We start from the raw sequence: 57,671 nt of genomic DNA, 5'->3' as shown, positions 1-57,671 counted from the left end.
CGGTATCGCCGGGGATGAGCCGCTCCACCAGGGTGACCAGCAGGCCGTTGAAGGGCAGGAGGAGGAGGGTACAGCCCACATTGAAGGCCAGGTGGAGGTTGGCGATGCTGCCCCGGTCCATCTGGGCGGTCCAGAAGGAGAAGTGGAACAGGGCGTTGCAACCGTACAGCAGGATGAGGAAGAAGAGGGTGCCGATCACATTGAAGAGCAGGTGGATGCAGGCGGTGCGCTTAGCGTTTTTGCTGGCGCCGATGCCGGAGAGCAGGGCGGTGACGCAGGTGCCGATGTTCTGTCCCATGATGAGGGGGATGGCGATGTGAAAGGTCACCACACCGGTGGAGGTCATGGCCTGCAAAATGCCCATGGAGGCGGAGGAGCTCTGGATCAGGGCGGTGACCAGCGCGCCCACCAGGACGCCCAGGAAGGGATTGGAGAAGGCCACGAAGAGCTCCCGGAATTCCGGCAGGTCCTGAAGGGGAGCCACCGCGCCCTCCAGGGTTTTCATTCCAATAAAGAGGAGACCCAGACCCAGAATGATCTGCCCGATGATCTTTTTCCGTCCGCCCCGGAGGAACATGTAGAAGAGAATGCCGATCACCGCCAGGATGGGACCCAGGGTGGCCGGCTTCAGCAGGAGCAGGAGGGGCTGATCAGAGGAGAGATCACCCAGACGGAGCAGCTGGGCGGTGACCGTGGTGCCGATATTCGCGCCCATGATGATGCCCACAGTCTGCCGGAGCTTCATGATGCCGGCGTTGACGAAGCCCACGCACATGACGGTGGTGGCGGCCGAGCTCTGGATGAGTCCGGTGACCAGCGCCCCCAGAAGAACGCCCTTCCAGACGTTGCTGGTCAGACGCTCCAGAATGGACTCCAAACGTCCGCTGGACAGTTTTTCCAGACCGTCGGTCATCGTGGACATTCCGAACAGGAATGTGGCAATGGCGCCCAGCATGGTAATGATGTCTGTGATCCCCATTTGCGGTGGCCCCCTCAATTCTCCAAATCAAAACAAAATTCAGCGTGTCTTTTTTTATTATATACGTCTTTTTGCACAGCGTAAATGCCCGGAGGGGGGTGGGAAGAAAAAATTTCTGTTTCGAATAAAAGGGAAAGAGATATTTTGTCAAAATTAGTTCTTGCATATCAGGGCGATACATAGGGACTTGCACCGGGGGAATAGGATGGGATGGAGCCCATACGCATTGTGACGGAAAGGGAGGAATGAAGCATGATCCCGGCATGGATTGCCCTGATACTCAACGGGCTGTTTCTCACGCTTCGGCTTTCGGGAGGAGAGGGAGGGTCCTTTCCCAGACCCCTGAAGACGGAGGAGGAGCAGGAATGTCTGGAGCGGATGGCGGCGGGAGATCTGGAGGCCCGCAACCGGCTGATCGAGCACAACCTGCGCCTGGTGGCCCACATCGTGAAAAAGTACTATACCCCCAACGGGGATCAGGACGACCTGATCTCCATCGGAACGATCGGACTCATCAAGGGCATCACCACCTTCAAGCTGGACAAGAAGGTGCGCCTTGCCACCTATGCCAGCCGATGCATTGAAAATGAGATCCTGATGTATTTTCGCTCCCAGCGCAAGCTGCAGGGGGAGGTCTCCCTGTCGGACACGCTGGATGGGGACGGCGACAGCAATTCCCTCTCCATTTTGGACACCATCCGGGTGGATGACAATATGCTGGAGGAGCTGGACACCCGGGATGCCTGCGCAAAGGTCCGCGCCTGCGTGGAGCAGTGCCTGGACGAGCGGGAGGCAATGGTCATCCGGATGCGCTATGGGCTGGCCCGCAGCCACCCCCTGACCCAGCGGGAGGTGGCCGCGCAGTGCGGCATCAGCCGCTCCTATGTATCCCGCATCGAAAAGAAGGCCCTCAAAAAGCTGGAGGCCGCCATGGAGAGCGGGAAGGGCGGCGTATCATAAATAATAGGAGCGCCGCAGGGAGGAATCCCTGCGGCGCTCTCTCTTTGATATGGGGTAAGTATGCCGTCCGTGAGGACGGCATATCGGTGGATCAAGACCAGGATCAGTCACAGCAGCTTCGGATTTCCTCTGCCAGCTCCCATCCGCAGCTGCGGGCCGCCTCGGCCAGGGCCCACCCACAGCTGCGGGCTTCCTCGGCCTGGGCGCATCCGCTGCCACAGAGGAACGAGGGGACCGACACCCAGTAGGAAGAGGCGCAGCCGGAGCCGGAGCTGCGGTTCCAGCCGGAGCAGGAGGCCGAGCTGGTGGAGCTGGAGCAGCCGCAGCCATTGGAACGGGCGGAGCCGCCGCCGCAGGAGCAGCCACAGCAGCCCGAACAGCAGGAGCAGCGGGAACAGGAACGAAGCGCGTTGTTTCGATAGCAGCACATAACGAGATTCCCCCATATCAGAGTACGGCGGAAAGGACCCGCCTGCACCATACTATGGGAGGGAGGGCGAAGAGGTGCGGCGTCCGGAGGGGCTGCCGGGAGAAAAGAAGGGCTGCCAGGCCGCGGCCAGCCGCTCCATGGCGGGGACCATGTCGGCGGGGTCCAGCCGTCCATAGCCCAGGACCAGGACGGGGCCGGGTGTATCCGGGGGCGTGATGGAGTAGGCACTGAGCGGGGAGACCCCCACCCCGGCCTCCGCCGCGGCCTCTACCAGAGCTCCCTCCGGAACGGGGGAGGACACCCGAAAGAGTAGGTGGAGACCAGCCTCCATGCCGGAGAAGGAGCCCCACGCCAGGAGCCCGGCTCCCTTCGCCGCCGCCAGCAGGGCATCCCGGCGCTGGCAGTAGATGGTCCGCATGCGGCGGATGTGGCGCTCGAAGTGGCCCCGCTCCAGAAAACGGGCCAGGGTGTACTGTTCAAAGGAGGGGACCGTGGAGGAGTAGAGCCGGAATTCCTCCCGATAGCGCCGGATCAGATGGGGCGGAAGGACCATATATCCGATGCGGAGAGAGGGGGCCAGGCTCTTGGCAAAGGTGTTGAGGTAGATGACCCGCTCATTCTTGTCCAGGCTCTGGAGAGCGGGGACGGGGCGGCCGTCAAAGCGGAACTCGCTGTCGTAGTCGTCCTCGATGATATACCGGTCGGGCTGCTCTCCGGCCCAGCGGAGGAGGGCCTCCCGCCGGGGCATGGACATAACGGTACCCAGGGGAAAGTGGTGGGAGGGGGTGACGTGGACCACCCGGGCGCCCGACCAGCGCAGGGCGTCGGTGCGCAGCCCCTCCCGGTCCAGCGGAATGGGGCAGACCAGGGCGCCGGTGTGGGAGAGGATGCGCTGGACCTTCCGGTAGCCGGGGTCCTCCACCGCCCATCCTCCGCCCCGGCCCAGGAGCTGGAAGAGCAGGGTGGTGAGATATTCCGCGCCGGCCCCCACCACGATCTGGTCCGGGTGGACGTCGATGCCCCGGAAGTCGTGGAGGTAGCGCACGATGGCCGCGCGCAGCGCCGGCACGCCCTGGGGGTGGGGGGAGGAGAGAAGGGCGCTGTCCTCCTCGCTGAGGACCTCCCGCATCAGACGGGCCCAGGTGGAGAAAGGGAAGTGCTCCGTGTCCACGGCGTTGGTGGAAAAGTCATAGGGAAGAGGGGACACCTCCGCAGGCTCGGGTGGGGCGGGCGCAGAGGGAGCGGCCGGGGAAAGGGGACGCTCGGTCTCCTGGGACTGGACAAAGAAGCCCCGCTTGGCCTGGGTGTACACGTAGCCCTCGGCCAGCAGCTGTTCATAGGCGTTTTCCACCGTGATGACCCCCACCTTCAGGTGGGCGGCCAGGGCGCGCTTGGAGGGGAGGCGCTCCCCGGGGCGGAGAGCGCCCCCTTCGATCTCCCGGCGGATATGGCGGTAGATCTGTTCATACAGGGGCTGAGAAGCATTTGGGTCCAGGACAGGTGTGAGCATGGCATTACCTCCCGATCCGGCGGCCGGAGCGCCCGGTCAAAGTTCACTCTATTATAAAAGAAAGGATACCGGCCGGCAAGAGAAAGAAACTTCGTGCCGTGCTGCCAGAGGCGGCACATGGCAATGCTGCCGTGCTTCTGCACAGCAAAAAGCCGGGGGGCGCGGCCGCTTGGACCGCGCCCCCCGGACAGGGGATGTAAATTAGCCCTTCTTGGGAACGAACAGGGGCAGGGAAGCGTAGAAGGAAATGGCCTTCATCAGCTCATCGATGGGCATCTTGTCCTGAGTGGAGTGGCACAGGGAGCCGTCGCCGGGGCCGTAGCCGATGGCGGGCACGCCCATGCGGCCGCACAGGTGGGTGGCGTTGGTGCAGAACTCCCAGGAGCCGACCACGGGCTTCTCGCCCCACAGCTCGGTGTAGGCATCCACGCCGGACTGGATCAGGGGATGATCCTCGGGCAGCACCCAGGAGGGGAAGTAGTCCACGCAGGTGATGTCATAGCCCGTGTAGGTCTGGACCTTCTCGGTGTCGATGGCAGCGGTGACACCGGGGATATCCTTATAGAACTGGGAGACCTCGGCCAGCAGGTCGTCGATGGACTCACCGCAGGAGATGCGGCGGTCGCAGGTGATGACGGCCTCACCGGGGATGGTGTTCAGGGAGGGGGTCTTACAGTCGACCTTGGTCACCTCAATGGAGCCCTTACCCAGGAAGGGATCCTCCACGAAGTCCTGGAACTTGTCCACGCGCTCCATGATGGGCAGAGCCTTGATCAGGGCGTTGTCGCCGCGCCAAGCGGTGGAGGCGTGGGCGCACTTGCCGGGAACGGTGATCTTGATGAGGGCGCGGCCCTTGTGACCACGGATCACGCGGCCCTCGGAGGCCTCGGCCACCAGCACGAAGTCGGGCTTAATGTCGGGGTTCTCCTCGGTCATGGCCTTCACGCAGGAGCCCTCCACGTCCTCCTCGGACAGGGAGCCGGACACCCACAGGGTGAAGTCCTGATCCAGACCCAGGGCCTTGAGGGCCTTGCCGGCGAAGGTGATGCCGGTCAGGCAGCCCTTGTCGTCCACGGCGCCGCGGCCGCGGAGGACCTTGCCCTCCTCCATCTGGGCCTCCAGGGGGTTCATGCCGCCCCAGTCGGCGGGCTCGCCCAGCTCCACGGTGTCGATGTGGGCATCGTAGAGGAGGACGGTCTTGCCGGAGCCAACGCGGCCAACCACGTTGCCGACCTTGTCGATGCGGACCTCGTCGAAGCCGAACTCCTTCATCTTATTGGCGAGAAATTCAACGGCCTTTCCCTCGTTGTAGGTGACGCTCTCGATGGCGATGAAGTCCTTCAGGAACTGAATGACTTCCTCTTCCTGAGAGGCCACGTACTCCTTGATTTTTTCCAGCGCTTCTTTTTTTGTAATCATGTGAATTCCTCCTTGATTTTTTCGAGAGATGCTGGTATGATTATACCATAAAGTATTCTAGAGATATAGAGACTTTTGAAAAAATTTTTTGGGAGGTTTTTATCATGCAGACAGGTCTCAAAGGTAAGCATTTTCTCTGTGAGCAGGATTGGACGAACGAGGAGCTGGAGACCCTCATGGACGTGGCGTCCGCTCTGAAGATGGACAACCTGCTGGACACCCACAAGTATGATGAGCTGCTGAAGAACAAGTCTCTGTTCATGCTGTTCTTCGAGGAGTCCACCCGTACCCGTAACGCTTTCGAGTGCGGCATCACCCAGCTGGGCGGCCACGGCAACTACCTGACCCCCAAGGCCACTCAGATCGACCACGGCGAGACCCCCCAGGACACCATCGAGGTTCTCTCCCGCATGGGCCACGGCATCGGCGTGCGCAACACTCTGGTGGGCGGCCATGCTTACATGCAGAAGCTGGCTAAGTACTCCAAGATTCCCATCTACAACATGCAGTGCGACCTGTGGCACCCCACTCAGTCCATTGCCGACCTGTTCACCATCAAGGAGAAGTTCCACAATGAGCTGAAGGGCCGCAAGTTCGTCATCTCCTGGACCTCCGCCGGCAACTACATGCGTCCCCTGTCCATGGCTCAGTCCCTGATCACCCTGATGCCCCGCTTCGGCATGGACGTGACCCTGGCTGTGCCCAACAAGGACTTCGAGCTGATGCCCGAGGCCATGGAGACCGCCCGCAAGAACGCTGAGTTCTACGGCTCCAAGTTCGAGGTCTGCAACGACATGGACGCTGCCTGCGAGGGCGCCGACGTGGTCTACGCCAAGGGCTGGGGCCCCATCATGGCCGTGGGCGACGACGAGAAGACCGGCGTCGAGATGATCAACGCCAATCCCGGTTGGTGCGTCGACAGCCGCCGCATGAGCCTGGCCAAGAACACCGCTATCTACATGCACTGCATGCCCGCTGACCGCGGCATCGAGGTCACCGACGAGGTCGCCGACAGCGCTCAGTCCGTCATCTACGACGAGGCCGAGAACCGCATGCACACCATCAAGGCTCTGATGGCTCTGACCATGGGCAACGTGGCCAGCCGCCGCTAAGCCTCGGCAAATCACAATTGACCCATTCCGCCCGCCGGCCCAGCGCCGGCGGGCGGGGGGAACATTCCCCTGCGATGCAGGAACTCAAAAACAGGCGCCTGTGCGCTGAAACGAAACATGGCGGCACATGCGACAAGATGTGTCGCCATTTTTTCACCGGTCTGGGGAAAACCAGGGAGTTTACCAGAGAACGGAACACGTTTCGGCGCCGGGACTGCCGGGAAGGGTGTATGTATGGAAGCGGCAACTATCATCCGTGGCGGAGCAGTGCTCCTGAAGGAAGGTCTCAAGACCGGATGGGGCGTCAAGCTCAGGGACGGTCTCATTGCAGAAGTGGGGCCCAACGAGACCCTGAGCGCTCAGGCGCAGGATACGGTGATCGAGGCTACCGACCAGGTCATCCTGCCCGGTTTCATCAACGGGCACAACCATATGTATAATGTATTCTCCCGCGGCATCAGCACCGATGCGGTGGTGACCGAGTTCTCCAGCTTCCTGGACGACTTCTGGTGGCCCTACATCGAGAACCGGATTACTCCGGAGCTGGCGGAGATCACCACCCGCTGGGCCAGTGTCGAGATGATCGACAGCGGCGTGACCACCTTCTTTGATATTCTGGAGGCGCCCAATGCCATTCCGGGCGCGCTGGAGCGGGAGGCTCAGGTCATCCGTGAGGCCGGTCTGCGCGGCATCCTCACCTTCGAGGCCTGCGAGCGGATGAGCAGCGAGAATGCAGAGCTTGGACTGAAGGAGAACGCGGATTTCATCCGGAATCACGCCGACGATCCTCTGGTAAAGGGCGCGATGAGCATCCATACCCTCTTTACCTGCTCCAAGGAATATGTGCAGAAGGCCCGCGCCATGGCAAAGGAGCTGGGCTCCAAATTCCATATGCACCTCTCTGAGAGCGTGTTTGAACCCAACTGGACCCAGGAGCACTACGGCAAGCAGCCTGTGTGCATCTATGATGAGCTGGGCTGTCTGGACAGCGATGTCCTGGCCTCCCAGGTCGTACAGGTCAACCAGGAGGAGATCGACATCCTGGGCCGCAGCGGCGCCAGTGCCGTGACCATGCCCCTGTCCAACTGCGAGGTGGGCGGCGGAGTCGCACCGGTCACCGAGCTCCTGGATGCCGGGGTCAAGGTTGGGATTGGCACCGACGGCTACATCAATAATTTCTTCGAGGTTATGCGCGGCGCATTTCTTATCCACAAGGCACATCGGCAGGACCCACAGGCGATGGGCGCCCGGCAGGTCTACCAGATGGCCACGGATATGGGGGCCAAAGCCCTCGGCATGGAAAATACGGGGTGTATTGCCCCGGGAATGCTGGCGGACGTGATCACGGTCAGCATGAACGATACGCCCACGCCCATCAACGAAAAGAATATTTACGACCAACTGATCCTGTACCGGAACCCCGCCGACGTGAAAAACGTCTTTGTCGGCGGAAAGCAGCTCAAGAAGGACGGCGTTATCACGACGCTGGACGTTGAGAAGGCCCGCGCCGACATGCGGCAGGCCTGTGCGGAGTTCTGGAAGTTCAAGTAATCCGGACTTTTTCGACCCGACTGTACCTTTAACACCGGAGAAAAGGTCCCGTTCCGGATGGGATTTCCATGCAAGAGGAAGGTGATTTCATGCCCCTGTTAGGCGAGCTGAAGAAGAATTATAAAATTGTCAACCACTCGGTCCCCCGCATCGACGGTATCGACAAGGTGACCGGACGCGCGCACTACGCCGCGGACCTGAAATTTGTCGATATGGTGTACGGCGGCTGCCTGCGCAGCGGCCGCTCCCACGCCAAGGTGACCCGGATCGACACCGAGAAGGCCAAGGCCATTCCCGGCGTGCTGGCCGTGGTGACGGCGGACGATATGCCCAAGCCCAAGAGCTGCGCGGGCAACGCCCCCTACATGTACCTGACCAAAGAGGTCAAATATGCCGGCGACGTGGTGGCCATCGTGTGTGCCGAGACCAAGGCCCTGGTGGACGAGGCCCTCAAGGCCATCGAGGTGGAGTATGAGGATCTGCCCGGCGTCTACACCATCCGCGACGCCATCAAGCCCGGCGCCCCCGCGGTGCACGAGCAGTATCCCGACAACGTCTTTACCGACTCCATCTACCCCATCCGCAAGGGCGACGTGGAGAAGGGCTTTGCCGAGGCCGACCTCATCATCGAGCGGGAGTACGAGACCCAGTACATCGAGCACTCCTACATCGAGCCCGAGGCCGTGGTCTGCATCCAGAATCCCGCTGACGGCGTGATGACCGTCCACTCCTCCAGCCAGAACCCCTTCTTTACCCGCCGCTATGTGGCCGACATCCTGGGTGTGGGCATGCACGACGTGCGCGTGTTCCAGGAGACCCTGGGCGGAAGCTTCGGCGGTAAGGAGGAGGGCGTCGGCATGCTGGCCGCCCGCTGCGCCTATCTGTGCCGCCTGGTGGGCCGCCCCGTCAAGATGACCTTCTCCCGGGAGGAGTCCTTCCTGGAGAGCGCCAAGCGCCATCCCTTCCTGCTGCGCTACAAGGTGGGCGTGAAGAAGGACGGACATATCGTGGCCTGGGAGGGCACCCAGATCGACAACTGCGGCGCCTACAACAACCAGACCCAGTTCATGAACTCCCGCGCCAGCATCCACAGCTGCGGCGCCTACACCATCCCCAACGTCAAGACCGATACTTACGGCGTGTTCACCAACAACATCCACGGCGGAGCCATGCGCGGTTACAGCTCTCCCCAGCTGATCTGGGGCCAGGAGCAGCTCATTGAGGAGATCGCCGAGGAGCTGGGCATGGACCCCCTGGAGTTCCGCCGCATCAACTGCCTCAAGGACGGCACCACCAATGCCACCGGCACCGTGCTGGACCACGTGAACATGCAGGAAGTCATGGACTACACCGCAGAGAAGACCGACTACCAGCGCAAGCACGAGGAGTATAAGCACCAGACCTCCACCAAGAAGCGCAAGGGCATCGGCATCGCCATCGGCCACCGTGGCTGCGGCCTGGGCGCCGAGTCTCCCGACGCCTCCGGCGCCATGGCTATCGCCAATGAGGACGGCACCGTGCTCATCAACACCGGCCTTGCCGAGAACGGCCAGGGCCTGAAGACCGCCTTTGCCCAGATCGCTGCCGAGGCCATCGGCGTGCCCTACGAGGCCATCCGCTTCTACGGCACCGATACCCAGGCCATCGCCGACTCCGGCATGACCGTGGCCTCCCGCGGCACCGTGATGGGCTCCCAGTCCACCCGCAAGGTGGGCTACAAGCTCAACGAGATCATGCGCGCCAACGCCCTGGCTCTGGGCTTCTTCAAGGACCAGGAGAACGTGAAGAGCATCGAGCAGATCGTGCTGGAGGACGGCTTCTTCCACACCACTGAGAAGCCCGACGTGAAGGTCGCCTTCAAGGACGTGTGCAACGCCTCTCTGTGGACCGGCCGCCAGATGGCCGCCTATGAGTGGTATATGCCCCCCGCCTGCATCCAGGATCACCACACCGGACAGGGCGTCGCCTTCCCCAACTACGCCTACGGCTGCGTGGTGGCTGAGATCGAAGTGGATATGGAGACCGGCTACGTGGACGTGCAGAAGGTCACCGCCAGCCACGACGTGGGCACCGCCGTCAACCCCGCTCTGGTCATGGGCCAGATCTACGGCGGCATCCTGATGGGCCAGGGCTACGCCACCACCGAGGAAGTGGAAGTGAGCAACGGCAAGGTCCGCAACCAGAACTTTGAGAACTACATCGTGCCCACCGCGGCCGATATGCCCGAGATGGACGTGAACATCTTCGAGTGCGACGACCCCCGCGGCACCTTTGGCGCCAAGAGCATCGGCGAGCCGGCCACCGAGGTGGTGGGCGCCGCCATCGCCAACGCCATCTACAACGCCACCGGAAAGCGCATCCGTGAGAATCCCGCCAACCTGGAGCGGGTGCTGCTGGGCAAGAAGCTGAGATAAGGGGGATACCATGCAGAAGCTGAGTTATCTGAAGCCCCAGACCCTGAAGGAAGCTCTGGGCTATCTGAAGGAATACGGCGAGAAGGTTAAGCCTTACGCCGGCGGCACCGATCTGATGGTGCAGCTGCGGGAGGGTTCCTCCCGCCTGAAGGACGTGGAATACCTGATGGATGTGCAGGCGCTGCCCGAGCTGCGCGGCATTGAGGTCCGGGAGGACTCCATCCGCATCGGCGCCATGACCAGCCACACCGAGGTCAACGAGTCGGAGGTCCTGCGCAAGCATGTGCCCTTCCTCTCCATCGCCTCTTCCACCGTGGGTTCCACCCAGATCCGCAACAAGGGCACCGTGGGCGGCAACATCTGCAACGCCTCCCCCGCGGCCGACACCCTCTCTCCCTTTGTGGCGCTGAACGCCCGCCTGGTGGTGGTCAGCGTGGACGGGGAGCGGGAAGTGATGGTGAAGGACGCCATGGAGAAGGCCGGCAAGCTCAAGCTGGCTCCCCATGAGATGGTCACCAGCATTCTCATCGACCGGATCGACGACTACTCCACCGCGTTCATCAAGCTGGGCCGCCGCAAGGCTCTGGCCATCTCCCGTATGAACGCCGCCGTGGCTCTGAAGATGGAAAACGGCGTCATCGCCGCCGCCCGCATCGCCCCCGGCTGTGTGTTCTCCACCCCCGACCGGGTGGAGAAGGCCGAGGCCCTCATCGTGGGCAAGGCTCCCTCCGCCGCTCTCTTCGAGGAGGCCGGCAAGGCCGTCTCCGAGGAGATGATCGCCCGTACCGGCATCCGCTGGTCCACCGAGTACAAGAAGCCTGTCATCGAGGCCCTCATCCAGCGCGCGCTGTGCCGTGCCGCCGGGCTGCCCGAGGACTGAGGGGGTAAATGGATATGAAGAAGATCACTTTGAATTTTATCCTCAATGAGGAGCCGGTCTCCCTGGAGATCGACGAGAACGCCCGCCTGCTGGACGTCATCCGCGACGTGGCCGGCCTCACCGGCACCAAGGAAGGCTGCGGCGTGGGCGAGTGCGGTGCCTGCACCGTCATCCTGGAAGGGGAGGCCGTGGACTCCTGCATCGTCCTGGCCGCCTCGGTGGAGGGCAAGCATGTCACCACCGTGGAGGGGCTGGCCAAGAACGGCAAGCTGGACCCGGTGCAGCAGGCTGTGCTGGACCACCACGCCCTCCAGTGCGGATTCTGCACCCCCGGCTTCCTGATGAGCGCCAAGGCGCTGCTGGACAAGAAGCCCAACCCCACCCGCGACGAGATCAAGATGGCCATTGCCGGCAACCTGTGCCGCTGCACCGGATATCAGCAGCTGGTGGAGGCCTTTGAGGACGCGGCCAAAGAGTATCAGAAAGGCTAATCTGACGGAGAAAAGAGGAGAAATAGATGTTTGATAAGGAAAAGGTGAAAGGCGCCTCCATTGGCGTCAAGTTCTGTGGTTATGACCTCCAGAGTCCCTTTATCGTAGGCTCCGGCCCCCTCACCTATGGCTCCGAGGGCATGATCCGTGCCTATCAGGCCGGCGTGGGCGCTGTGGTCACCAAGACCATCCGCCTGGGCGCCGCCATCAACCCCGCCCACCACATGGCCAAGATCAACAACGAGGCCATTCTGAACTGCGAGAAGTGGGCCGACTCCGACCGCTTCCAGTGGTATGAGAAGGAGATCCCCGAGGCCGTCAAGGCGGGCGCCATCGTCATCGGCTCCGTGGGCCACACCCCCATGGAGGCTCAGGCCATTGTGGAGGACGTGGAGAAGGCCGGCGCGCACATCATCGAGCTGGTCTCCTACACCGAGGACACCCTGCTGCCCATGCTGGACTACGCCAAGGCTCACGTGAACATCCCCGTGATCTGCAAGCTCTCCGGCAACTGGCCCGACGCGGCGGCTACTGCCAAGAAGTGCTATGAGCACGGCGCCGACGGCATCTGCGCCATCGACTCCATCGGCCCCACCCTGATGATCGATGTGGAGAAGCGCGCCCCTGTCATGATGAGCAACGACGGCTACGGCTGGATGACCGGCGCTCCCATCAAGCCCATCTCCATGCGCATCAACAGCCAGATCACCCGCAACATCCCCGGCTACAAGAACCTGTACGGCACCGGCGGCGTGATGAAGGCGGACGACGCCATCGAGTACCTGATGATCGGCTGTAACGCCGTGGGCATCTGCTCCGTGGGCATCCTGAAGGGCCTGGACTATGTGGAGAAGATGTGCTATCAGCTCTCCGACCGTCTGGCTCAGCTGGGCTTCTCCTCCATCCAGGAGGCTATGGGCGTGGCCCTGCCCAACTTCCCCAGCACCGAGAACATCACCGACATGGGCTTCCACTACGAGCCCGGCAAGTGCACCAAGTGCGGCCGCTGCGAGACCGTCTGCTGCTACAACGCCCGCAAGGTGGAGTTCCCCGAGATGAAGCTGGACCGCACCCTGTGCCGCTCCTGCGGCCTGTGCGCCGACGTCTGCCCCACCCACGCGCTCACCAGCTTCGTGGAGGAGCAGTCCGCCGAGAACGCCAAGCGGGCCGCCGCTTCCAAGGAGTTCGACGCCCTGGTGAAGGAGCAGTCCCCCAAGCTGCTGGAGCACTAAGCTTCCAGGAGCAGCGCAAAGTCCCGACAAAGTGACCTGAACACCGAGGTATGACCCTCTCTTATGCGCGGTAGAGCTATTGTGCTTGCTACCCTGGCCGCCGGGAGAGCCCGTGAGGGTAAGGTGCGGGTGTATGAAGACGTGCATGTGAACCACTCCGTTTGGATGGAGGCGGAACTGCAGCTTTGTTTGGCACGAAGAATACAGGGAAGCAGGCGCCTCCATCCAAAAAAAGATGGAGCGCCTGCTTTTTTATACGCATTTTTCAATCACAAGGCAAACAAAACGGCTACTGTACGCCGGGCATACCTGAGTGTCGGAACCACCGGGCGGTGCAGAGAGCACCGGCGGCATCGGCACCGGGCTCCAGGCTATGTGAACCGTGTACGGGCTACGTCAAAGGATGCCGTGGGCAGCTCAGATGGCCGTAAATCGGATGAGGAGATGAATACATATGGAGGATTATAGCCGGATTGGTGAGAGTACCCCCATTCGGGACGCGGCGCTGAAGGTGACCGGCCGAAAGATGTATGTTGGTGACATGAAGCTCCACGGGATGCTGTACGGCGAGGTCCTGTTCAGCAAGGTGGCCCATGCCAAGATCAAGTCCATTGATACCAGTGAGGCCGAGGCCCTGCCCGGCGTGCGCGCCGTGGTGTGCTACAAGAATTCCCCCGATACCCTGTACAACAGCGCCGTGCGCTTCTATGAGCACCAGATCCCCGACACCGAGCGGGTCTTTGACGACACGGTCCGCTTTGTGGGCGACCGTGTGGCGGCGGTAGCCGCCGATACCCAGGCCATCGCCAAGAAGGCCGTGGGACTCATCAAGGTGGAATATGAGCCCCTGCCGGTCTATCTGGACCCGGAGGAGGCCGTGCAGGAGGGGGCCTACCCCATCCACGGCGACAAGAACGCCATCACCACTATGGTCCACAACGCCGGTGATCTGGAGCAGGGCTTTGCCCAGGCCGACCGCATCTTTGAGGACCGGTATACCACGCAGGCGGTGCACCACTGCGCCATTGAGCCCCATGTGTCCATCGCCGACTACGACTATTCCGGCAAGCTGACGGTCTACACCTCCTGCCAGAATACCTTCGGTTACCGCATCGCCCTCCACCGCATCTTCAAGCTGCCCATGAGCCGCATCCGGGTGGTGACCCCCGCCATCGGCGGCGCCTTCGGCGGCAAGCTGGAGATGACCCTGGAGCCGGTGGCCGCCCTCCTCTCCATGAAGGCCGGCCGTCCGGTGAAGGTGACCTACTCCCGTCAGGCCTGCATCGACTCCACCCGTACCCGCCACGCCTCGGTGGTCTACCTCAAGACCGGCGTGAAGAACGACGGCACCATCGTGGCCCAGGATATCCGCATCATCACGAATACCGGCGCCTATGCCACCAGCGCCCTCAACGTGCTGGGCGCCCTGAGCCATAAGGTATTCAAGGTCTACAAGATCCCCAACATGCGCTTTACCGGCATCCCGGTGTACACCAACACCCCCATCGCCGGCGCCATGCGCGGCTATGGTTCTCCCCAGGCCTTCTTCGGCCAGCAGCGCCAGTTCCAGAAGATCGCCAAGGCCCTGGGCATGTCCCTGGTGGACTTCCAGATGAAGAACCTGGTCAACCCGGAGGACAGCGATCCCATGGGCTTCAAGCTGGGCAACCCCCATCCCAAGGACTGCGTCCGTCGGGGCGTGGAACTGATGGCCAACTGGAAGCCTCTCTCCGATGAGGACGGAAAATACTCCATCGGCGTCGGCATGGCGGTGGGCGCCCACGGCTGCGGCTGCTTCGGCGCACACCGGGATCAGGCCTGCGTCATGCTCAAGATGAACGAGGACGGGACCTGCACCTACTTCACCGGCACTCACGACATGGGCAACGGCTCGGTCACGGCCCAGACCCAGGTGGTCTCCAACACCCTCCAGATCCCCCTGGAGTCCATCACCACCATGGAGGCCGATACCGATGCCTGTCCCTGGCAGCTGGGCGACTACTCCAGCCACGGCATCTTCGTGGTGGCCAGCGCCGCCAAGAAGTGCGCCGAGTCGGTGGGCCGTGAGCTGGTGAAGGAGGCCGCCCTTCTCCTGGAGGAGAAGGAGGAGGACCTGGAGCTGGTCCCCGGCGGAATCCACTCCAAGGCCACGGACAAGACGGTCTCGCTCAGCGACGTGGTGGTCTATGCCCAGGATAAGTCCAAGCGGGAGATCATCTGCTCCGAGACCTATCCCATGCCCAACGGTCCCACCGCCTACGGCGCCCACTTCGCCCGGGTCAAGGTGGAGAAGGCCACGGGCAAGGTGACCGTCACCGACTATGTGGCCGTCCACGATGTGGGCAAGGTCATCAACCGCATGGGCATTGAGGGCCAGCTCCACGGCGGCATCCAGATGGGCCTGGGCTACGCCCTGTGCGAGGGACTCAAGTATGACGAGAACGGCCGCAACGTGTACAACAATTTCCGCAAGTACAAGATGTTCACCGCCGACCAGATGCCCAGCATCCAGGTGGACTTCATTGAGGCCTATGAGCCCAACGGCCCCTATGGTGCCAAGAGCATCGGCGAGGCTGCCGTGGTGCCCTCCAATCCGGCGGTGCTCAACGCGGTGTGCGACGCCCTGGGGAAGGAAATTTACAGCTCTCCCTACCGGGATTGGGAAGAGAACTGAGAAGGGGGATCGTTTATGAGCAACAACCGCAGGGATGTCCTGGCCAAGGTCACCGGCAAGGCCATCTATGCCAATGATATCCAGATGCCGGGTATGGTCTTCTGTAAGGTCGTGCGCTCCACCATCGCCAGCGGGCGCATTCGCTCCATCGACACGGCCCGGGCCGAGCAGGTCCCCGGCGTGCTCCGGGTGTTCACCGCCAAGGACATCCCCGGCATCCCCAACCAGCCCTGTGACCGGCCCGTCATCTGCGGCGACCGGGTGCGCTATATCGGCGACGCGGTGGCCCTCATCGCCGCCGAGACCCGGGAGCAGGCCGAGGAGGCCGCCGCCCTGGTGCAGGTGGAGTATGAGGAGCTCCCCGCCAATTTCGATCCCCTCCGCGCCCTGGATGAGGACGCCCCTTTGATCCACGAGGGCGGAAACACCATCTGCCGCTGGAAGACCCAGCGGGGCGATGTGGAGGAGGCCTTCCAGCACTGCGACCACATTCTGGAGCGGGACTATGTGACCTCCCGGGTCCAGCATGTCTGCATCGAGACCGAGGCGGCCGTGGCCTACACCGATCCGGTGACCAACGAGGTCATCGTCCGCTGCCCGGTCAACAGCCCCTTTGTCATCCGCAAGACGGTGGCCGAGACCTTGGGCGTGCCCTACACCCAGGTGCGGGTGATCCTGGCCACCATCGGCGCCTCCTTCGGCGGCAAGAACTACGACATCGCCATGGCCTCCAGCCGGGCGGCGCTGGTGAGCACCCTGCTGGGCCGGCCCTGTAAGGTGTGGCTCACCCGGGAGGAGTCCATCCTGGAGGGGACCAAGCGCCATCCCATCCACGCCCATTACAAGGTGGGCTTCAATGACGACGGCAAGCTCCAGGCCATGCAGGTCCGGCTGGTGCTGGACGGCGGAGCCTACAAGAGCAAGACCTTCCCGGTCACCACCCGTATGGCCATCGAGGCGGCGGGTCCCTATATCGTGCCCAACATCGACACGATCTCCACCAGCGTCTACACCAACAACGTCTACTCCGACGCCCTGCGTGGCTTCGGTTCGCCCCAGGTGGACTTCTGCTCCGAGTCCCTCATGGACGAGATCGCCAAGGAGCTGCACATGGACCCGGTGGAGCTGCGCAAGAAGAACATGCTCTATGAGGGATGCACCTCCACCACCGGCCAGCACATGACCAACGTGACCCTGGACCAGTGCTATGAGGCCCTGGACAAAGCGGCTCAGATCCAGGAGCGGCGGGCGCGCATCGCCGCCTACAATGCCAGCCACACCGGCACGAAAAAGGGCCTGGGGATCGCCTTCCTGCACCGGGGCGAGTCCTTCGGCGCGGCCGGTCAGGGCATCGACACCGCCAGCGGCATGATCGCCCTCCAGCCCGACGGGAGCGTCACCGTGGCCTCCTCCATCGCCGAGGTGGGCCAGGGCGGCCCCAATATGCTGGTGAGCGTGGTCCATGAGACCCTGGGCGTGGCCCGGGAGAAGATCCACGTCACCCCGGTGGATACCGGCTATCTCACCGACGCCGGTCCTACGGTGGCCACCCGCGGCACCGTGTTCTCCGGCGGCGCGGTGTGGAAGGCCTGCCTCAGCGTGCGGGAGAAGCTGACCGGCTACGCCGAGAAGCGCCTGGGCACCCGGGATGTGGTCTTTGCCGAGGAGAAGATCACCGACGCCAAAAATCCGGACAACTCGGTGGCCCTTCTGGAGGTCATCGGGGATGCCTTCAATAACTCCGATCACCTCAACTCCCTGGGCTACTTTGCCGCCCCTCCCTTCAACTACGACCGGAGCACCGGCGTGGGCGACGCCTATTGGTCCTGGGTCTACGGCGCGGCAGCGGCCGAGGTCACGGTGGACCTGAAGACGGGCGCCGTGTCGGTGGACGACTACTTTGCCGTCCACGACGTGGGCCATGCACTGGATATGGAGGAAGTCAAGGGACAGATCCGGGGCGGCGTGGCCATGGGCATCGGCTATGCCCTCACCGAAGAGGTGGACCTCAAGGAGGGCCGCATCCGGAACCTGAACCTGGAGAACTACATCGTGCCCACGGCGCTGGATGTGCCGGACCAGATCCACGCCATCGCCCTGGAGATCCCCAGTGAGATCGGCCCTCTGGGGGCCAAGGGCCTGGGCGAGCCGGCCACCTGCAACGTGGCCCCCGCCATCATCAATGCCATCGACGACGCCTGCGGAAAGCGGATTCGGGAACTGCCTGCCAATCTGGAGCGCATTGTCCTGGGTCATTCCATGAGCAAATAAGCGGCGCCGTGAAGTGAAACATATGGAAAGGAAATGATCGGTATGAACACCCTCTTCCGCAATCCCTGGATCGTGACGATGAACGACGACTTTGAGATGATCCGCAACGGATACGTCTACGTCGTGGAGGATAAGATCAGTGAGGTGGGCTCCGACCCGATGCGTATGGCGCAGCTGAGCCTGGAGGCCGATTCGGTCATCGACGCGGCCGACAAGATCCTGATGCCCGGTATGGTGAGCGCCCACACCCATCTCTTCCAGACCTTCATGCGGGGCCTGGCCGACGACCTGGAGCTCTATCCCTGGCTGTCCACCCAGGTGTGGCCCTTCTCGGAGCTGATGACTGAGGAGGACTTCTACTACGCGGGCCTCATCGGCTGTCTGGAGAATCTGAAGACGGGCGCCACCAGCTGCATCGACCAGCACTATATCTTCACCTCCCTGAACAACGGGGACCACATCTTTGAGGCCATGCGGGACTCCGGTATCCGCGGCAATATGTGCCGGTGCTTCGCCAACATCGTCTACTATGAGAAGTTCCGGGAGAAGGACCAGGACCGCATCCTGGACGACATCAAGCGCCTGCACAGCCAGTGGGCGGGCACCGAGAATGGCCGCCTCTCCCTGAGTGTAGGCCCCCTGAATCCCTGGGGCGTCTCCCCCGACCTGTTCCAGAAGAGCAAGCAGCTCTCCAAGGACCTGGGCGTCAAGTTCCAGGTCCACACGGCGGAGGACCAGGACGTGGTGACCAAGACGGCCGCCATGTACGACGGCATGCGCAACCTGGAGTTCTTCGACTCCCTGGGCATCCTGGATGAGGACACCCAGCTGGCCCACGCCATCTGGCTGGACGACCACGAGATGGAGATCCTGGAGAAGCGCCGCTGCCAGCCCATCCACTGCCCTGTGGCCAATGCCTATCTGGCCGACGGTGTGGCCCGGGTGCCCGAGATGCTGAAGATGGGTCTGCCCGTGGCCCTGGGTACCGATGGGCCGGGCAGCAACAACGCCCAGGATATGCTGGGCACCCTGAAGTACACCGCGCTGATGCACAAGAACCACAACCTGAATGCCCACATCATCTCGAACAAGGACGTGCTCACCATGGCCACCCGCAACGGCGCCGTGGCCATGGGCATGGACGGCCAGATGGGCCAGATCGTCCCGGGCATGAAGGCCGACATCATCCTGGTGGACTGGAAGAAGCCCCACATCGCCCCGGTCCACCATCCCGAGTCCGCCCTGGTGAACAACGCCAACGGCAACGACGTGGACACCGTCATGGTCAACGGCGAGATCGTGGTGCGCAACAAGAAGTCCACCAAGATCGACGAGATTGCCCTGATCGACGAGTGTCAGAAGCGCATCGAGTACATCAAATCCAAGATGTAAGTTTGTAAAGTTACAGAGAAAGGCCCCGTTTCGCCGGATTCCGGCGAAACGGGGCTTAAAATGTAACGGAAAGCGCTGCGAGAAGGGAAAAACGTTGACAGTCCGGGGGAAAAAGGGTATGCTAGGTGTAAAAGGCTCTGTATGGAGGACATGGAAACAGGAAGACCCCGACAGAGCGTGGGAGGAACAGAGATGGATCTGAACACAATGGCACAGACACTGGGCCTGGATTTGACGGGAACACTGGCGCGCTTTGGCGGAAGCGAGGCGCTGCTGGTGCGGTTTTTAAAGAAATTTCCCCAGGACGGAAGCTTTGCGGCCCTCTGCGCCGCGGTGGAGCAGGGGGATATGCAGGGGGTGGAGCACGCCGCTCACACCCTGAAGGGAGTCGCGGCCAATCTGGGCCTGGAGCGGCTGAAGGAGCACAGTGACGCCCTTGTGGCGGCGGTGCGCAAGGGGGAGACAGAGGGCGTCCCCGCCCTCTTCGCCCAGGTGCGGGAGGACCATGCGGCCATCCTGTCCGCACTGGAGAAGCTGTAAAGTTGAGCCAAAACGAGGAGGAAGCCGTGATATGCAGGAGGAACGACAGACCATATTGATCGTCGATGACGTGGAACTCAACCGCGCCATTCTCCATATGGTCTTTGAAGAGGAATTTGAGATCCTGGAGGCGGAGAACGGTGCGGAGGCCCTCTCTGCCATCGACGCGCATCCCAGCGGCCTGGCGGCCGTGCTGCTGGATGTGGTCATGCCGGTCATGGACGGGTTTCAGGTTCTGGAGGAGCTGGGGAAGCGGGGACTGCTGGAGCAGCTGCCGGTCTTTCTCATCACGGCGGAGAACGATCCCAATGTACTCAAGCGGGGGTATGACCTGGGGGCGGTGGATATCATCGAGAAGCCCATTACCCCCTACTTCATCAAGCGGCGCATCGGAAATGTGATCCAGCTCAACAATCTGGTGCGCACCCAGGATGAGATGCTCCGGGAGCAGGCGGAGGAGATCCGCTCGCTCAACAGCTCCATTCTGGAGACCCTGGCCACCGCCATCGAGTTCCGGGACCAGGAGTCGGGAGAGCACGTCCTGCGCATCCGGGAACTGACCATGCTGCTGCTGCACGGGATGATGGAGCGCTATCCCCAGCGCTACCAATTTGACGAGGAGGAACTGCGCCTGATCGGAGACGCGGCGGTCATGCACGATCTGGGCAAGATCGCCATACCGGATCAGATCCTCAATAAGCCGGGCAAGCTGACACCGGAGGAGTTTGCCATCATGAAGACCCACACCACCCAGGGGTGCATCCTGCTGGACAGTGTGCCTCAGGTCCGCTCCAACCCGGTGTACGACTACGCCTACGACATCTGCCGCCATCACCATGAGCGGTGGAACGGCCGCGGGTATCCGGACGGTCTGGCCGGGGATGAGATCAGCATCTGGGCCCAGGTGGTGGCTCTGGCCGACGTCTATGACGCGCTGGTGAGCGAACGGGTCTATAAGAAGGCCTTCTCCCACGAAAAGGCCGTGGATATGATTTTGAACGGGGAGTGCGGGGTCTTCAACCCCGAGCTCATAGAGTGCCTGCGGGAGATGGCGGGCGAGATGCGCACCCGGTATCTCCAGGTCCGCAAGGACGGGAAGTCCTGATTGTTTTCCATACTGCGCTGCTGCGCCGGTCTCAGAGCGAGGCCGGCGCAGTTTTTTTGTGCTCAGAGTGTGTTTTCCGGCCGGGGCGCGGAGCGGTGGGCGGCGCTGCGGAAGAGGCGCAGGAGCCAGGGGCGGAAGCGCCGGCACAGAAAGGTGAGCCCCAGCAGGACCAGTGCGGTGGGCGGGGCCAGCAGGCCCAGGAGGTTCCAGCCGTCCCGGGTGAGGGGCGTGAGCTGGAACCAGGGGAAGAAGAGGAGGACGGCCCCTGCAAAGGCGGCCAGGATCAGGCCCAGCACCAGCCCCCGGTAGGGGGTGAAGGGCCGGCACAGGAGCACCAGGACCAGAAAACCGTTCAGACTGAGGAGCAGGGTGCAGACCGTGGAGATCTGCTCCATGGGCAGCGCCATGGCGCTGCCCGCCCAGACGCAGGCGAAGATGGCGCACACGTCGGCCAGTCCGCCGGGCAGGGCGTTGACAAAGACGCTGCGCAAGAAGTGGCCCCGGATGCGCTCGTAGGAGGGCTCAAAGGTCAGCAGGAAGGAGGGCACGCCGATGAGCAGGCCGCTCACCAGGCTGACCTGGGCCGGGCGGAGGGGGTAGAGCAGCGGGAGAACCAGCAGGATGGCCGAGGCCAGGAAGGAGAAGATGTTCTTGACCAGAAAGAGGGAGGCCGAGCGGGCGATGTTGTTGATGACCCGGCGGCCCTCCCGCACCACCTGGGGCAGAGCGGAGAAGTTGGAGTCCAGCAGCACCAGATGGGAGACCTGCTGGGCCGCGTCGCTGCCCGCCGCCATGGCGATGCTGCAATCGGCGTCCTTGAGGGCCAGCACATCGTTGACCCCGTCCCCCAGCATGGCCACCGCGTGGCCCCGCCGCTGGAGGGCGTGGAGGAGCTGCTGCTTCTGCTGGGGGGTGACCCGGCCGAAGACGGTGTACTGCTCCGCCAGGAGTTCCAGATCGGCGTCGGGGGGCAGGGCGGAGAGGTCCAGCCAGCGCTCGGCGCCGCTTACCCCGGCACGCTGGGCGATGTGGGCCACCGAGGCGGCATGATCCCCCGAGATGACCTTGACGGTCACCCCCTGCTCCCGGAAATAGGCCAGGGTCTCGGCGGCGTCCGGGCGGAGCTGGTCGGAGAGGAAGAGGAAGGCCAGCGGCTCCGGTCGGGCGGTGAGCTTGTCCCCCGCCAGGACCTGGCGTCCCCGGGCCAGCAGGAGCACACGCTGCCCGGCGGCGGCCGCCTCCTCCAAACCGGGGGCGTACCGGGCCCAGTCGGGCCCCAGCAGGCCCTCCGGGGCGCCCAGCAGATAGCTCTCTTCCTCCGGGAGGACGAGGGCGCTCCACTTGCGCTCGGAGGAGAAGAAGACCTCCCGCACCGGGGACCAGGGGACCTCCGGCGGGGCAAAGCGGGCCTTGAGGGCCTGGGCCGTGGCGTTGTCACTGGCCGAAGCATGGACGAAGGCCCCCAGCAGTTCTTCAGCCCGGTGGGCCGGGATGGAGAGGGGGAGGAGCCGGGAGACCTCCATCTTCCCCTGGGTCAGGGTCCCGGTCTTGTCCAGACAGAGAACGTCCACACGGGCCAGATGCTCGATGCAGGAGAGCTCATGGACCAGGGTGCGGCGGCGGGCCAGATTGGCCACGCTCACCGCCAGGGCCACGCTGACCAGGAGATAGAGCCCCTCGGGGATCATCCCCACCATGGCGGCCACCGTGGAGCTGACCGCGTAGGGGAGGGAGGTGTGGAGGAGCACATACTGCTTGTAGAAGAGCACGGTGCCCAGGGGGACGATGGCCACCCCGATGAAGCGGAGCAGCCGGTCCAGGGAGCGCATCATTTCCGAGCGGCTGGTACGCCGGCCCTTGGCGGCCCGGGCGATCCCGGCGGCATAGGAGTCGCCGCCCACCTTCTCCAAACGGGCGGAACACCGGCCCGAGGCCAGAAAGCTGCCCGAGAGCAGAGGATCGCCCGGGCGCTTGAGAACGGGGTCGGACTCGCCGGTGAGGAGGGACTCGTTGACCTCGGCGCAGCCCTCTTTCAAAACGGCGTCGGCGCAGATCTGGTCTCCGGCGGAGAGCAGGATGATGTCGTCCAGCACCAGCTCCTCCGTGGGGAGGGTAAGGCGCTTTCCGTCCCGCACCACGGTGGCCGTGGGGGCGGAGAGCAGGGCGATGCGGTCCAGGGTGCGCTTGACCCGCAGCTCCTGCACGATGCCGATGAGGACGTTGCACACCACGATGCCCAGAAAGAGCATGTCCCGGTAGGCCCCCACCGCGAAGAGGCACAGGGCCAGGGCCACAAAGAGCGCGTTGAAAAAGGTGCACAGGTTGTCCCGGATGATCTGGCTGACCGGCTTGGGCAGCTGATTGGGGTCCCGGTTGGACCATCCGGCGGCGGCGCGCACAGCGGCCTCCCGGGTGGTGAGGCCCTGGGCAGGGGCGGGGTCCAGCCGGGGGACCGGCGTGCGCTGAGGCGCTTTGGCGCGGGGCTTCATAGGCATCGTCCTCTCGTTGGGATCTTTTGCTAAGGAAAGTGTACCAGCTTTGTATGAAGAGTCAATGAGTCTTTTCTTACGATTTTTTAAAAAAGCGGGCAAAAACCGCAAAAGATGCAAAAAATCCCCCCTGCCCGTAGGCAGGGGGGAAAACATTTGCGGATGCGGAGGGGAAATTACTCCTCCAGACGCTCCAGATCCTTCAGGTAGTCGGTCTCACAGCAGAACTGCTTTTCGGCCTTCTTGGCATACTTCTTCACGGCGGCGGCCGACTTGTCGATGGGCTGCATGGAGCCCGCACCCGCCACACAGCCGCCGGGGCAGGCCATGCCCTCCAGCAGGTAGCCGTTGTACTTACCGGCCTTGGCCATGACCATCATCTTGCGGCAGTCCTCCAGACCCTGGGCGCTGGCCACCTTGATCTCGCCGTGCTCGGGGTACATCTTCTTGATGCAGTTGACCACGGCCTGGGCCACGCCGCCGCTGACGGCAAAGTTACGGCCATCGGCGCTGGACTCGGAGAGGAACTCCTCCTCCTCGATGTTCTGGATGTCGATGTTCCGGGCGTTGAAGAGGCCCATCATCTCCTCAAAGGTGAGGACGAAATCGATGTCGCTGCGGATGCTCTTGCGCATGGCCTCCAGCTTCTTGGCGGCACAGGGACCGATGAAGGCCACCTGGGCGTTGGGGTGCTTCATCTTGATGAGGCGGCCGGTGAGCACCATGGGCGTGAGGGCCATGGAGACGCAGTGGGCAAGCTCCGGGAACTGCTTCTTGGCCATGACGGACCAGGCGGGGCAGCAGGAGGTGGCCATGAAGGGGAGATTCTCAGGCACGTTCTTGATGAAGTCCTCGGCCTCCTCGGCGGCGCACAGGTCGGCGCCCACGGCCACCTCGATGACGTCGGTAAAGCCCAGCTGCTTCATGGCGGCGCGGAGCTTCTCCGGGGTGACGTTGGGGCCGAACTGGTCCACGAAAGCGGGGGCCACGGCGGCATAGACATGGGAGCCGCCCTTCATAGCGGTGATGAGCTGGAAGATCTGGCTCTTGTCGGCGATGGCGCCGAAGGGGCAGTTGACCAGGCACATGCCGCAGGAGACGCACTTGTCATAGTCGATCTCGGCCCGGCCGTACTCGTCGGAGCCGATGGCCTTCACACCGCAGGCGGCGGCACAGGGGCGCTCCTGCTTGATGATGGCGTTGTAGGGGCAGGCGTCCACACAGCGGCCGCACTTGATGCACTTGTCCTGGTCCACCACCGACTTGCCGCCCACGATGTGGATGGCGTCCTTGGGACAGACCAGAGTACAGGGGTGGGCCAGACAGCCCTGGCACCCCTCCGTGGAGATGACCTGCTTTTCCGGGCAGGCATGGCAGGCGAATTTGATGATGTTGATGAGGGGAGGCTCATAGTAGGTCTCGGGCCGGGTGCTGTCCTCAATGCCCTTGGAGATGGGGGCCGACTCCGCCGCGGAGCGCACGGGCAGTCCCATGGCCAGACGCAGACGCTCGCCTACGATGGCGCGCTCCAGGAAGATGCTCTCCCGGTACTGGGCCTGCTCGCCGGGGAGGATCTCATAGGGAAGCTCCTCCAGCTTCCGGGCGTAGTCCCCGTCCTCGTAAGCCATACGGGCGATCTCGGTAAAAATACTGCGACGGATGTCGGTAATGGAGGTGTAAATTCCACGCATATCCAAAAAGTCCACCTTTCACTGCTTGCCTTGCAGCTGTCTCAATTCAAGTTCAGTTTTAAGTATAGCCGGAAACCAGTGGATTGGCAACGGAGACTGAGCAGTTTTGCAAAAATTTACAACATATAAACAAGAAAAAAGAAAAATAGATGGCAAAAAAGACGGAAATGAGAAGAATCTAAGGGGAAAAGATGTGACGGGAATGAACGGGTCGGTTCAAACAAACTAACCGGTCAGGGAAAAGGACACCCGGCGGTCGGGATCGGTCATGCGGACCACCAGCGCGGCGGTCTCGGCCCGGGTGATGACGCTGTTGGGGCGGAAGGAGCCGCTGGCATCCGACCCGGCAAAAATACCGGCCCGGTAGAGCTGATAGACGGCGGGGCCGTGGAGGTCGCTCTCGGCCAGATCGGGAATGCGCTCCACCGTGTTGATGGGGGGCAGGGCGCTCCCCGGCAGAGAGCGGGCCAGGAAGGTGGCAAATTCCGCCCGGGTGAGGGGGGCGCTCAGCTCCGCGGCGGAGAGATCCTGGGTCAGGATGCCCTGGGTACGGGCATAGTCCACATAGGGCTGATACCAGGGAGAGCCTGGGGAGATGGTCTCCCGGCCGTTGTGATGGCGGTCGTGGATGCGGCTGGCCAGGGCGATGCCCTCGGCCCGGGTGAGGGTGCGCAGGGGGGAGAAGGAGGTGCCGCCCGTCCCCTTCATGAGTCCGGCCTCATAGGCCGCGCATACGTCCTCATAGTACCAGCTGCCCGGCACCAGGTCGGTGAAGGGGTGGGAGGCATCCTCCCGCAGGGTGCGGGTAATGGCGGCGAGGAGGCTCTTGGCGGGGTCGGAGGTGTCCTGGGTGATCTCCCAGATCATGACACCCCCCAGCTCATCCCGGGCATACCGGGTCTTGGCCTGGATGGTGGACAGGCCGTTGTACCAGACCGTGCGGCCCTGGTAGGTCACCGAGTCGCTCAGGTGGGCGTTGGGGACGGCGGAGAGGATGTCCCGGTAGGCCGTCCCGCCGGGGCGGGCATAGAAGGGGAGGCCCAGGATCACCTTTTCGGCGGGCACCCCCCGGGTCTTGTGCCAGTAGTCCCCGGAATAGCGGGCGAACTGGTAGGTGGAGTGACGGGCGCCCTCGTCCCCGTCATAGGCCATGACATTGATCCAGTCCACGGCCTGGAGGACCGCGTCGGTGTGGGCGGCCGAGTCGGAGTAGACCGCGCCCTCCGGAGACACCCCGCAGAGCACGGCGCTGGTGAGGAGCTTCCCCTTGGCGTGGAGGCGCTGGGCCAGATCCAGCATGAGGGCCTCGTACTGCCGGTATGTACCGTCCTTGAGGCGGGGGTGTTCCCAGTCCATGTCCACGCCGTCAAAGCCGTACTGATCGCACATGGCGATGATGGCGTCGGCAAAGGCCTTACGCTTGGCCTCGGTGGCGGTGGCGGCGGCAAAAGTGGGTTCCAGGACCACGCCGTTGTAGCTCCAGCCGCCCACGGCCAGGAGGACCTTGACCCCCTTCTGGTGGGCGGTCTGGATGAGCTGCCGGGCCGCCTGGGCGTTTTCCAGGGGGCGCAGACCGCCCTCCGCGGTGGGGATGGCAAAGGCGTAGTTGAGATGGGTCACCTGGTCATAGGGGATCTGGGAGAAATAGCCGCTGCGCCAATAGGGGACATAGCCCACCACTTTTTTCTGGGAAGAGGTGCCGCCGGCGGCCTCCAGCCCGGGGGAGACCAGGGAGAACGCGGTGAACAAGGCGAGCAGCAGCGCCAGAAAGGAGAGGGCGCGTGTTGTTCGTCGGTGCATGATAAAATTCCTGCCTTTCTCAAGATTGCGTGTGGAAGATACCACAGAGAGCATGATACCATGGAGAACAGGGGCAATGCATTAGGAGAGTACAGGAAAAAAGGGTCCGCCGGGGAACAGTGACCTGTCCCGGCGGACCCTTTGCAGAGGTTGAACATTCAGTTGTCGTCGCTCCACAGGACCACGGTCCCGGCTGCGCGGGAGCGATTGAGATCGATGAGACGCTGGTTGGAGGAGCCGCGGAAACGCAGGGTAATGTCCTTCTTCTCCTCCACAAATTCCCCGTCCACCAGTACGTCGATGAGAGAGAGCATCTCGTCGGTGACCTCGCACCGGGCCCGGCTCTCGCCCAAAAGCTCGGTATCATAGACGTATCCGGAGAAGGCCCAGATATCCTTGTCCGGGAAGCGCGCCTTGACCCGGCGCAGGAAGGGGAGGAGGGCACGCTGATTGTCCGGCTCAAAGGGCTCTCCGCCCAGGAGGGTGAGCCCGTTCATATAGGAAGGGGAGAGGTCCTCCAGAATGGCGTCCTCCACCGCGGGGGTGAAGGGCTGGCCGTAGTGGAAGTCCTGGGCCTCCTCATTGAAGCAGCCCTTGCAGTGGTGGGTACAGCCGGAGACAAAGAGGGAGACCCGCACGCCGATGCCGTTGGCGATGTCCCGCCGTTTGATAGCGGCGTAGTTCATAGCGATCCGTCCTTTCCGGTGCCTTACAGGTGGAGCACTCGCTCCTTGATCTCCTGAGTGCGGCCCTGATTCCAGTACTGGGTGCCGATATAGCCGCAGGTGCGGCGGGCCACGTTCATCTTGTCCTGGTTGCGGTTGTGGCAGTGGGGGCACTCCCAGACCAGCTTGCCGTCCTCGTCGGTGACGATGCTGATCTCGCCGTCATAGCCGCAGACCTGGCAGTAGTCGCTCTTGGTGTTGAGCTCGGCATACATGATGTTGTCGTAGATGAACTGCATGAGCTGGAGCACGGCCTCCAGATTGTTCTGCATGTTGGGCACTTCCACATAGCTGATGGCGCCGCCGGGGGAGAGGGTCTGGAACTGGGCCTCAAAGGAGAGCTTCTGGAAGGCGTCGATCTCCTCCGTGACGTGGACATGGTAGCTGTTGGTGATATAGGCCTTGTCGGTCACGCCGGGGATGATGCCGAAGCGCTTCTGGAGGCACTTGGCAAAGCGGTAGGTGGTGGACTCCATGGGGGTGCCATAGAGGGAGAAGTCCATGTGCTCCTTGGCCTTCCAGCGGGCGGTGGCCTGGTTCATGTGCTCCATGACCGCCAGAGCGAAGGGGGTGGCCTCGGGATCGGTGTGGGACTTGCCGGTCATGTACTTGACGCACTCGTAGAGGCCGGCGTAGCCCAGGGAGATGGTGGAGTAGCCGTTGTAGAGGAGCTTGTCGATGGGCTCGCCCTTCTGCAGGCGGGCGATGGCGCCGTACTGCCACAGGATGGGGGCGGCGTCCGAGAGGGTGCCCTTGAGGCGGTTGTGGCGGCACATGAGGGCCCGGTAGCACAGGTCCAGGCGCTCGTCAAAGACCTTCCAGAAGGCGTCCATGTCCCCGCCGGAGGAGAGGGCCACGTCCACCAGGTTGATGGTGACCACGCCCTGGTTGAAGCGGCCGTAGTACTTGGGCTTGCCGGTCTCGGGGTCCACATAGGGGGTGAGGAAGGAGCGGCAGCCCATGCAGGTGTAGCAGTGGCCCTCGCCGTTCTGGTCCACCTTGTTCTGGAGCATGATCTTTTCCGAGATATAGTCGGGCACCAGGCGCTTGGCGGTGCACTTGGCGGCCAGCTTGGTCAGGTAGTAGTAGGGGGTGCCGGGACGGACGTTGTCCTCCTCCAGCACATAGATGAGCTTGGGGAAGGCGGGGGTGACCCAGACGCCCACCTCGTTCTTCACGCCCTGGTAGCGCTGATTGAGGGTCTCCTCGATGATGAGGGCCAGGTCCTTTTTCTCCTGCTCGTTCTTGGCCTCGCCCAGGTACATGAACACGGTGATGAAGGGGGCCTGTCCGTTGGTGGTCATCAGGGTGACCACCTGGTACTGGATGGTCTGCACGCCCCGGCGGATCTCCTCCCGCAGGCGCTTCTCCACGATCTTGTGGACCACGTCGGGGTCGGTGGAGCCGCCGCAGATGGCCAGATCGGCCAGCACTTCGGCCAGGATCTTCTTGCGGGAGACGTCCACGAAGGGGGCCAGGTGGGCCAGGGAGATGGACTGTCCGCCGTACTGGTTGGAGGCCACCTGGGCGATGATCTGGGTGGCGATGTTGCAGGCGGTGGAGAAGCTGTGGGGCTTTTCGATCATGGTGCCGGTGATGACGGTGCCGTTCTGAAGCATGTCCTCCAGGTTGACCAGATCGCAGTTGTGCATGTGCTGGGCGTAGTAGTCCATGTCGTGGAAGTGGATGATGCCGGCCTCATGGGCCTCCACGATCTCCCGGGGGAGGAGGTGACGCTTGGTGATATCCTTGGATACCTCGCCGGCCATGTAGTCCCGCTGGACCGAGTTGACGGTGGGGTTCTTGTTGGAGTTCTCCTGCTTGGCCTCCTCGTTGTTGCACTCGATGAGGGAGAGGATCTGATCGTCGGTGGTGTTTGCCGACCGGCGGAGATTGTGGTCATAGCGGTAACGGATGTAGTGCTTGGCCGTCTCGTAAGCGCCGTCCTTCATGAGCTCGGTCTCCACCATCTCCTGGACCTCTTCCACAGAGGGAGCCCGGCCCATCCGGAGGCAGTCGGCCTCGATTTTTTGCGCAATGGCCTCGATCTGCTCCTCGGTGAGTTCCGGAATGGTAGAGGCGGCCCGGCTGGCCTTGGTGACAGCGGCGACGATTTTCTCCCGGTCAAACAGGGCCTCGGCGCCGCTTCGCTTCATGATCTTCATATTTGCGCTCGCTCCTCTTACGTATCTATTTGGACCGCCCGCCGCCTCAGCGGCGGACATAGCGGCCCATGAAAAGAGGCAATCTCCCACACACAAGATCTTGGGGGGAGAATGCCCTCGAACTGGAAAACTGTGTACATTATATAGTGCCTGTTTTGAAAAAGCAACCCATATTTAGCGTTGGGAAGGAATCGAGGGGCGAGGCGCAGTCAATTTGCATGAAGGGGAGAAAAACCATGCCGCAGGAAGGGGTTGCGGTCTTATGACCGGGGAAATGACCCGTCGGTGGACCGGAAAAGAGATAGGCCCATGGATGGAAAAACAGCAAATCGACGGAAGTGAAAAAGAGGGTTGACACACGCCCCAAAACAGGGGGAGTAGACATAACCATATATAATGTGTCAAGCACCCCCAAAAATTTTATGAGAAAGGGAAAAAGAGCGGTTGACGCGGCGGGGCGAGAATGTTACTATATCAAATGTCAAATTCGCATATATAAAAACGATTCGTATATCGGAATTTTGTGAGAGATAAACGGATGCAGAGAGGAGAATGTATAATGCATCGCAGTGAGAAAATTCTGCGCGGAATCGACAACCAGTACTACAGAGCGACTTACAAGTCCATGGGCTTTACGACCGAAGATCTGAAGCGGCCCATCATCGGCATCGCCAATGCCTGGAGCGAGTGTGTGCCCGGACACTTCAATCTCCGGCAGGTGGCCCAGCGGGTCAAGGACGGCATTTACCGGGCCGGCGGTACGCCGGTGGAGTTCGGCGTGATCGGCGGCTGTGACGGTATGGCCCAGGGACACGACGGCATGCACTATATCCTGCCCTCCCGTGAGATCATTGCCAACTCGGTGGAGTCCATGGCCCAGATCAACCTCTTTGACGCCATCGTGCTGCTGGGCTCCTGCGACAAGATCGTGCCCGGCCTGCTGATGGCGGCCGCCCGTCTGGACATCCCCTGCATCCTGCTGCCCGGCGGACCCATGGAGGGCGGCATCGTGTTCGACGGCCGTCAGTCCGACCAGACCTCCAGCGCCGAGGCCTACGGCATGCTCTCGGCCAACAAGATCACCGAGGAGGAGTATAAGGTGCTGGAGGAGTGCTCCTGCCCCACCTGCGGCTCCTGCTCCTACCTGGGCACCGCCAACACCATGTGCTCCCTCTCCGAGGCTCTGGGCATGACCCTGCCCGACGGCGGTATCGTTCCTGCCTCCTCGGCTGCCCGTCTGGCCGTGGCGGAGGAGACCGGCATCAAGATCATGGAGCTGCTGGAGAAGGGCATCACCTCCCGGAAGATCATCACCAATGAGAGCATCCGCAACGCCATCAAGGTGTGCCTGGCCATGAGCGGCTCCACCAACGCGGTGATGCACCTGACCGCCATTGCCCACGAGGCTGAGCTGGACATCGACGTGCTGGAGGAGTTCGGCACCCTGTCCAAGACCACGCCCCAGGTGGCCAAGATCAACCCCGCCTCCAAGTACAACATGGTGGACTTCTACCGGGCCGGCGGCGTGGTGCGCCTGATGAGCGAGATGTCCTCCATCCTGGACACTGACCAGATGACGGTCAGCGGCAAGACCGTGGCCGAGAACATCGCCGGCCACCGCTACCTCTATCCGGTGGACCGCCGGGTCATCCGCACTCTGGACGATCCCTTCGGCTACACCGGCGGCGTGGCCGTGCTGCGGGGCAACCTGGCCCCCGACACCGGCATCACCAAGCCCGGCGCCTTTGACAAGAGCCTGCATCACTTTGTGGGCGAGGCCATCTGCTTCGACTCCGAGGAGGAGGCCGAGGAGGCCATCATCGCCGGCAAGGTGCGGGAGGGCCACGTGGTGGTCATCCGCTACGAGGGCCCCAAGGGCGGCCCCGGCATGCGCGAGATGTTCAAGGCCATGAAGTACCTCTATGGCCGCGGCCTGGCTCTGACCACCGCGCTGATCACCGACGGCCGGTTCTCGGGCACCAACAACGGCTGCTTCGTGGGACACATCTCTCCCGAGGCGGCTGAGGGCGGCCCCATCGCCATCGTGCAGGACGGCGACAAGATCGAGATCGACGTGGACAACAGCAGCCTGAACCTGCTGGTCAGCGAGGAGGAGATCGCCGAGCGCCTCAAGCGCTGGAAGCGTCCCGAGCCCAAGTTCAAGAAGGGCTATCTGGGCCTGTACTGCAAGCTGGCGGCCTCCGGCGCGAAGGGCGCTATCATGGATTACAGCCTGCTGTAAGACAAATCAGACCGAAATACACAGCCAAAAGGGCCGGAATGCGATCTGCATTCCGGCCCTCAGGCTGTCGATAAAGTGTATTTCTGCGATTTGTGCAGCAAGAGCCTCGCAGAGTTTCGCCGTCCGCAGACGGCGGAAGAGTGTCAAATCGTGTTTTCCGGCGGCATGTACGTCGGAAAACACACTTCTCAGGCCACAAGTGTGCGAGCGAAAGCGAGTGCGCGCAGCGGCCTGCACCCCCTCGAAAAAATGCTTGCATTTTTGAGAAGCATGTCGAAGTTTTTCGACATGCTGGAGGACCGGAATGCGATCTGCATTCCGGCCCTTTTTTGCACTTCATATCAGGGAATGTGGATATTCACGCCGTTGACCTCCACGCCCTCGTCGGCGCGGATGAGGATGTACTTGACGCCGTTGATGACCCGGGTCTCCACCAGATCGCCCCGCTCCGGGTTGACCCGGATGGTGACGTTGGGGGTGCGCACCTCAAAGCGCTTGGGGTCCACCAGGTTCTGGGGGGGCAGCTGGGTGTCCGAGCCGAAATGGGTGTCGAACTTGGTGTCGAAGAGGGCCATCTGGGTCTCGTTGACGCCGCAGGAGCCGAGTATCTGCTTGACCATGTCCTTGGTCATGACCAGAGGCTCCTCCTCCTTGTTGAGCTTGTGGGCCTCGATGAGGTCCCGGATCTGCTCATGGACGGCCTGGACCGCATCAAAGCTGCAATCGTCCTCCAGGGTCTCCTCCAGAATGCTCTGGAAGGCCTCCTTCTGCTCGTCGGCGGGCATGGGGAGGGTGCGGGAGAACACGGCCTCCACGAACGAGGCGTGGTTCTCGGCGCTGTTGCGGGTGTAGTAGAGGGTGTTATAGAGGTTGGTGCTCCGGTCGTCAAAGGAGGGGAAGATGAAGCCCAGCTCCGGGGCCGAGACCAGCCAGTCGGAGGTGCGGTTGTGGAAGGCATTTTCCGCCACATAGTAGCTCAGGGCGGGCTTGGTCAGCTTGATGGGGCAGACGCTGCACAGAATGTAGGAAAAGACCTCGGAGGAGGCGTCGGCCTGGGTATCCCCGTCCTTGGAGCGGTAGGGGACATCGTAGGTGTCGTGGGCCAACAGGATGAGATAATTTCCCTCCAGCGCGGCGGACTGAATGACCTTCTGGAAGAAGGTGTCCACCGCCTCCTCATCCTTCAGGGAGGAGTCACGCAGAGCCATGAGCAGACGGTGCTCCTCACTGCTGACCACCTGCTGGGTGTCAAAGGCCAGATCGATCAGATTTTTGCCCAGGCTTCCGCTGAGGGTGCGCTTGAGGATGGAGAGAAAGGTGTCGGTCTCCTCCTCGGACATCATGGCGAGAGACTGGTCGAAGCGGGCGACGATCTCCTGATTTTCATTCACATAGCAGCCGCGGATATGGGTGATATTGCTCTTGTCCTTGCGAAAGCGGCGGCGGATTTCAGCAACTTCTTTTTCGTTCATAGGGAACCTTCCTTCTATCTATCATCGGTCAATGGAATGCGGCAGAGAAGGTAAGAGGACAGTGTCACAGAACATGAAACATCCCCACCTCGTGGGAGAGGTGAGGGGGTAGGGCCGGCTTGTGCGGCGGTTTCTCATGCGCAGATGGAGTGCTTCAGACCTTCGTGATTCCGGACCGATCCGGGTCCTCCCGGATCGGTCCTATCATTTTACCATATGGGAGCGGACTTTTGCATCATCAAATTTTACACTGCGCCTCCTCCGGGCAGGGCAGCACCAGGAGAAAGCGGCTTCCACCGCCCTGGACCGCCTCCGCCCGCACGCTGCCGCTGTGGAGCTCCGCAATGGCCCGCACCAGGGAGAGGCCCAGCCCGGCCCCGACCAGCTGCCGGGAGCGGGATTTGTCCACCCGGAAAAAGGGCTCAAAGATCTGCTCCCGGAACTCCGGAGGGATTCCAGGGCCCTCGTCGCAGACCTCCACCTGGGCATATGCTCCCGCGCGCGTGGCCCGGACGGTCACGGTCCCGCCGGGACGGTTGTATTTGACGGCGTTTTCCATGAGATTGAAGAGGGCGCGCTCCAGCAGGATGGCATTTCCCAATACCGTTACAGGTTCGCGCTCCAGTTGGATGGCAATGTTCTGCGCCCGGGCCGCCTCCTCCAGGGTCCCGGCCACCTGGGTGAGCAGCTGGGAGAGATCCACGCGCGCGCCGCGCTCCAGATCGTCCAAGTTGGTGAGGGAGAGAAGGTCGTTCACCAGAGCGGAGAGCCGCTCCGTCTGCTCCTCCAGTACGTCCAGCAGCGCGGCCGTCTCGGGCGTGGTGCACAGCCCCTTCTTCCGGAAGAGGGCCATGCGGGTCTTGAGCACAGCCAGGGGCGTGCGCAGCTCATGGGCGGCACACTGGGCAAACTGCTTTTGCTGCTGGAAGGCCCGGCTGAGGTTTTGGGACATCTGGTTGAAGGAAACCGTCAGTCCGGCCACCTCGTCCCCGCTGGCGGGCACGGGAAGAGGGGTGTCCAGGTCGGAGGCGGTCCGGCTGCGGATCTGTTCGTCCAGCCGGCGCAGGGGGGCGAGTGCCTTCCCAGTGAGCCAGTAGACCATCAGGCAACTGCTCACCACGATGATCCCCATGGCGACCACGCTCTGCATCCGGAAGGTCTCCCGGGCGGGGCGGCTGACCGCCGCCATGGGGAGCTGGGAGAGCGCTCCCGTCTCGCATGCGCCGATCGCCTGGGCCGGCTGAAGGGGGGTGGCCTCAATGGCGTCGGCCATCTCATAGGCAGAGTAAGTATGGCTGACAGTCAGCAGCAGGCAGCACACGGCCAGCAGCACGCCGCAGACCAGCGTCACCCGCAGACGCAGAGAGATCTTCCGGCTCAAGTCCTCACCTCCAGACGGTATCCCTGTCCGATCTTGGTCACGATGGGGTCATAGCCCAGGGCGGTGCGCAGCTTTTTCCGCAGGGAGGAGATGTGCATCCGCACCGCGTGGCTGAAGGGGTTGGAGTCGGCCTCCCAGATGTGCTCCAGGAGCTCCTCCTGGCTGACCGCCTGCCCCGCCCGGAGCATGAGATACTCCAGGATCCCAAACTCCTTGCGGGTCAGGGAGAGGGGGAGACCCTCGGCGGAGATTTCCCTCCGCTGGGTATCCAGCGTGAGTGGCCCCACCACGAGGGCCGTATCCCGGGAGGCAAAATCCCGGCGCAGCAGGGCGCGCACCCGGGCCTCCAGTTCCTCCAGGGCAAAGGGCTTGGTGAGGTAGTCGTCCGCCCCCAGGTCCAGTCCGGCCACCCGGTCGGCCAGGGTGCTCCGGGCGGACAGGATGAGCACCCGCAGCTCGGGCTTTTCCCTGCGGACCGCCCGCAGGATATCCAGCCCGTCCATGCCGGGCAGGTTCAGATCCAAAATCACCAGATCGTAGGACTCCACCAGAATGCGCTCCCAGGCCTCCAGACCGTCATAGCAGCGCTCCACGGTGTAGCGCTCCAGCTCCAGGTCCTCGGCAATGTCGTCGCACAGCTGGCGCTCGTCCTCTACCACGAAAATCTTCATCACAAAACTCCTGCTGTTTTTCTCCTATGGTAACACAGTCCCGGTCAAATCTGTGTCAAGAACTTGACAGGGATTTGACACGCTCTATGGTATCATGTCCGGCGTCAAATGAAAACACAGGAGGAATCCCCAATGAAACAAAACGCGATTCTGGCCGGCGCGCTGGCGCTGTGCCTGACCCTCTCCGCCTGCGGGAGCAAGGCCCCCAGCCCGGAGGAAGTGGAGGCGGCCATCCGCGACGGCTCGGTGACCATCGAGGACGCACTGGACAAGGGCTGGATCACCCAGGAGTGGGCGGACAGCTATCTGGAAGAGCGCTCGGTCCCTGCGGCGGACAAAATGGCCGTGAACAAGGTGGGCGCATTTGAGACGGAGACCCTGACCGGAGAGACCTACACCGGGGCGGATCTTCCGGACACCGCCTTTCTGGTCTTTCTGGACCCGGAGGACCCCGGAGCCGCGGACTTCTACACCGGACTGGTGGACGCGGTGGAGGATGTCCGCGCCGCGGGGGCGGACATCGTGGTGTGCAGCAAGGGGGACATGGACCACGAGCTGTTCCAGGACGCACCCTTCCCGGTGGTGGCCTACAACGAGTCCATGCAGGAGGCGCTGGCCCAGAATGACGAGATGGCCTCGGAGATCCCCTGTGTGGGCGTGTGGTATGTGAACGGCTCCCTGATCTCCGCCTGGACTTCCCAGGTGGAGGCGGAGGATCTGGCGGCCTCCGCGCCCAGCTTTGTCGCCATGGCCCAGGAGGACGACCCCTCCGGGGAGGATGGGATGGCCGCCGCTGCGATGGGATGAGAGGAGCGGGACGATGAAGAAGATCCCGGTCTGCCTTCTGTTGGCTGCGGGTGTCCTGATCGCTGCGGGCATCCTGCGCGGGGAAACGGCCACCGTCTGGAACAAGGGCATCAATCTGTGTCTGGAGTGTGTGGGCATTGGCTAAACAACGGAAAACAAGCGGACGGTGGAAGATCCAGGCGGCGGCAGCCCTGGCTTCCAACCCCTTTCTGCTCCATTTTTTCAGCGGGAAATTATACCGGGGGCGGCTGAAAAGCCTCTGTGTGCCCGGACTCAACTGCTACTCCTGCCCGGCGGCGGCGGGCTCCTGCCCCATTGGATCGCTGCAGGCGGTCATCGGCGCGCCGAAATACCAGGTGTCCTACTCTATATCATGGGAATCCTGCTCTTCTTCGGCGTCCTGCTGGGGCGGGCGGTGTGCGGGTTTCTGTGCCCCTTCGGGTGGTTTCAGGAGCTGCTCCATAAGATCCCCACGAAAAAGTTTGGGACCCGCCGGCTGCACTGGCTGACCTATCTGAAATACGGCATCCTGGTCCTCTTTGTGATCGTGCTGCCCATGACGGTGGTCAATGAGGTGGGACTGGCCGACCCATTTTTCTGCAAGTACATCTGCCCCGCCGGGATTCTGGAGGGGGGCATTCCCCTGGCACTGGCCAACGAGAGCATCCGGGCCAGCCTGGGGGCGCTGTTCACCTGGAAGAGCTGTATCCTCCTGGGTGTCATCCTGCTGGCCGTCTTTTTCTACCGGCCCTTCTGCAAGTGGATCTGTCCTCTGGGGGCCTTTTACGGCCTGTTTCACAAGGTCTCCCTCTACCGCCTGTCGGTGGATGGGGAGAAGTGTACTGCCTGCGGCGTGTGCAGCCGCGTGTGCGGCATGGATGTGGACGTGTTCCGCCATCCCAACCACGCCGAATGCATTCGGTGCGGGGACTGCATCCGGGCCTGCCCCCACCAGGCCATCCAGAGACAGGCCCCCTGGATCATGAACGAAAAAAGGAGCACAAACCATGGATAAAAGAATTGCTACCCTTCTGACCACGGCCCTGGTTCTGGGGCTGAGCGCCTGTTCCTCTTCCGACGAACTGGTCTCCAAGACGCCGTTTCCCACCTTCTCCGAGGTGGACACCGAGGGAAATGAGGTGACGAACGACATCTTTTCCGAGTACGACGCCACCATCGTCAACTTCTGGAACAACGGCTGCGGCACCTGCATCGAGGAGATGCCCGAGCTGGAGGAGTATTTCCAGGATTTTCAGGAGAAGAACATCAATCTCATCGGCGTGGCGTCCGATTCCGGCGAGAGTGAGGAGCAGCTGGAGACCGCCCGGAAGATTTTGAAGGAAAAAGGGGTCACCTACACTAATCTCTCCCCGGACCCAGACCAGGCGCTCTATACGGACTTCATCTCCCAGCTGGCGGGATACCCCACCACATACGTGATCGACAGCGAGGGCAATATCGTCGGCGCGCCCATCATCGGGAACGTAAAAGCCCAGGAGGACACCCTGAACGCCCGCCTGGAGCAGGCCATGGACGGCTGAGTCCCTGGCGGTCAGGCCGAAAAACCGGGTCATATCCGTCGTCTGGACTGGTATGACCCGGTTTCTATGCTATAATAATAGATCAGAGACAAGAGAAGGAAAACTGGAGGCGGGAGCAACATGGAGTTTATACCGGTCGATCTGGACACCTGGGCCCGAAAGGAGCACTTTGAGCACTACTTTCACCAGGTGCCCTGCACATACAGCATGACGACAAAGCTGGACATCACGCCGCTCATCGAGGCAAAGGAGCGGCTTTATCCGGCCATGCTCTACCGGATCGCAAAGGCGGTCAATCAGTATCAGGAGTTTCGCATGGACCTGGGGCCCGACGGGACGCTGGGATTTTATACGGAAATGCATCCCTGCTACACGATTTTCCACCGGGACAGCGAGACTTTTTCCAATCTGTGGACTGAATACACCGACGATTACGGGGCCTTCTGCCGGGCCTATCAGCAAGATCTGGAGCAGTTCGGAAGCTGTAAGGACATGATGGCAAAGCCGGACGTGCCGGTCAACACCTTCCCGGTCTCCATGGTCCCGTGGGAGAGCTTTGAGGGATTCAACCTGAACCTGCAAAACGGCTACCGCTACCTGCCCCCCATTTTTACCATGGGGAAATACCAGCGAGACGAGCGCGGCGTGTGGCTGCCGCTGTCCATTCAGGTAAATCACGCGGTCTGCGACGGCTTCCACGTCTGCCGGTTCATCGCTGCGCTGCGGGAGATGATCTGAAGAGCTTCCACCCTGCGGTCAGACGGACGGAATTCCCCGCACGGAATGGAGAAAGAAATGGAGCGTGGTCATATGACGGAAAAAATCAGATGCAGCTGGGCCAATCCCAAGAATCCGCTCTATATCCGCTACCACGATGAGGAGTGGGGCATTCCCGTCCATGACGACCGGAGGCTGTTTGAAATGCTGGTCTTGGAGGGCTTTCAGGCGGGCCTCTCCTGGGAGTGCATCCTCAACAAGCGGGAGGCATTCCGCCGGGCCTTTGACGGCTTTGATCTGGAGAAGGTCTGTGAGTACGACGCGGAAAAGCTGGAGGCACTGAGGCAGGATCCCGGCATTGTCCGGAACAGGCTGAAGATCCGCGCCGCGGTAAAGAACGCCAGGATTTTTCGGGACATGCAGCGGGAGTGGGGGAGCTTTGATCGCTACCTCTGGCACTGGACGGAGGGGAAGAGCATCCGTGAGACCGGACAGGTCCGCTCCGAACTGTCCGACGCGGTGTCTGAGGATCTGAAGCGGCGGGGCATGAAGTTCGTGGGGAGCGTCATCATCTACTCCTATCTGCAGGCGGTGGGCGTGATCGACTCCCATGAGGAGACCTGCTTTTGCAGGCAGGGAAAGAGAGCATAACTTCGACCGCACCATATCGAGGAGGAACTATGAGACAGGACAATATCATCATCCGCCGGGAAACACCGGCGGACTACGCTGCCGTAGAACATCTCACCCGGGAGGCCTTCTGGAACGTATACCGCCCCGGCTGCCTGGAGCACTATGTGGTCCATGTGCTGCGCCGGGACCCGGACTTTGTGCCCGAGCTGGACCTGGTCATGGAGCGGGACGGAGTGCTCATCGGCCATGTGCTGTATATGCGCGCCAAAATTGTGGCCGATGACGGCCGGGAGATCCCCATGATGACCTTCGGGCCCATCAGCATCCGCCCGGACCTCCAGCGGCAGGGATTGGGCAAATATCTGCTGGACGAGTCCATGGAGCGGGCCAGGGAGTTGGGGGCGGGGGCCCTGTGCATCGAGGGCAACATCGACTTCTACGGCAAGTCCGGCTTTGTAGTGGCCGGGACCCGGGGCGTCCACTACCACGGGGAGCCGGAGCAGGAGATCGTCCCCTATGTCCTGCTCAGGGAGCTCCAGCCGGACTTTTTGAAGGGCATCACCGGGGTCTACCACACGCCGAAGGGCTACTATGTGGATGAGGCCGCGGCGGAGGAATTTGACCGGAACTTCCCGCCCAAGGAAAAATTAAGGCTGCCGGGACAGCTGTTTTGATCCGGGCGCATGTGAAGATCGGCCGCAGGAAAAACTGCGGCCGATGTTTCATATAGGGCGGATCGGAGTGCATGGAAAGGAACGATTCCGAAGACGGAAGGCGCCTCTGCCGCAGCCGCACAGCGCTGCCCGCTTCCCCAAAATCCCCCTTTCGAGGGAGTGACAAGGCCCCCCTTTTTTCCTATAATAAAAGATAGGAACGGGGTGAGCAAATGGATACGCTCTATTTTTCGCAAGATATCCAACAGAAACTTTCTCACATCTATCAAAGCAGTCTGACCATGATCGAAGCGCCTGCGGGCTATGGGAAAAGCACGGCGGTCCGCTGGGCCATGCGGGAGATTCCTCACGAGCAGGTCCACTGGTTCACAGCGGTGAGCTTTTTGCAGGACACCAGTCTGGACTGGTTTATCCGGCAGATCGGCACCCTGGACGCGGACGCAGGCGCCGCACTGCGGGGGCTTGGCTTTCTGAACCGCAGCAATGTCAGCGCCGCTGCGGACATCCTGGCCCGCCTTTCGGTCTCCTCACCCTGCTATCTCATTTTGGACAATTTTCAGCTGATCGGCGACAACTGGCCGTTGCCCCTTCTGCAGGCGATAGCGGACCGGCCCCGGGATGGCCTGCATGTGGTGCTGATCTCCCAGAACTTTAAAAAGCTGCGGGCCGTCTTTGAAAGCAGCTCCGGCGTCTCCCGGCTGAATTCCCGGGATTTTCTGCTGGGCAAGAAGGACATCCTGCAATATGCCCAGCAGCTGGGCCTGAACCTGACCCGGCAGCAGGCCGACATGGTCTACCGCAATACCGAGGGCTGGGCCGCCGCGGTGGCCCTCTATTTGAAGAGCTTACAGGACAATCCCGACAAGCTGCCGGAATTTCACGATATGGACGGGCTGCTCCACGAATTTTTCTGGCGGAAAGTCTCCTGCAAGGAGCAGGAGATGCTGCTGCGCGTGGCGGTGTATGACTGCATCCAGGAGGAACAGCTGCCGGACATTGCCCCCGGTCAGGAGGCGGCTTTGCAGAACCTCCTGGTGCGCACGCCTCTCATGCACCACGACATCCGGGCCAGAACCAGCTACCCCCACGAGCTGCTGCGGCATTTCCTGCTGGAGATGCTGGAATCCATGCCCCCGGACTTCCGCTGTCAGGTCTACGAGGCCGCGGGCACCATCTACCGCCGGACCGGGAACAACAAAAAGGCGGTGGAGTGCTTTTTCCAGGCGGGCAACGACGAACAGCTGCTCTCTTGTGAGCTGGTGGGTCTCCTGGGGGAGACCTTCGGCTCGATCAGCTACACCGCCCTGGCCCGCAGGGTGCTGCAGCGCTGTCCCCGGGAGACATTGGCCCAATACCCGCTCTCCATGCTGCGGCTGTGCCTGGCCCTGTTTGCAGGTACGGATTTCCGGGGCTTTGAAGCCGCGCTGGAGGAGAGCCGGGAGATCCTGGCGGAAAACGGCAGCCGGCAGCTCATGGGGGAGTGGTATCTCCTCTCCGCCTTCCGGGAGTTTCCCGACATCCCCCGCATGAAGGCATGTTACCAGGAGGCTGCCGCCTGGATGAGCGAGCCCTCCCGGCTCTTCAACCGGCGGGAGCCTTATCTGTTCGGCACCACCTCCATGTGGTATCTCTTTTACCGCACACCGGGGAAGATGATGGAGATGGCGGAGGAGCTGCGGGACATGCTGGAGGTCTACAATCCCCTCACCGGCAATCACGGGGCCGGGGCCTACGAGCTCTACCTGGGCGAGGCCCTCAGCGTCCAGGGGCGGTTTGACGAGTCGGACATCTACGCCCACCGGGCGGCGCTGCTGTCGGAACAGTGGCAGAACGCCACGGTGACCTACGGCGCGGCCCTGCTGCTGGGCATCAACGCCATCTACCAGTCGGACATGATCTCCCTGCAGAAGGCCATCGAATATCTGGAGACCAAGGCCCTGGCCTATCCCTTTTTGCAGCACACCGCCATCAACACCCAGATGGCGGAGACCGTCCGTACCTATCTGCTGGGCCTCATGATGGAGCCGGACCGCTCCGCCGCCTGGGCCAGAGGGGCGGCGGACATGCTGGGGGACCTCACCTTTACGAACTTCATGGCCAAGACCAACCGCATCACCGACCTGATTTTGAAGAAGGAGTACAAGCGGGCCATTGCCAGCGTAGAGGCCTCCCTCCAGCTGGACAGCCGTCTCATCTCCCTGTCCACGCGCAATTTCATGTGTGTGGGCCTATCCCTGTGTTATCTGTCCATGGGGGCGATCCCCCGGGCGGCGGAGTGGCTGGAGCAGTCGCTGTCCCTGGCGGAGCAGGACAAAAACTATACATTCCTGGCCTGCTTCCGAAAGTATCTCTCGGTTTTGTTTCTGCTTCCCTCCATCAAAAAGAAGCATGAGACCGCCATCGCGGAGATCAAAGCCATGGAGATCCACTATACCAGGGCGGAGGAGAGCCGGATCTTTGCCATGCTGGAGAAGTACCCGGATCAGATGACCGAACTCAGCGAGCGGGAGCGGGAAGTGGCCCGGCTGGCGGCGGAGGGCCTGCGCAACAAGGAGATCGCTAAGCGCCTCTTCATCTCGGAGGAGACCGTGAAGAGCCATATCCGCAGTATCTTCAACAAGACCAACATCGACCGCCGGAGCAAACTGGTGGATCTTTTGAAATAACTCCCCCCAAAATCCCCCTTTCGGGGGATGTGCGCAGCATAGGAACTCGGTATGATAAATACAGAGTTCCTATGCTGTTATTTTTGTGCGAAAGGAGGAGAGCTTATGGACGCCTCCGGCATCACTTTACAGGTACTTCCCAACTATCAGCTCAAGCTGAGTTTTCCCAACGGCAGCGAGGCGGTCATTGACATGAAGCAGCGGGTCCACGCCATCCGGTTTGGAAGGCTGTCGTCGCCGGAGCTGTTTAAAACCGCCCGGCTGGTGGACAGCGAGGTGGTCTGGGACAATGGGGCCTACTGCGTGCGTGCATCCATCAATGAGCTGCTGGATTCCATGCAGATGGACGGATAGAAGGAGGAATGTGTGTGAAGAAGAGAGTGTTGAGCCTGCTGCTGGCAGTCTGCATGACCCTGTCATTGCTGCCGGCCACGGCTTATGCCGCCGTAGGCGGCTTGTTGGGCAATCCGCCGGAACGGAATGAAAGCCTGCTCCAGCAGCTGGAGCAGTTCACCGGCGAGAGCTATGAGGAGGTCTATGACCTGCTCGACACCCTGGGTCTCCTGGACGAGGACGGCAATCTGGTCACCGACCGGACCATCGACCTGGACGGGGAGACCTATACCCTGGAGGAGATGGAGGCCCTGCTCAGCGATCCGGCCACCGATCTCACCCAGGTGGCCGAGGTGGACGGGGTGCCCATCGCCCTGAAGGACCTCAAGACCATCATCGCCATCGAGCGGCAGCTGCAGTATCTGCAGGAGAAGTATTTTACTGGGGCCACCTTCGAGGGGGAGACCCTGGAGAATCTCAACAGCCTGCTGGAGCAGCTCCAGGGCGAGGGCATGACCCTGACGGCCAACCGCGATCAGGTCGTCTTTGACACCAGCAACGTGCAGGTGAAGGACGACACCTATTACATCAGCACCCCCGACGTGACCATCCCGCAGGGCACCACCCTCTCGATCAAATTCAAGGTGGATTTTTCCAATGTGCTCAAGGCCATGGGATTCTGGGGCGAAGAGTCTGTGAGCAATATGTTTAACCGTGGGCTTGCCGTCTACCTGTCCGATCAGACCAGCAACCGTTATTCTCTGGGGAACAACAGCGGTGAAATCATTTACTTTTTTACCCCAGAGGAAATGTCACAGGTGGACGGAACAGAGTACACACTGACGACAGATGCATTCAGGAATGATTACACCGGGCCGCTGTATCTCTGCATTAGTGCGCCTGGGATCTCGGATTATGCGACAACATGGAAAAATTATCTTTCATTTGGTGAGATTTCCTTCGGGGATATCTGGCAGAATGTGTCCTTCTATGACGCCCAGGGCTTCTTCTTCCAGAACGGGAGCGGCCTGAGCGACTGCTGGAACGGCTACTTTTCCATCTCCAATCCGTTGCCGGCCATGCCAGGCTCTGCAAGCGCCTCCCAAGAGATGACCTCTTCTAACAAGATCGATTACGAGCTCGTTAGCCAAATAGGGTTTTCGCTGGCGTTGAGCACCGATCTCGAGGCACTGGAGCAGACGCTGACTTATCTCCAGCAGTGCCTTGACACGCTCGACTCCGACAGCGCGATACGCACCCACGTCACCGCCACCATCAAGCAGGAGAACACCGATGATTACCAAAATATCACCGGGGAACAGCACCGCACGCTGATCGTGCCGCTGAGCGTCCTTCTCGGCGCGAACCCCTACATCGACGCAAACAGTGTCAACGGTTTTCCGCTCAGCCTCCCCTCTGGCAGGGGGACGGCGGACATCTCCTACAATATCATCTCCACAACGATGTCCTCTTACCCCGCGGTCTATCCCCTGAATTTTCTTCTGAAATTAAGTATCTGCAAGGATGACACGGTACAATGGGATCAGATCAGCGACGGCGACTTTGACGAAACCTACGTTTACTATGTAAACGGCTATACCGCCACTACCACCAAGTCCAGTTTTGAACTGGTAAATGACGGCGAGGCCCCCATCCTCACCGTCTCCGCACCGCAGGGTACCTACCGGAGCGGCGATGTGATTCCCATTACCATTACTGCCGATGAGTTCATTCAGGCCACGAATGATACCCAAATCACCATCAACAATACTCCGTACACGCTGGAAGATCTCCACGGCTCCACCAGCGGCAAGTACATCACCTTCTTCTATGAGGTCAAGGAAATGGATGATGGTGTCCTTACCGTGGGCGTGGCCTCTAACTCCGGCATCACAGACTACTGGGGCAACGAGGCCAAAGAGGTGAATAACGTTACCGTCTCCGGCGTGACCCTGGATACCCCCATTCTGAAGAATGCCGTGGAGAACCTGGATGTCACCTATGATGAGAGCGGCAAGGCGCTGAATTTCGCCATCTCGGCCAAGCAGGGCGAATATCAGCAGATGTACAGCGAATATCTGACCGATCCCACCGGCCTGATGCGGCTGCTCGTCAGCGTGAACGGCGCCCCGGATCAGGAGCATACGGTTACCATGGAGGAGGGGGCCAATGACTCCTACACCTTCACCGCAAAGCCGTACCCCCTCACGCCCACAACGGTGGACCAGAACGTCACCGTCCAGCTCCAGGTAAAGAACGGAGAGAGCTGGGAGACCGTGCCCTGGGAGACAAAATCGGTCACCATCGCCAGGCGTGTGGATGTGGCCGATGTGGTCATCAGTGTGGTCGGCGCTGGGCCGGACTACAACTACACGATTGCCCTCAGCGACGAAGCCATCCCCAAGCTCCAGGCGCAGACCAGCCCGGAGGGGGCGGCCACCAGCGGCACCTGGCACAGCACAGACGAAACCGTTGCCACCATTACCAAGGAGGGCCAGATCGAGCTCCAGTCCAAAACCGGCAAAGTGAGCTTCTACTACGTGGCCGACAACGGTACGCCGGAGGATACAAAGGATGATAAGGAATCCAATCATTTGGAGTTTACCATCACCGCCGGCGACAAGCTGTATCTGGGCATCCCCCAGTATGCCCAGGAGTCCCTGCTCCAGAGCGGCAGCAGCGCCACGGTGAAGTGGAACACCAATGTCTTTGACCTCTATCCGGGACAGGATATCACCTTCACCGTCAAGCTCTTTGCGGGCACGCAGGCCACCGGCGAGCCCAGCAAGAGCTATGAGGTGAAGAGTACGGCCGGGGGAGAGCGGATCACCTCCTGTACTATCCCGGCCACAGACCTGCCGGTGACTTATCCCCAGAGCCAGTACACCGTGGAGGTCGGGATGGAGAGCCCCGAGAAACGCGCGGCCACCTCGTCCATTACGGTGCTCTCCCCGCCCACCCAGCTGCGCATCACCTCGGACAAGACCGACCTCACCGATGAAGAGACCGCCGCGCTCACCTGCACCATCTCGGGCAATCCGGATGCAAAGGGCACCCTGTCCGCCGCCCGTATGGCGGACGGTGCGTCGACGGCGGAAGAGGTCACCAGCCAGTGCCTGTCCGCCACATCGGTAGACGGGGGCAGCGGTACGGTGCGCTTTACACCGGCAGCGGTGGGCAGTGGCCTCTACGACACCTACACCATCACCTTTACCGAAAATGAGACCGGCAGCCCGAACTTTGCCCCCAGCTCCGACTCCATCGTGCTGCGGGTCTACCGCTCCGGCGCGCTGGAGATCCAGCCGGAAGGCCCGATCACCATGGATAACACCTCCAAGGTGAGCGGCAGCCTTCCCACGGACAGCAAAAGCATTCTGGAGCTGCGCCAGGAGCTGGGCCTCATCGAGTACGTGAGCATCAACGCGGATGCCTACAACTGGAGCAGCTTCCGGGACGGCATCCGGTGGGTCTCGGACCACCCGGAGGCCGTGGGCATCTACTACCGCCAGGGCGGTCTGTGGGACAACATTGCGGATCTGAGCTACGAGACCTATCTGCCCCGGACGCAGATGGCGCTCTCCGCCACCACGGACGGCTCCGCCACCATCACGGCCACCCACGCGGCCACCGGCATGAGCGACAGTGTGACCGTGAATGTGAACACCCTGCGGGACAAGTTCTACCTCTTCCAGGTCACGCCCGCGGTGACCACGGAGGTCACCTACACCAACGGCGCGGGCGAGAGCAAGACGGTCCAAACCAATGCGGACGGCCTTCTGGCCCTCTATGAGCCCAGCGGCATCCAGAGCGACGTGTATTTCCGCTCGGGCAGCGAGAAGGAGCCCAATCTGGGCACCATTCTCAACAGCGCTCTCTCCAGCGGGGAGCGGGACGCGGCCAAGCTGCAGCTCTATCCCCTGAACACCGTCACCCTCCGTCCCGCCGCCAAGGCGGAGCTGTACCTGGTGAACCCTGACGGCACACCCTTTGCCAACGAGACCGTCACCCTCCGGGGCGGCGTGTACCTGGGCGGCTACTACTGTGAAAGCGCCCAGATGGGACCCACCTCCGGCAGCCTGATCTCTGGGGCCACCGACGGCAAGTACACCACCGATCAAGACGGCAAGCTGACGGTGTATATGGACGCCACCCAGTTTGCGGCCGATGGCTATACCGGACAGCTGACCAACGCTGCGCTGGACTACTGGTTCGAGCTCAGTGACCTGGACAATAACAAATATTATCCCACTCTGGTGAACATCCAGGGCAGCATGTCCGCCGACCGCATCCTGCGCACCGGCAGTGCGGTGGTCACCCTGGAGGAGGTTCCCCAGGGCCAGGAGGAGCAGCCCTTCCTCACCGCCCAGACCATGGCCTACGGCAAGGAGAGCGGAACCGATCTGCAAATCCGGGATGTCATGGGCTCCACCGGCCGAGTGGGTCCCAACAGTACCTACAAGTATGCCGAGCTCACCAGCCGCTTTATGCTCTGGGGCGTGGAGGCGGAAAATGGCAAGGCCACGGTCTCCATGACCGGGGAAAACGGATTTGTACCCGAGGGACAGACCGTGGAGGACAGCACCTTCCCCTTCTCCTCCATCCCCATCGTCACCAACACCATGGTCCTGACCAAGAAGACCATGACGGAGTCCGGCTGGCTCAAGCCCGAGACGGCCGCCAAGCTCCGGGCCTGTGTGTACCAGAATGACCAGCTGCTCAAGGATGTGTCCATGCCCTTCCAGGTCATTGACCTGACCGATGTGAAGCTGGTCAACGAGGACGCCAAGGCGGTGGTGCTGGATATGCAGGGCAGCTTCCAGAACGGCCTGAACAGCAACAGCAGCCGCTTCACCTTTGGCAACAGCTCCATCAGCAGCGCCTTTAACGGGGATATCGCCTCGATGCTGCGCTCTGTGGCCAATTCCAGCAACCCCCTGTTCAAAGTACTCATCACCCCCACGGAGGACAGCACGGTCTTCAATGTGCTCATCTGGGGCGGCTATGACAGCCTGGAACTGGAGGACTTCGACTACGACCAGGACGGCCTGTCCATGAACTATGAGCTGCTGGACACCGAGCGGCAGGTGGGTGTGCCCAGCGTGGGCGACCTCAGCGATATGGCCCAGGGCAACTACCACCCCAGACAGGACCTGAGACAGAACTATCTGAAGACCACCAACTCCGGCCTGGACTTTGGCGCGCAGCTGACCGGCTGCTACGAGGGCCAGTTCTACTACGACACCGACCAGCACGCGTGGGCCTTCCGTGTGGTGAGCGGCGGCTTTACCGCTGGTGCGGGCGTGGGCTTTGAGGCCAACGTGAACTTCTTTGCCGGTCCGATCCCCATCACCGCCTCCTTCGGCGCGGGTCTGTCCCTCCAGCTGGACTACAAGGCCGCCACGGTCTACACCGACCAGGTGAAGGATACCTCCGGCTGGAGCGAAGAGGCCAAGGCCTCCGACTCCGTCAACGATTTCCTCACCACCCTGCGCATCAACGGCTATATCAGCGCCTTTGGCGGCGTGGGCTTTGATTACAGCATCGTGGCGCTGAAAATCGGCCTGTTCGGCAAGCTCACCGGCGACTCCACCAACCAGTTCCTCTCCCGGACCTATCTGACCAGCGGCCAGCAGCGCAACGGACAGGCCCTCGGCGTGGAAGGCGAGGTGGGCCTCAAAGTGGTGGTCAAGCTGCTCTTCATCTCCTATGACGGAGCGCTGGTCTCCGGCAAGGTCAATTACAACGAAAAATTCGGCGACTATCAGTACATCAACGACTACTGGAGCGGAAACGGCACCAGCACCACGTCTCTGGCGGGTACGCCCACCCTGCTCAGCCGCAGCTACCTGGAGGCCTACGCCAATGGGGAGCGCGCCTGGAATACCCCCGGCTTTGACAGCGATGCTACCGTGGTGCAGAGCGACGCCAACCCCGGCTCCGAGCCGGTGGTGAATGACGACGGCAGCCTCTCGGCCTACATCAGCGACGGCAACAGCGAGGACTTCTATGCCAGCCGCATCCGGGCCGGCAAGGTGGGCGATGAGGGCGCGGTCATCGACGACGACGGGGACGACACCAACAACGGCTTCGGCGACCTGTCCCCCTCGCTCTCCGGCACCAGCGGCTTTACCGTGGCCGCCTGGTCCCGTCTGAGCACCAATCTGGACAAAAACGCCGGCGATCCCATTTCCCCCGATGAGCAGAAGCAGCTGCTCAACAGCACCGAGATTATGGTGGCTGCTACCTCCGACGGCGGAAGCAGCTGGACCACCAAGCAGCTCACCGACAACGCCTCCCCCGACCTGGCGCCGGTGACGGCGGTGGGCGGCAGCCATGCTGTGGTCTTCTGGCGGAGCGTCTATGCCTCGGATGCAAATGATCTGACTTCTTTCGACACCAGAGACAGCATCTGCTTCAGCATCTATGACGGAAACGGCTGGAGCGACGCCAAGATGGCCTACAACGGGTCCCAGGGCGGCGTGGTCGGCCTGAAAACCGCCATGCTGGAGAACGGGACCTCCATCGTGGTCTTTACCCTGGATCGCGGGTCCAGTGACCCGGAGAATCAACCCATGGAGGGCTACGAGCTGGCCTACCGTGTGGTGGAGAAGGACGGCACCCTGGGCGATCTGGTGGTGCTCACCAACGATAAGGAGACCGACGCCAATCCCCAGGTGGCGGCGGCGGATGGCTCCTTTGTCCTGGGCTGGTACAGCACGCAGGACGGCGGCGACATCCGTCTGCAGGCTGTGGGCGCCGATGGGCAGCTCTACAACGGCAGCAGTGAAAACGCCATCCCGGCCAGCGTCAAGGCCATCTCCCAGGAGGAGAATCTGAACATCAACTCCAATTTCCAGTTCGCAAAAGAGAGCGGCCAGAGTGTCCACGGCCTGACCCTGGTGTGGGCCGAGACGGCATCCAACGCCAAGGGCGAGGCCGACCACAGCGTCCTCTATGGCACCCAGCTGTGCAAGAGCGGGGGAGAGGTGTATCTCTCCACGCCTCAGCCTCTGGTCACCCTGCCCAGCCGTACCCTGTCCAACTCCTTCAGCGCCTGGAAGGACAGCGACGGCAAGATCAGCGCCTACATCTTCGGCACTCAGTACAGTGAGTCGGCAACGGAAAACGTGGCCGGATATGCGGTGCCCGCCGACACCGATCAGCTGCTCACCGGCGGCGGCAGCCTGACGGCGGAGGCCGTGTCGGTGGACGCCATCTCGGTGGACTATGCAAATCTGCAGGTAAACGCCTTCACTCCGGTCGGGTTCACCCTTCGCAACACCGGCACCACCCCGCTTACCGGCCTGAAGGCGGAGGTGGGCGGATATGCCTCCGATGCCGTTGCCCTGAACCCCGGCGAGAGCGCCAGCGTGACGGTGCTGTACAAGACGGGCGCCGCCATCGCCAATCCCACCTATACCATCACTGCCGACGGCAGCGGACCGCTTGCCGGCGACACCCTCCACCTGGACTACAACGACGTGGGGATCTCCTCTATGGAGGTGGTCCGTGAGCATGAGGGCAAGCGCACCGTCCAGGTGACCCTGTACAACGATTCCGCAGCCCTGCTGGAGAACACGGGGCGCACGGTGGAGCTGAGCCTCTACACCGATTCCGAGTACACCAGCGCCGCTGCGGTCACCCTGGAGGGCAGCCAGGACGGCGTATCCGTATCCGGCAACACGGTCACCCTCCGCGGCGACGCCCTGCGGCGCATGGACCAGGGCAGCATGACCTTCCAGTTCACCTATGATCTGAAGGATTATGTGTGCAACACCTTGCAGCAGGAGGAGGTCCCCGCCAGCGGCGTGTACCTCTACGCCAAGGCGGAAGTGAAGGAAAACAGCCAGACCATGGCGGAGTATGCCACCGGCAATAACACCTCCGCGGTCCTGCTCACCGGCGCATATGCCCGCACCGGGGAAAAGACCACGCGGAACGTGACGCAGACCAATACCGACGTCACCACCGCTGTGGTGGAGCTGAAGAACAATTCGCTCCAGGATCAGACCACCGCGACTCTGGTGGCCTCCCTGCTGGACGAGGACGGCCAGGTGCTGGAGACCAAGACCACCGACATCCGCGGAACGCTGCTTGGCGAGACCGTGCAGACCAGCACGATCCCGTTCACCCGTCTGGGCAGCCGCGTGGTGGTCCACGCCGCGGCGGCGGGCGAGGACAGCCTCACCTTTGAGGGGCTGCCTGTGACCCGAGATGACTTCAAACCGGACGAAAACGGGGTGCTCACCTATGCCATCTCCGGGATCTCCGACTATGGTACCCTGGTCACCGCCATCTCCGGCAGCGGGGAGAAGGTCACCATCAACGGTACGGAATTCACCGGCAGCGGCAGCCAGTACATCCCTATTGGCGCAGGAGAAACGGTCATCACCGTGCATATCGGCAGCACCGCCTATGCCCTGCACATCACCAGCACACACACCAGCGGCGGGGGTGGGGGAAATCCCAGCTATAAGATCACGGTGGAATCCGGCGACCACGGAACCGTGACTGCCAGCCGGAGCATGGCCACCGCGGGCACGGCCATCACACTGACCCCCGCGCCGGAGGAAGGCTACCGGCTCGCCAGTCTGACCGCCACCGATCCGACCGGAAAGACGATCCCTCTCAACGGCAAGGGGGATGGCACGTACACCTTTACCATGCCGGCCGGTGCCGTTACCGTGAAGGCCTCTTTTGCGGAGATGACCTCGGACGGACTGCCCTTTGTGGATGTGCCCGCAGGGTCCTGGTATGAAGAGGGGGTACGCTATGTCTACGAGCATGGCCTGATGGCGGGCACCAGTGCCACCACCTTCAGCCCCGAGGTAACCACCTCGCGCAGCATGATTGCCACCATTCTGTGGAGAGTGGAAGGCAGTCCTGTGGTGAATTATGCCATGACATTCGATGATGTGGACCAGGGCTCCTGGTATGGCGAGGCGGTCCGATGGGCCGCCAGCGAGGGGATCGTCGCCGGATACGGAGACAACAAATTTGGTCCGGACGATCCGATCACCCGCGAGCAGATGGCCGCTATGCTGTATCGCTACGCGCAGTATAAGGGCTATGATGTGAGCGTGGGAGAGAGCACCAATCTCCTCTCCTATGCGGACGTTGCGGAGCTGGGTGAGTATGCCGTTCCCGCGATGCAGTGGGCGGTTGGTTCCGGCATCATCAACGGGACCGGGAAAGCGATGCTCAGTCCCCGGGGCAGCGCGACCCGCGCCCAGGTCGCGGTGATGCTCAAGCAGTTCTGTGAGAAATACGTGACCTGGTAACACGGAGGGATCCGATCCCGTTACCTGCGAAAACAAGGCGCGGACAGCCAGCTGGCTGTCCGCGCCTTATTAGTTAGACAATAAAAAATCGCCGCAGTAAAAACTGCGGCGATTTCCATATATGGAACATCGCAACACTATAGATGCCATAGCCTTCGTCCATTCGCAAGCGTCCGGTATATAATTTTTTTAATCCCTGGGAGACAGTTCTCCGCTATGAGCCTCCAGAGCTTCGATGCGGTGATCCTGTATCAAGATTTCCATCTGGCTGATGGCGATGGCGTTGGGATTTGCCAGCCGCTCGGCCTGACTCCTAAACGCATCGAATTCGACACAGTTAAAAGACGGGTTGTATAGAGATTTCCAAACACCCAGGAACTCAATCGTATTCCGGTTCCACAGCCAGTTTTGGATAATGTAGCGAGGATTGTCACTGTCCTTCAGCTTGGCGCTGTCAGTCAAGCTGATAAAGTCATCTCGCTCGAAGTTTTATTGTACACTAATTTCCGCTCCCTTGACAACCAGCTTGTCCACTCGTCCGAACCTCTTTGCTGATTATTTTTTGGAGCAATCCCCGGCAGCCTTCCTCCACATCCCGCCAGGTCGTGTCGAAATCGTCGGTGTACCACGGATCGGCTACCTCGCCGGGACGGTCGGTAAAGTCCATCAGCAGGTGCATCTTGTCGGCAAAATCGCCGCCGCAGATCCGGTACATACTCCGCAGGTTGGCTCGATCCATGCCAATCAGAAGATCGTACTTCTCGTAATCGCTGTTCAGGAGCTGACGGGCTCTCTTGCCGGAGCAATCGATGCCATGCTCGGACAGTTTGCGGCGGGCTGGCGGATATACCGGATTGCCGATCTCCTCGGTGCTGGTAGCTGCCGACTCGATTTGAATGCTCGGCTCCAGACCGGCTTTCTTCACCAGATCCTTCATAATGAACTCGGCCATCGGGCTTCTGCAAATGTTGCCGTGGCAGAGGAAAAGTATCTTGATCATGCGATGAACACTCCAAATTGCTGTTTTCCAATTCAGTATAGCACGGAACATCAGATTCGTCGAGTTGGATTTCCAGATGGGCGTCAGAATCGATTTTTCTCTGGAGTTCTGCCTTTGACCAGCCGAAACGACCAGCAGCACGAAGATACCAGCGCCGATCCTCCGGCTCCATGTCTGCTTCCAGGATGACTACATTCAGTGTCCAACTGATCTCCATGGCCAGCGTCAGTAATTCAGGGGTGTCCTTATACATCCGATAGAACTCCCGCATCCGGCGAAGGTTGCGCGGGGAGAAGCCGGAAGCATCGGGGAAACGGCTGTGCAGATATTCGGCTGCGGCCACTGCCGCGCCTTTCTCCGGCCGGGAAAAGACGATACGGCCCAGTTCGCAGCAGAGTTGCATCTGGGGCATCTCGGCGCTCAGCGCAGCCTCCAGAGCCGCAAACATGGCGGAATAATCGATGTTTTTGCGGATGTTCATAGCTTCTCCTTTCCGGCAGAATCTGCCTTATTCAGAAACAGGCCAAAGAGAAGCACAGGAGGTTCCTCCTGCGTTTCTCTTTGGCCTGTTACACCACTTGTACCATCTGCTCCCAGAGCAGGACGAAGCGGTCGTCGATGATTTTGTTGTCGTGGTAATGTCCGAACAGCCAGTAGTGGAACTTGACCCGTTCTTTGACTTCCTCCAAGAAGTCGGTCAGGTGGTCGTGAACATAGCCGCCATTTCCCAGTATGTCCACAATACTGCTGGGGGCACAGTGGGTGATCACATAGTCCACCTCATATTGAATGCGCTCCAGACTGTGCTGGGCTTCCTCATACTCCGTCTTACTGGGAAGCTCCTGCTTCCACCAGGATCGGTGGTTGACCCGGAAGCGGGCGTCCATTCTGCGAAGAGCCCAGTATTGTTCTTCAAAATCAGGCGCTTTGGGATTCAGAACGCCGTCCTCGATGTCATGGCTCCTGGCACCGCCCATGGTGAAGAAGGAGTATCCTTGCAGGTCAAAGACCTGCCCTCGCATCAGATGGATCACATGAGGCCGGATTCGCTGGATCTTTCCGCCGTTCCATTCCTCTGTCGGATATTTTCTCAGCAGGTCGAAGTTTTCATGGTTGCCGCTGATGAACAGCGTGGTAAAGGGCAGATCCTCCAGCCAGTCCAGATTGCGCCCCTCCTTCTTGCCCCCGTCCCATACGCCGCCAAAATCTCCGCAGATGATCATATAGTCTTCCTTGGTCATTCCAGCCTGCTCGGGGAAGTGTTCGGGTGCAAACCGCTGGAAGTTGCCATGGGTATCGCCGGTTGCACAGATCATTTCGGTTCACCTTCTTTTGCCTATTATATCATATCCTGCTCCACCTGAACGCCGCCGCGGAGGAACACCGTGATTTTCTCCGCTGAGTTGACTTTGACCGTATCCACCAGCTGTCGGATGAGAGCTTCATCCCATTCGCTGATGTGGGTGGATGCCTGAGCCATTGCAGCAGCGGCATCCTCAATGCGCCGCAGGGCCTGTGCGTTGCTCTGGCGCTGTTCCTCGATAAAGGCTCGCTTTTCTTTCAGTGCGGCAGCTTCATTCATAATGGCCCTCAGCTGGGCGGTGCAGGCGGTGGCATCCTCCGCTCGGGCGGCTTCTGCCACCAGCTCACGGGTCTGGTCGTTCAGCTCACCCAACCGCCTTTCAATATCGGCAAGGCTCATGCTCTCTCCTGGAACCGGAGCCAGCTCCATCTCCATGGCAGAGGTGATCTGTCGGATCAGCGTACTCTTTTGGCTCATGACGGAGTTGATTGCGGCGAGGATTGCCCTCTGGAGCGGTTCCTCGTCCAGCGTTGGTGAGTTGTGGCAGTACTTGGTGCCGTAGTCCAACCGGCTGACACAGCGCCACACGATGCGCTTCCTGCCTTGCTTGGACCAGGTGCAGCGGCGGTACAGGGTGCCGCATTCGCCGCAGACAAGACGCTCCGACAAGGCGTATTTGCTGGCATAGGATGTCATCCCGGTGGGGGCATTCTTTTTGGAAGGGCTTTTCCCGGCGCTGCGCCGCGCCATCTCTGCCTGTACTGCATCGAAGGTTTTGCGCTCCACGATGCCCTCATGATGATTCTGGACCAGATACATGGGGAGCTGCCCCGTGTTGCGGATGACCTTGCGGCTGATGCAGTCGCTGATGTAGGTCTTCTGGAGAAGGACATCTCCGCAATACTTCTCGTTGGTCAGGATGCTTCGGATCGCCGTGATCGTCCATTGGGAGCCTCCGGTCACATTTGGGATCTGCTCCGCTTCCAGCCTGTCTTTGATCATCCGAAGGCTGGCTCCGCTCAAATACTGGTCATAGATCGAGCGAACCACATCTGCTTGCTCCTGGATGATTTTCGGTTTGCCGTTCTCGCCTTTTTCATAGGCGTACAGCCGGTTATACTGTATGATTGTTTTTCCCTCGCGCATTGCCTGCCGCTTGCCCCAGCGGACATTGGCGCTGATGCTCTCGCTTTCCGCCTGAGCGAAGGCTCCAAGCATGGTGATGAGGATCTCACTGTCGGCTTCCAGTGTGTTGATGTTCTCCTTTTCGAAGATGACCGCAATGCCCAATTCCCGCAGGGCCCGGATGTAATTCAGGCAGTCCACCGTATTTCTGGCGAAGCGGGAGATGGATTTGGTCAGGACGATGTCGATCTTCTTCTGCTTGCACAGCCGGATCATCTTCAGGAATTCGGGCCGCTTCCGAGCCGATGTCCCTGTGATGCCCTCGTCTGCGAAGATCCCGGCCATGGTCCACTCCCGGTTGGTCATGATCTTGTCGGTGTAGTAGTTCTGCTGCGCCTCATAGCTGGTGAGCTGCTCCTCGTCATCAGTGGATACCCGGCAGTAGGCAGCCACGCGAAGCTGGCGCTGGATCGCCTGCCGGCTTGCGACCTCCGGCTTTGCGGGTATGGTGATGACTTTGGGCGGGCTTTCTCTCATGCTGTTTCACTCCTTCCCAATTACTTGACCGTTTTTCAGCTTGATATTCAGACTTCCATCGTTATGACAATGGATGGCGGACACGGAACTTTGAAGCAGTTCTGCATCCAACGCAGTCATGGGCTGACGCCCGGAAAACACTCTGCGCAGACGAACCGTTTCGTATTCGCGGGAGTCGACGGCGCTGTACTGAGCCGCAGCGATGGACAGGATCAACGCCTTTGCGGCATCCTCGTCGATTGGCTGACATTCCATCACCCTGTCCAGTTCACGCTGCAGGTTCAGTTCAGTGGATCGATCAGGCGGCGCTGTTGCCGGAAACCGGAGCTGTTCCGGCGATATGATCAGGCTGTTGAGCAGATCCAGCACCTGCCGCTCCATGCGCGCTGTCGATGGCCGCCCGCTGAAGCGGCGGAGGAGCTTCTGCGTGTCCGTTTTGGGAGCTGCCGTCTGTTTTGCGCTTCGCTTTTCCAGCGCTTTCTCCAGGGCTTCTCGATCAATGACCGGCGGATAGCCGCGCTCTCCCGTATAGCGGCTGTCTTCCAGAATTCGGGCAACCATGTTTTTGTTCCATAGTTTTCCCTCGTCATAGGGAATTGACTGTTCTCGAAGCTCCTCTACCAAGGTGTTGTAGGTGGCACCCGCAAGGTATTGTTGGAAGATGTACTCTACCAGTTTTGATTCCTGCGGATGGAGGGCAATTTCGCCCATAACCACCCTGTAGCCAAACGGCTGCTTCCGATTGCCCATCAGCGCACCGTCCTTTCTATGGTTTCGGCCAGCTCCAGCCCGTTTTTCAGGCGGAAGCGGATTCGCTCGTTGCTTTCCACAATGATTGTTTCAACGAGCTCACCGAACAGTTCTGCGTCAAAGCTGTCAAGGAAGTCCGGGCCATCATCCAGGATTTCCATCAGCTCTCTTGTTTGGGCGATGGTGTTGTCGCCATCGACGGCCAGAAGACGCTCCTTTTTCAGCTTTACACTGCGGAGCTGCTCGGTCAACTCATTGCTCTGGGATATAAAAATGTCAGGATCAATGAGGCCCTGTTGTTTCAGCATGGCCAACATTTGATTCTGACTGGTAAGATCGGATATTTGCTTGTTGAGTTCAATGACATCCAGGCTCCAGAGCATCCGGCGGTTGCGGATGGCTTGGAGCGAGGTGGTCATCTTCGTAAGGATCGGTTCGCCATGGTGCTTAAGATTATAATATAGCTGGAGAAAAGCCTCCATGATTTTGGCCTCTTGAATTTGCACCATACTGCATTCGTGATTACTTTGATTGTGCTTGCGGCATATCCAATAAGGAGTAGCGCTGCATACTTTCCTGCCAAAGTAGGTACCGCAATTTCCACATACAATTTTGTGAGTAAAAATGTGCTTGTGTTTGTCAAACGAAAATGTGAGCAAAAGGGCCCCAAAAAAGTGAGCACCTTCAGCACCAGATTTCATGTCGTGA

Annotated in this window: 40 protein-coding genes and 2 pseudogenes (1 of these 42 running past the window's edge); 23 read left to right on the top strand and 19 right to left on the bottom strand. The window is 61.3% G+C overall.

What is annotated here, in order from left to right:
• A protein-coding gene (locus tag I2C21_RS14435; protein ID WP_252192539.1) for a Na/Pi cotransporter family protein crosses the window boundary here: on the bottom strand, positions 1-979 show its 5' portion. It extends 815 nt beyond the left edge of the window; 979 of the gene's 1,794 nt are visible here — the first part of the coding sequence; its start codon is at positions 977-979; its stop codon lies off the left edge, out of view.
• A gap of 252 nt (positions 980-1,231) precedes the next feature.
• On the opposite strand from I2C21_RS14435, the gene sigK reads away from it, so the two are divergent.
• On the top strand, positions 1,232-1,939 hold the full coding sequence (gene sigK / locus I2C21_RS14430) for an RNA polymerase sporulation sigma factor SigK (RefSeq protein ID WP_195279594.1): 708 nt from the start codon (positions 1,232-1,234) through the stop codon (positions 1,937-1,939).
• Positions 1,940-2,042: 103 nt separating this feature from the next.
• On the opposite strand, the gene I2C21_RS14425 is transcribed toward sigK, so the two are convergent.
• The 3 genes from I2C21_RS14425 to I2C21_RS14415 form a co-directional block, all read right to left on the bottom strand.
• Complete coding sequence (locus tag I2C21_RS14425) at positions 2,043-2,369, bottom strand: hypothetical protein (protein WP_145996825.1); 327 nt, start codon at positions 2,367-2,369, stop codon at positions 2,043-2,045.
• Positions 2,370-2,421: 52 nt separating this feature from the next.
• On the bottom strand, positions 2,422-3,879 hold the full coding sequence (pdxR, locus tag I2C21_RS14420) for a MocR-like pyridoxine biosynthesis transcription factor PdxR (RefSeq protein WP_195279593.1): 1,458 nt from the start codon (positions 3,877-3,879) through the stop codon (positions 2,422-2,424).
• Between the two features lie 201 nt (positions 3,880-4,080).
• Positions 4,081-5,298 (bottom strand): YgeY family selenium metabolism-linked hydrolase, encoded by a 1,218-nt coding sequence (locus I2C21_RS14415; protein ID WP_101691898.1) that lies wholly within the window; start codon positions 5,296-5,298, stop codon positions 4,081-4,083.
• Positions 5,299-5,402: 104 nt separating this feature from the next.
• On the opposite strand from I2C21_RS14415, the gene I2C21_RS14410 reads away from it, so the two are divergent.
• The 11 genes from I2C21_RS14410 (at position 5,403) to I2C21_RS14360 (ending at position 20,960) form a co-directional block, all read left to right on the top strand.
• Positions 5,403-6,410, top strand: a complete 1,008-nt coding sequence (locus I2C21_RS14410) for an ornithine carbamoyltransferase (protein ID WP_101691899.1) — start codon at positions 5,403-5,405, stop codon at positions 6,408-6,410.
• Between the two features lie 234 nt (positions 6,411-6,644).
• Positions 6,645-7,961: an amidohydrolase family protein gene (locus tag I2C21_RS14405; protein WP_195279592.1), complete on the top strand. Its 1,317-nt coding sequence runs from the start codon at positions 6,645-6,647 to the stop codon at positions 7,959-7,961.
• Between the two features lie 89 nt (positions 7,962-8,050).
• Positions 8,051-10,375: a xanthine dehydrogenase family protein molybdopterin-binding subunit gene (locus I2C21_RS14400; RefSeq protein WP_101691901.1), complete on the top strand. Its 2,325-nt coding sequence runs from the start codon at positions 8,051-8,053 to the stop codon at positions 10,373-10,375.
• A gap of 10 nt (positions 10,376-10,385) precedes the next feature.
• Positions 10,386-11,255 (top strand): FAD binding domain-containing protein, encoded by an 870-nt coding sequence (locus I2C21_RS14395; RefSeq protein ID WP_186963363.1) that lies wholly within the window; start codon positions 10,386-10,388, stop codon positions 11,253-11,255.
• Between the two features lie 14 nt (positions 11,256-11,269).
• Complete coding sequence (locus I2C21_RS14390; RefSeq protein ID WP_101691903.1) at positions 11,270-11,746, top strand: (2Fe-2S)-binding protein; 477 nt, start codon at positions 11,270-11,272, stop codon at positions 11,744-11,746.
• 26 nt (positions 11,747-11,772) lie between these two features.
• The gene (locus tag I2C21_RS14385; protein WP_101691904.1) at positions 11,773-12,978 is read left to right on the top strand and encodes a 4Fe-4S binding protein; all 1,206 of its coding nucleotides are present in this window, start codon (positions 11,773-11,775) and stop codon (positions 12,976-12,978) included.
• 454 nt (positions 12,979-13,432) lie between these two features.
• A complete protein-coding gene (locus I2C21_RS14380) occupies positions 13,433-15,652 on the top strand; it encodes a xanthine dehydrogenase family protein molybdopterin-binding subunit (RefSeq protein ID WP_195279591.1) in 2,220 nt (739 codons plus the stop codon).
• Between the two features lie 15 nt (positions 15,653-15,667).
• Entirely contained in the window at positions 15,668-17,923 is a 2,256-nt protein-coding gene (locus tag I2C21_RS14375; protein ID WP_195279590.1) for a xanthine dehydrogenase family protein molybdopterin-binding subunit, read from the top strand.
• A 42-nt stretch (positions 17,924-17,965) separates the two neighbouring features.
• Entirely contained in the window at positions 17,966-19,315 is a 1,350-nt protein-coding gene (locus tag I2C21_RS14370) for an amidohydrolase family protein (protein ID WP_195279589.1), read from the top strand.
• A 192-nt stretch (positions 19,316-19,507) separates the two neighbouring features.
• On the top strand, positions 19,508-19,855 hold the full coding sequence (locus I2C21_RS14365; protein WP_180956752.1) for an Hpt domain-containing protein: 348 nt from the start codon (positions 19,508-19,510) through the stop codon (positions 19,853-19,855).
• Between the two features lie 31 nt (positions 19,856-19,886).
• Positions 19,887-20,960 carry an HD-GYP domain-containing protein gene (locus I2C21_RS14360; protein ID WP_195279588.1) on the top strand — a complete coding sequence of 358 codons (1,074 nt, stop codon included), beginning with the start codon at positions 19,887-19,889 and terminating at the stop codon, positions 20,958-20,960.
• Positions 20,961-21,022: 62 nt separating this feature from the next.
• Here I2C21_RS14360 and I2C21_RS14355 read toward each other — a convergent pair whose 3' ends face one another.
• The 5 genes from I2C21_RS14355 to nrdD form a co-directional block, all read right to left on the bottom strand.
• A complete protein-coding gene (locus I2C21_RS14355) occupies positions 21,023-23,449 on the bottom strand; it encodes an HAD-IC family P-type ATPase (RefSeq protein ID WP_195279587.1) in 2,427 nt (808 codons plus the stop codon).
• A gap of 176 nt (positions 23,450-23,625) precedes the next feature.
• Positions 23,626-25,140: a 4Fe-4S dicluster domain-containing protein gene (locus I2C21_RS14350; protein WP_193537291.1), complete on the bottom strand. Its 1,515-nt coding sequence runs from the start codon at positions 25,138-25,140 to the stop codon at positions 23,626-23,628.
• A 225-nt stretch (positions 25,141-25,365) separates the two neighbouring features.
• Complete coding sequence (locus I2C21_RS14345; RefSeq protein WP_207730640.1) at positions 25,366-26,940, bottom strand: glycosyl hydrolase family 18 protein; 1,575 nt, start codon at positions 26,938-26,940, stop codon at positions 25,366-25,368.
• Positions 26,941-27,098: 158 nt separating this feature from the next.
• A complete protein-coding gene (gene nrdG / locus I2C21_RS14340; protein WP_101691913.1) occupies positions 27,099-27,626 on the bottom strand; it encodes an anaerobic ribonucleoside-triphosphate reductase activating protein in 528 nt (175 codons plus the stop codon).
• A gap of 23 nt (positions 27,627-27,649) precedes the next feature.
• Positions 27,650-29,830 (bottom strand): anaerobic ribonucleoside-triphosphate reductase, encoded by a 2,181-nt coding sequence (gene nrdD / locus I2C21_RS14335; RefSeq protein ID WP_195279585.1) that lies wholly within the window; start codon positions 29,828-29,830, stop codon positions 27,650-27,652.
• A gap of 559 nt (positions 29,831-30,389) precedes the next feature.
• On the opposite strand from nrdD, the gene ilvD reads away from it, so the two are divergent.
• Entirely contained in the window at positions 30,390-32,072 is a 1,683-nt protein-coding gene (gene ilvD, locus I2C21_RS14330; RefSeq protein WP_193537296.1) for a dihydroxy-acid dehydratase, read from the top strand.
• Positions 32,073-32,413: 341 nt separating this feature from the next.
• On the opposite strand, the gene I2C21_RS14325 is transcribed toward ilvD, so the two are convergent.
• The 3 genes from I2C21_RS14325 to I2C21_RS14315 all read right to left on the bottom strand — a co-directional run bounded on the left by I2C21_RS14325 (position 32,414) and on the right by I2C21_RS14315 (position 35,596).
• Entirely contained in the window at positions 32,414-33,544 is a 1,131-nt protein-coding gene (locus tag I2C21_RS14325) for a DUF4317 domain-containing protein (RefSeq protein WP_186963356.1), read from the bottom strand.
• A 238-nt stretch (positions 33,545-33,782) separates the two neighbouring features.
• Positions 33,783-34,925: a HAMP domain-containing sensor histidine kinase gene (locus I2C21_RS14320; protein ID WP_195279584.1), complete on the bottom strand. Its 1,143-nt coding sequence runs from the start codon at positions 34,923-34,925 to the stop codon at positions 33,783-33,785.
• Positions 34,922-35,596: a response regulator transcription factor gene (locus I2C21_RS14315; RefSeq protein ID WP_195279583.1), complete on the bottom strand. Its 675-nt coding sequence runs from the start codon at positions 35,594-35,596 to the stop codon at positions 34,922-34,924. The genes I2C21_RS14320 and I2C21_RS14315 overlap by 4 nt, the downstream gene beginning before the upstream one ends.
• A gap of 132 nt (positions 35,597-35,728) precedes the next feature.
• On the opposite strand from I2C21_RS14315, the gene I2C21_RS14310 reads away from it, so the two are divergent.
• The 10 genes and pseudogenes from I2C21_RS14310 (at position 35,729) to I2C21_RS14270 (ending at position 52,248) form a co-directional block, all read left to right on the top strand.
• The gene (locus tag I2C21_RS14310) at positions 35,729-36,403 is read left to right on the top strand and encodes a hypothetical protein (protein WP_195279582.1); all 675 of its coding nucleotides are present in this window, start codon (positions 35,729-35,731) and stop codon (positions 36,401-36,403) included.
• A gap of 13 nt (positions 36,404-36,416) precedes the next feature.
• A complete protein-coding gene (locus tag I2C21_RS17685) occupies positions 36,417-36,548 on the top strand; it encodes a CD1871A family CXXC motif-containing protein (RefSeq protein ID WP_252192538.1) in 132 nt (43 codons plus the stop codon).
• Positions 36,541-37,418, top strand: a pseudogene (locus I2C21_RS14305) (4Fe-4S binding protein). Before I2C21_RS17685 ends, I2C21_RS14305 begins: the two are co-directional and overlap by 8 nt.
• The gene (locus I2C21_RS14300) at positions 37,411-37,944 is read left to right on the top strand and encodes a peroxiredoxin family protein (protein WP_195279581.1); all 534 of its coding nucleotides are present in this window, start codon (positions 37,411-37,413) and stop codon (positions 37,942-37,944) included. The pseudogene I2C21_RS14305 and the gene I2C21_RS14300 overlap by 8 nt, the downstream one beginning before the upstream one ends.
• Before the next feature lie 120 nt (positions 37,945-38,064).
• On the top strand, positions 38,065-38,682 hold the full coding sequence (gene catA / locus I2C21_RS14295; protein ID WP_101691922.1) for a type A chloramphenicol O-acetyltransferase: 618 nt from the start codon (positions 38,065-38,067) through the stop codon (positions 38,680-38,682).
• A gap of 72 nt (positions 38,683-38,754) precedes the next feature.
• Positions 38,755-39,312 (top strand): DNA-3-methyladenine glycosylase I, encoded by a 558-nt coding sequence (locus I2C21_RS14290; protein WP_195279580.1) that lies wholly within the window; start codon positions 38,755-38,757, stop codon positions 39,310-39,312.
• A gap of 29 nt (positions 39,313-39,341) precedes the next feature.
• Positions 39,342-39,968: a GNAT family N-acetyltransferase gene (locus I2C21_RS14285; protein WP_195279579.1), complete on the top strand. Its 627-nt coding sequence runs from the start codon at positions 39,342-39,344 to the stop codon at positions 39,966-39,968.
• A 281-nt stretch (positions 39,969-40,249) separates the two neighbouring features.
• The gene (locus I2C21_RS14280; RefSeq protein WP_195279578.1) at positions 40,250-42,634 is read left to right on the top strand and encodes a LuxR C-terminal-related transcriptional regulator; all 2,385 of its coding nucleotides are present in this window, start codon (positions 40,250-40,252) and stop codon (positions 42,632-42,634) included.
• Between the two features lie 105 nt (positions 42,635-42,739).
• Positions 42,740-42,988 carry a DUF2442 domain-containing protein gene (locus I2C21_RS14275; RefSeq protein ID WP_101691926.1) on the top strand — a complete coding sequence of 83 codons (249 nt, stop codon included), beginning with the start codon at positions 42,740-42,742 and terminating at the stop codon, positions 42,986-42,988.
• 14 nt (positions 42,989-43,002) lie between these two features.
• Positions 43,003-52,248, top strand: coding sequence for an S-layer homology domain-containing protein (locus I2C21_RS14270; protein WP_195279577.1), 9,246 nt, complete (start codon positions 43,003-43,005; stop codon positions 52,246-52,248).
• 189 nt (positions 52,249-52,437) lie between these two features.
• On the opposite strand, the gene I2C21_RS14265 is transcribed toward I2C21_RS14270, so the two are convergent.
• From I2C21_RS14265 to I2C21_RS14235, 7 genes and pseudogenes are all read right to left on the bottom strand, one after another.
• A complete protein-coding gene (locus tag I2C21_RS14265) occupies positions 52,438-52,710 on the bottom strand; it encodes a hypothetical protein (RefSeq protein ID WP_162609013.1) in 273 nt (90 codons plus the stop codon).
• 37 nt (positions 52,711-52,747) lie between these two features.
• Positions 52,748-53,248 carry a low molecular weight protein-tyrosine-phosphatase gene (locus I2C21_RS14260; RefSeq protein ID WP_195279576.1) on the bottom strand — a complete coding sequence of 167 codons (501 nt, stop codon included), beginning with the start codon at positions 53,246-53,248 and terminating at the stop codon, positions 52,748-52,750.
• A gap of 88 nt (positions 53,249-53,336) precedes the next feature.
• Positions 53,337-53,651, bottom strand: a pseudogene (locus I2C21_RS17845) (DUF1016 N-terminal domain-containing protein); the annotation flags it as partial.
• Between the two features lie 166 nt (positions 53,652-53,817).
• Positions 53,818-54,564, bottom strand: coding sequence for a metallophosphoesterase family protein (locus I2C21_RS14250; protein WP_195279575.1), 747 nt, complete (start codon positions 54,562-54,564; stop codon positions 53,818-53,820).
• Between the two features lie 23 nt (positions 54,565-54,587).
• Complete coding sequence (locus I2C21_RS14245; protein ID WP_195279574.1) at positions 54,588-56,213, bottom strand: recombinase family protein; 1,626 nt, start codon at positions 56,211-56,213, stop codon at positions 54,588-54,590.
• A 6-nt stretch (positions 56,214-56,219) separates the two neighbouring features.
• Positions 56,220-56,924, bottom strand: a complete 705-nt coding sequence (locus I2C21_RS14240) for a recombinase family protein (RefSeq protein WP_195279573.1) — start codon at positions 56,922-56,924, stop codon at positions 56,220-56,222.
• A 38-nt stretch (positions 56,925-56,962) separates the two neighbouring features.
• Positions 56,963-57,671: recombinase zinc ribbon domain-containing protein (locus tag I2C21_RS14235; protein WP_195279572.1), on the bottom strand; the 709-nt coding region annotated here is incomplete at its 5' end.

The sequence above is a fragment of the Clostridium sp. J1101437_171009_A5 genome (assembly GCF_015547905.1).
Taxonomy (GTDB): Bacteria; Bacillota; Clostridia; order Oscillospirales; family Oscillospiraceae; genus Pseudoflavonifractor_A; species Pseudoflavonifractor_A gallinarum.
Note: the sequence above shows the minus strand (reverse complement) of the source record. Positions and strands in the feature narration are given on the sequence as shown.

Coding starts and splice junctions, on each gene's coding strand:
- I2C21_RS14385 (WP_101691904.1), top strand. CDS start 11,773: ATGTTTGATAAGGAAAAGGTGAAAGGCGCCTCCATTGGCGTCAAGTTC.
- I2C21_RS14285 (WP_195279579.1), top strand. CDS start 39,342: ATGAGACAGGACAATATCATCATCCGCCGGGAAACACCGGCGGACTAC.
- I2C21_RS14355 (WP_195279587.1), bottom strand. CDS start 23,449: ATGAAGCCCCGCGCCAAAGCGCCTCAGCGCACGCCGGTCCCCCGGCTG.
- I2C21_RS14275 (WP_101691926.1), top strand. CDS start 42,740: ATGGACGCCTCCGGCATCACTTTACAGGTACTTCCCAACTATCAGCTC.
- nrdG (WP_101691913.1), bottom strand. CDS start 27,626: ATGAACTACGCCGCTATCAAACGGCGGGACATCGCCAACGGCATCGGC.
- I2C21_RS14375 (WP_195279590.1), top strand. CDS start 15,668: ATGAGCAACAACCGCAGGGATGTCCTGGCCAAGGTCACCGGCAAGGCC.
- sigK (WP_195279594.1), top strand. CDS start 1,232: ATGATCCCGGCATGGATTGCCCTGATACTCAACGGGCTGTTTCTCACG.
- I2C21_RS14260 (WP_195279576.1), bottom strand. CDS start 53,248: ATGATCAAGATACTTTTCCTCTGCCACGGCAACATTTGCAGAAGCCCG.
- I2C21_RS14410 (WP_101691899.1), top strand. CDS start 5,403: ATGCAGACAGGTCTCAAAGGTAAGCATTTTCTCTGTGAGCAGGATTGG.
- I2C21_RS14315 (WP_195279583.1), bottom strand. CDS start 35,596: ATGAAGATTTTCGTGGTAGAGGACGAGCGCCAGCTGTGCGACGACATT.
- nrdD (WP_195279585.1), bottom strand. CDS start 29,830: ATGAAGATCATGAAGCGAAGCGGCGCCGAGGCCCTGTTTGACCGGGAG.
- I2C21_RS14360 (WP_195279588.1), top strand. CDS start 19,887: ATGCAGGAGGAACGACAGACCATATTGATCGTCGATGACGTGGAACTC.
- I2C21_RS14390 (WP_101691903.1), top strand. CDS start 11,270: ATGAAGAAGATCACTTTGAATTTTATCCTCAATGAGGAGCCGGTCTCC.
- I2C21_RS14370 (WP_195279589.1), top strand. CDS start 17,966: ATGAACACCCTCTTCCGCAATCCCTGGATCGTGACGATGAACGACGAC.
- I2C21_RS14300 (WP_195279581.1), top strand. CDS start 37,411: ATGGATAAAAGAATTGCTACCCTTCTGACCACGGCCCTGGTTCTGGGG.
- I2C21_RS14395 (WP_186963363.1), top strand. CDS start 10,386: ATGCAGAAGCTGAGTTATCTGAAGCCCCAGACCCTGAAGGAAGCTCTG.
- I2C21_RS14350 (WP_193537291.1), bottom strand. CDS start 25,140: ATGCGTGGAATTTACACCTCCATTACCGACATCCGTCGCAGTATTTTT.
- I2C21_RS14245 (WP_195279574.1), bottom strand. CDS start 56,213: ATGAGAGAAAGCCCGCCCAAAGTCATCACCATACCCGCAAAGCCGGAG.
- I2C21_RS14365 (WP_180956752.1), top strand. CDS start 19,508: ATGGATCTGAACACAATGGCACAGACACTGGGCCTGGATTTGACGGGA.
- ilvD (WP_193537296.1), top strand. CDS start 30,390: ATGCATCGCAGTGAGAAAATTCTGCGCGGAATCGACAACCAGTACTAC.
- I2C21_RS14380 (WP_195279591.1), top strand. CDS start 13,433: ATGGAGGATTATAGCCGGATTGGTGAGAGTACCCCCATTCGGGACGCG.
- pdxR (WP_195279593.1), bottom strand. CDS start 3,879: ATGCTCACACCTGTCCTGGACCCAAATGCTTCTCAGCCCCTGTATGAA.
- I2C21_RS14240 (WP_195279573.1), bottom strand. CDS start 56,924: ATGGGCGAAATTGCCCTCCATCCGCAGGAATCAAAACTGGTAGAGTAC.
- I2C21_RS14425 (WP_145996825.1), bottom strand. CDS start 2,369: ATGTGCTGCTATCGAAACAACGCGCTTCGTTCCTGTTCCCGCTGCTCC.
- I2C21_RS14400 (WP_101691901.1), top strand. CDS start 8,051: ATGCCCCTGTTAGGCGAGCTGAAGAAGAATTATAAAATTGTCAACCAC.
- I2C21_RS14405 (WP_195279592.1), top strand. CDS start 6,645: ATGGAAGCGGCAACTATCATCCGTGGCGGAGCAGTGCTCCTGAAGGAA.
- I2C21_RS14310 (WP_195279582.1), top strand. CDS start 35,729: ATGAAACAAAACGCGATTCTGGCCGGCGCGCTGGCGCTGTGCCTGACC.
- I2C21_RS14325 (WP_186963356.1), bottom strand. CDS start 33,544: ATGAACGAAAAAGAAGTTGCTGAAATCCGCCGCCGCTTTCGCAAGGAC.
- I2C21_RS14345 (WP_207730640.1), bottom strand. CDS start 26,940: ATGCACCGACGAACAACACGCGCCCTCTCCTTTCTGGCGCTGCTGCTC.
- I2C21_RS14415 (WP_101691898.1), bottom strand. CDS start 5,298: ATGATTACAAAAAAAGAAGCGCTGGAAAAAATCAAGGAGTACGTGGCC.
- I2C21_RS14250 (WP_195279575.1), bottom strand. CDS start 54,564: ATGATCTGTGCAACCGGCGATACCCATGGCAACTTCCAGCGGTTTGCA.
- I2C21_RS14290 (WP_195279580.1), top strand. CDS start 38,755: ATGACGGAAAAAATCAGATGCAGCTGGGCCAATCCCAAGAATCCGCTC.
- I2C21_RS14280 (WP_195279578.1), top strand. CDS start 40,250: ATGATCGAAGCGCCTGCGGGCTATGGGAAAAGCACGGCGGTCCGCTGG.
- catA (WP_101691922.1), top strand. CDS start 38,065: ATGGAGTTTATACCGGTCGATCTGGACACCTGGGCCCGAAAGGAGCAC.
- I2C21_RS17685 (WP_252192538.1), top strand. CDS start 36,417: ATGAAGAAGATCCCGGTCTGCCTTCTGTTGGCTGCGGGTGTCCTGATC.